The sequence below is a fragment of the Bacillus sp. 1NLA3E genome (genome assembly GCF_000242895.2).
Classification (GTDB): domain Bacteria; phylum Bacillota; class Bacilli; order Bacillales; family Cytobacillaceae; genus Bacillus_BU.
The window spans coordinates 3,056,587-3,114,257 of the sequence record NC_021171.1 but is presented as its reverse complement, the minus strand read 5'-3'; the positions used below and the strand labels follow the sequence as shown (position 1 = coordinate 3,114,257).

General features: G+C 37.3%; 60 protein-coding genes and 2 pseudogenes (2 of these 62 only partly in view). 50 read left to right on the top strand and 12 right to left on the bottom strand.

What is annotated here, in order from left to right:
* From B1NLA3E_RS14840 to B1NLA3E_RS14820, 5 genes are all read left to right on the top strand, one after another.
* Window positions 1–367, top strand: the 3' portion of a protein-coding gene (locus B1NLA3E_RS14840; protein WP_015594647.1) for a toxic anion resistance protein. The gene continues 734 nt to the left of window position 1, outside the view; only the last 367 of its 1,101 coding nucleotides appear in the window; its start codon lies beyond the left edge, outside the window; the stop codon is at window positions 365–367.
* Window positions 368–420: 53 nt separating this feature from the next.
* Window positions 421–1,035 carry a TerD family protein gene (locus B1NLA3E_RS14835; protein ID WP_015594646.1) on the top strand — a complete coding sequence of 205 codons (615 nt, stop codon included), beginning with the start codon at window positions 421–423 and terminating at the stop codon, window positions 1,033–1,035.
* 270 nt (window positions 1,036–1,305) lie between these two features.
* Window positions 1,306–2,100 (top strand): thymidylate synthase, encoded by a 795-nt coding sequence (locus B1NLA3E_RS14830; RefSeq protein ID WP_015594645.1) that lies wholly within the window; start codon window positions 1,306–1,308, stop codon window positions 2,098–2,100.
* Window positions 2,097–2,582 (top strand): dihydrofolate reductase, encoded by a 486-nt coding sequence (locus B1NLA3E_RS14825; protein ID WP_015594644.1) that lies wholly within the window; start codon window positions 2,097–2,099, stop codon window positions 2,580–2,582. The genes B1NLA3E_RS14830 and B1NLA3E_RS14825 overlap by 4 nt, the downstream gene beginning before the upstream one ends.
* 15 nt (window positions 2,583–2,597) lie before the next feature.
* On the top strand, window positions 2,598–3,329 hold the full coding sequence (locus tag B1NLA3E_RS14820; protein ID WP_015594643.1) for a lysophospholipid acyltransferase family protein: 732 nt from the start codon (window positions 2,598–2,600) through the stop codon (window positions 3,327–3,329).
* Window positions 3,330–3,361: 32 nt separating this feature from the next.
* Here B1NLA3E_RS14820 and trhA read toward each other — a convergent pair whose 3' ends face one another.
* Window positions 3,362–3,985 carry a PAQR family membrane homeostasis protein TrhA gene (gene trhA, locus B1NLA3E_RS14815; protein WP_015594642.1) on the bottom strand — a complete coding sequence of 208 codons (624 nt, stop codon included), beginning with the start codon at window positions 3,983–3,985 and terminating at the stop codon, window positions 3,362–3,364.
* Window positions 3,986–4,052: 67 nt separating this feature from the next.
* Window positions 4,053–4,295, bottom strand: a complete 243-nt coding sequence (locus tag B1NLA3E_RS14810; RefSeq protein WP_015594641.1) for a hypothetical protein — start codon at window positions 4,293–4,295, stop codon at window positions 4,053–4,055.
* 165 nt (window positions 4,296–4,460) lie between these two features.
* Between B1NLA3E_RS14810 and ilvA the strand changes: the two genes are divergently transcribed.
* From ilvA to hypE, 14 genes are all read left to right on the top strand, one after another.
* Window positions 4,461–5,729 (top strand): threonine ammonia-lyase IlvA, encoded by a 1,269-nt coding sequence (gene ilvA, locus B1NLA3E_RS14805; RefSeq protein WP_015594640.1) that lies wholly within the window; start codon window positions 4,461–4,463, stop codon window positions 5,727–5,729.
* Between the two features lie 171 nt (window positions 5,730–5,900).
* Window positions 5,901–6,095, top strand: a complete 195-nt coding sequence (locus tag B1NLA3E_RS14800) for a twin-arginine translocase TatA/TatE family subunit (protein ID WP_015594639.1) — start codon at window positions 5,901–5,903, stop codon at window positions 6,093–6,095.
* A gap of 66 nt (window positions 6,096–6,161) precedes the next feature.
* On the top strand, window positions 6,162–6,932 hold the full coding sequence (gene tatC / locus B1NLA3E_RS14795; protein WP_015594638.1) for a twin-arginine translocase subunit TatC: 771 nt from the start codon (window positions 6,162–6,164) through the stop codon (window positions 6,930–6,932).
* A gap of 221 nt (window positions 6,933–7,153) precedes the next feature.
* A complete protein-coding gene (locus tag B1NLA3E_RS14790) occupies window positions 7,154–8,227 on the top strand; it encodes a hydrogenase small subunit (protein ID WP_015594637.1) in 1,074 nt (357 codons plus the stop codon).
* The gene (locus tag B1NLA3E_RS14785; RefSeq protein WP_015594636.1) at window positions 8,224–9,945 is read left to right on the top strand and encodes a nickel-dependent hydrogenase large subunit; all 1,722 of its coding nucleotides are present in this window, start codon (window positions 8,224–8,226) and stop codon (window positions 9,943–9,945) included. Before B1NLA3E_RS14790 ends, B1NLA3E_RS14785 begins: the two co-directional genes overlap by 4 nt.
* A 12-nt stretch (window positions 9,946–9,957) precedes the next feature.
* Window positions 9,958–10,755 (top strand): Ni/Fe-hydrogenase, b-type cytochrome subunit, encoded by a 798-nt coding sequence (gene cybH / locus B1NLA3E_RS14780; protein WP_015594635.1) that lies wholly within the window; start codon window positions 9,958–9,960, stop codon window positions 10,753–10,755.
* Window positions 10,745–11,233, top strand: a complete 489-nt coding sequence (locus B1NLA3E_RS14775) for a HyaD/HybD family hydrogenase maturation endopeptidase (RefSeq protein WP_015594634.1) — start codon at window positions 10,745–10,747, stop codon at window positions 11,231–11,233. The genes cybH and B1NLA3E_RS14775 overlap by 11 nt, the downstream gene beginning before the upstream one ends.
* Complete coding sequence (locus tag B1NLA3E_RS14770; RefSeq protein WP_015594633.1) at window positions 11,230–11,646, top strand: hypothetical protein; 417 nt, start codon at window positions 11,230–11,232, stop codon at window positions 11,644–11,646. The genes B1NLA3E_RS14775 and B1NLA3E_RS14770 overlap by 4 nt, the downstream gene beginning before the upstream one ends.
* A 36-nt stretch (window positions 11,647–11,682) precedes the next feature.
* The gene (locus tag B1NLA3E_RS14765) at window positions 11,683–12,033 is read left to right on the top strand and encodes a hydrogenase maturation nickel metallochaperone HypA/HybF (protein WP_041580577.1); all 351 of its coding nucleotides are present in this window, start codon (window positions 11,683–11,685) and stop codon (window positions 12,031–12,033) included.
* A 1-nt stretch (window position 12,034) separates the two neighbouring features.
* Window positions 12,035–12,694, top strand: a complete 660-nt coding sequence (gene hypB / locus B1NLA3E_RS14760) for a hydrogenase nickel incorporation protein HypB (protein WP_041580576.1) — start codon at window positions 12,035–12,037, stop codon at window positions 12,692–12,694.
* Window positions 12,679–14,961, top strand: a complete 2,283-nt coding sequence (gene hypF / locus B1NLA3E_RS14755; RefSeq protein WP_015594630.1) for a carbamoyltransferase HypF — start codon at window positions 12,679–12,681, stop codon at window positions 14,959–14,961. Before hypB ends, hypF begins: the two co-directional genes overlap by 16 nt.
* A 2-nt stretch (window positions 14,962–14,963) precedes the next feature.
* On the top strand, window positions 14,964–15,188 hold the full coding sequence (locus B1NLA3E_RS14750; protein WP_015594629.1) for a HypC/HybG/HupF family hydrogenase formation chaperone: 225 nt from the start codon (window positions 14,964–14,966) through the stop codon (window positions 15,186–15,188).
* Complete coding sequence (gene hypD, locus B1NLA3E_RS14745; RefSeq protein WP_015594628.1) at window positions 15,172–16,284, top strand: hydrogenase formation protein HypD; 1,113 nt, start codon at window positions 15,172–15,174, stop codon at window positions 16,282–16,284. The genes B1NLA3E_RS14750 and hypD overlap by 17 nt, the downstream gene beginning before the upstream one ends.
* Entirely contained in the window at window positions 16,284–17,285 is a 1,002-nt protein-coding gene (gene hypE / locus B1NLA3E_RS14740; protein ID WP_015594627.1) for a hydrogenase expression/formation protein HypE, read from the top strand. The genes hypD and hypE overlap by 1 nt, the downstream gene beginning before the upstream one ends.
* 160 nt (window positions 17,286–17,445) lie before the next feature.
* On the opposite strand, the gene B1NLA3E_RS14735 is transcribed toward hypE, so the two are convergent.
* On the bottom strand, window positions 17,446–18,006 hold the full coding sequence (locus B1NLA3E_RS14735; protein WP_015594626.1) for a class D sortase: 561 nt from the start codon (window positions 18,004–18,006) through the stop codon (window positions 17,446–17,448).
* 379 nt (window positions 18,007–18,385) lie between these two features.
* Between B1NLA3E_RS14735 and B1NLA3E_RS14730 the strand changes: the two genes are divergently transcribed.
* The 4 genes from B1NLA3E_RS14730 (at window position 18,386) to B1NLA3E_RS14715 (ending at window position 21,399) form a co-directional block, all read left to right on the top strand.
* The gene (locus B1NLA3E_RS14730; RefSeq protein WP_015594625.1) at window positions 18,386–19,228 is read left to right on the top strand and encodes a DegV family protein; all 843 of its coding nucleotides are present in this window, start codon (window positions 18,386–18,388) and stop codon (window positions 19,226–19,228) included.
* Between the two features lie 68 nt (window positions 19,229–19,296).
* Window positions 19,297–19,878, top strand: a complete 582-nt coding sequence (locus B1NLA3E_RS14725; RefSeq protein ID WP_015594624.1) for an SCO family protein — start codon at window positions 19,297–19,299, stop codon at window positions 19,876–19,878.
* Between the two features lie 97 nt (window positions 19,879–19,975).
* Entirely contained in the window at window positions 19,976–20,812 is an 837-nt protein-coding gene (locus tag B1NLA3E_RS14720) for an SGNH/GDSL hydrolase family protein (RefSeq protein WP_041580575.1), read from the top strand.
* Entirely contained in the window at window positions 20,812–21,399 is a 588-nt protein-coding gene (locus tag B1NLA3E_RS14715) for a YpmS family protein (protein WP_015594622.1), read from the top strand. Before B1NLA3E_RS14720 ends, B1NLA3E_RS14715 begins: the two co-directional genes overlap by 1 nt.
* A gap of 239 nt (window positions 21,400–21,638) precedes the next feature.
* On the opposite strand, the gene B1NLA3E_RS14710 is transcribed toward B1NLA3E_RS14715, so the two are convergent.
* Window positions 21,639–22,403: a DUF4397 domain-containing protein gene (locus tag B1NLA3E_RS14710; protein WP_015594621.1), complete on the bottom strand. Its 765-nt coding sequence runs from the start codon at window positions 22,401–22,403 to the stop codon at window positions 21,639–21,641.
* Between the two features lie 143 nt (window positions 22,404–22,546).
* Here B1NLA3E_RS14710 and msrA point away from each other — a divergent pair, with 143 nt between their 5' ends.
* A complete protein-coding gene (msrA, locus tag B1NLA3E_RS14705) occupies window positions 22,547–23,089 on the top strand; it encodes a peptide-methionine (S)-S-oxide reductase MsrA (protein WP_015594620.1) in 543 nt (180 codons plus the stop codon).
* Window positions 23,046–23,519, top strand: a complete 474-nt coding sequence (gene msrB / locus B1NLA3E_RS14700) for a peptide-methionine (R)-S-oxide reductase MsrB (RefSeq protein WP_051120161.1) — start codon at window positions 23,046–23,048, stop codon at window positions 23,517–23,519. The genes msrA and msrB overlap by 44 nt, the downstream gene beginning before the upstream one ends.
* A gap of 20 nt (window positions 23,520–23,539) precedes the next feature.
* Here the strand turns inward: msrB and B1NLA3E_RS14695 are convergent, their stop codons facing one another.
* Window positions 23,540–24,112, bottom strand: coding sequence for a DUF502 domain-containing protein (locus B1NLA3E_RS14695; protein WP_015594618.1), 573 nt, complete (start codon window positions 24,110–24,112; stop codon window positions 23,540–23,542).
* 196 nt (window positions 24,113–24,308) lie between these two features.
* On the opposite strand from B1NLA3E_RS14695, the gene B1NLA3E_RS25910 reads away from it, so the two are divergent.
* From B1NLA3E_RS25910 to B1NLA3E_RS14640, 11 genes are all read left to right on the top strand, one after another.
* Window positions 24,309–24,494, top strand: a complete 186-nt coding sequence (locus tag B1NLA3E_RS25910) for a YjcZ family sporulation protein (protein ID WP_041580574.1) — start codon at window positions 24,309–24,311, stop codon at window positions 24,492–24,494.
* Between the two features lie 182 nt (window positions 24,495–24,676).
* A complete protein-coding gene (locus B1NLA3E_RS14685) occupies window positions 24,677–26,143 on the top strand; it encodes an NAD(P)/FAD-dependent oxidoreductase (RefSeq protein WP_015594617.1) in 1,467 nt (488 codons plus the stop codon).
* A 709-nt stretch (window positions 26,144–26,852) separates the two neighbouring features.
* Window positions 26,853–27,842 carry a S66 family peptidase gene (locus tag B1NLA3E_RS14680; protein WP_015594616.1) on the top strand — a complete coding sequence of 330 codons (990 nt, stop codon included), beginning with the start codon at window positions 26,853–26,855 and terminating at the stop codon, window positions 27,840–27,842.
* 151 nt (window positions 27,843–27,993) lie between these two features.
* Complete coding sequence (locus tag B1NLA3E_RS14675; protein WP_015594615.1) at window positions 27,994–29,358, top strand: aspartate aminotransferase family protein; 1,365 nt, start codon at window positions 27,994–27,996, stop codon at window positions 29,356–29,358.
* The gene (locus B1NLA3E_RS14670; protein ID WP_015594614.1) at window positions 29,359–30,051 is read left to right on the top strand and encodes a 3-oxoacid CoA-transferase subunit A; all 693 of its coding nucleotides are present in this window, start codon (window positions 29,359–29,361) and stop codon (window positions 30,049–30,051) included.
* Window positions 30,036–30,698, top strand: coding sequence for a 3-oxoacid CoA-transferase subunit B (locus B1NLA3E_RS14665; RefSeq protein WP_015594613.1), 663 nt, complete (start codon window positions 30,036–30,038; stop codon window positions 30,696–30,698). Before B1NLA3E_RS14670 ends, B1NLA3E_RS14665 begins: the two co-directional genes overlap by 16 nt.
* A 19-nt stretch (window positions 30,699–30,717) precedes the next feature.
* The gene (locus B1NLA3E_RS14660; protein WP_015594612.1) at window positions 30,718–31,986 is read left to right on the top strand and encodes a peptidase; all 1,269 of its coding nucleotides are present in this window, start codon (window positions 30,718–30,720) and stop codon (window positions 31,984–31,986) included.
* A 50-nt stretch (window positions 31,987–32,036) separates the two neighbouring features.
* Window positions 32,037–32,894: a putative beta-lysine N-acetyltransferase gene (gene ablB, locus B1NLA3E_RS14655; protein WP_015594611.1), complete on the top strand. Its 858-nt coding sequence runs from the start codon at window positions 32,037–32,039 to the stop codon at window positions 32,892–32,894.
* A gap of 107 nt (window positions 32,895–33,001) precedes the next feature.
* On the top strand, window positions 33,002–34,384 hold the full coding sequence (locus tag B1NLA3E_RS14650; protein ID WP_015594610.1) for a sigma-54 interaction domain-containing protein: 1,383 nt from the start codon (window positions 33,002–33,004) through the stop codon (window positions 34,382–34,384).
* A gap of 325 nt (window positions 34,385–34,709) precedes the next feature.
* Window positions 34,710–36,110, top strand: a complete 1,401-nt coding sequence (ablA, locus tag B1NLA3E_RS14645) for a lysine 2,3-aminomutase (RefSeq protein WP_015594609.1) — start codon at window positions 34,710–34,712, stop codon at window positions 36,108–36,110.
* 33 nt (window positions 36,111–36,143) lie between these two features.
* Window positions 36,144–36,425, top strand: coding sequence for a YokU family protein (locus B1NLA3E_RS14640; protein WP_015594608.1), 282 nt, complete (start codon window positions 36,144–36,146; stop codon window positions 36,423–36,425).
* 137 nt (window positions 36,426–36,562) lie between these two features.
* Here the strand turns inward: B1NLA3E_RS14640 and B1NLA3E_RS14635 are convergent, their stop codons facing one another.
* From B1NLA3E_RS14635 to B1NLA3E_RS14605, 7 genes are all read right to left on the bottom strand, one after another.
* A complete protein-coding gene (locus B1NLA3E_RS14635; protein WP_015594607.1) occupies window positions 36,563–36,769 on the bottom strand; it encodes an aspartyl-phosphate phosphatase Spo0E family protein in 207 nt (68 codons plus the stop codon).
* A gap of 212 nt (window positions 36,770–36,981) precedes the next feature.
* Window positions 36,982–38,055, bottom strand: coding sequence for an NADH:ubiquinone reductase (Na(+)-transporting) subunit F (locus B1NLA3E_RS14630; protein ID WP_015594606.1), 1,074 nt, complete (start codon window positions 38,053–38,055; stop codon window positions 36,982–36,984).
* A 77-nt stretch (window positions 38,056–38,132) separates the two neighbouring features.
* A complete protein-coding gene (locus B1NLA3E_RS14625; protein WP_015594605.1) occupies window positions 38,133–39,257 on the bottom strand; it encodes a fatty acid desaturase in 1,125 nt (374 codons plus the stop codon).
* 142 nt (window positions 39,258–39,399) lie between these two features.
* Window positions 39,400–40,845 (bottom strand): aldehyde dehydrogenase family protein, encoded by a 1,446-nt coding sequence (locus B1NLA3E_RS14620; protein WP_041580573.1) that lies wholly within the window; start codon window positions 40,843–40,845, stop codon window positions 39,400–39,402.
* 114 nt (window positions 40,846–40,959) lie between these two features.
* Window positions 40,960–42,057 (bottom strand): NAD(P)-dependent alcohol dehydrogenase, encoded by a 1,098-nt coding sequence (locus B1NLA3E_RS14615; RefSeq protein WP_015594603.1) that lies wholly within the window; start codon window positions 42,055–42,057, stop codon window positions 40,960–40,962.
* Between the two features lie 225 nt (window positions 42,058–42,282).
* Complete coding sequence (locus B1NLA3E_RS14610) at window positions 42,283–44,154, bottom strand: XylR N-terminal domain-containing protein (protein WP_015594602.1); 1,872 nt, start codon at window positions 44,152–44,154, stop codon at window positions 42,283–42,285.
* A 508-nt stretch (window positions 44,155–44,662) separates the two neighbouring features.
* A complete protein-coding gene (locus B1NLA3E_RS14605; RefSeq protein WP_041580572.1) occupies window positions 44,663–45,541 on the bottom strand; it encodes a LysR family transcriptional regulator in 879 nt (292 codons plus the stop codon).
* A 251-nt stretch (window positions 45,542–45,792) separates the two neighbouring features.
* Here B1NLA3E_RS14605 and B1NLA3E_RS14600 point away from each other — a divergent pair, with 251 nt between their 5' ends.
* The 14 genes and pseudogenes from B1NLA3E_RS14600 to B1NLA3E_RS14535 form a co-directional block, all read left to right on the top strand.
* Entirely contained in the window at window positions 45,793–46,629 is an 837-nt protein-coding gene (locus B1NLA3E_RS14600) for an alpha/beta fold hydrolase (protein ID WP_015594600.1), read from the top strand.
* 157 nt (window positions 46,630–46,786) lie between these two features.
* Window positions 46,787–47,572, top strand: coding sequence for an SDR family NAD(P)-dependent oxidoreductase (locus tag B1NLA3E_RS14595; protein ID WP_041580571.1), 786 nt, complete (start codon window positions 46,787–46,789; stop codon window positions 47,570–47,572).
* Window positions 47,573–47,612: 40 nt separating this feature from the next.
* The gene (locus B1NLA3E_RS14590) at window positions 47,613–48,614 is read left to right on the top strand and encodes an amidohydrolase family protein (RefSeq protein ID WP_041580570.1); all 1,002 of its coding nucleotides are present in this window, start codon (window positions 47,613–47,615) and stop codon (window positions 48,612–48,614) included.
* Between the two features lie 18 nt (window positions 48,615–48,632).
* Window positions 48,633–49,901 carry an aromatic ring-hydroxylating oxygenase subunit alpha gene (locus B1NLA3E_RS14585; protein ID WP_015594597.1) on the top strand — a complete coding sequence of 423 codons (1,269 nt, stop codon included), beginning with the start codon at window positions 48,633–48,635 and terminating at the stop codon, window positions 49,899–49,901.
* Window positions 49,898–50,377: an aromatic-ring-hydroxylating dioxygenase subunit beta gene (locus B1NLA3E_RS14580; RefSeq protein WP_015594596.1), complete on the top strand. Its 480-nt coding sequence runs from the start codon at window positions 49,898–49,900 to the stop codon at window positions 50,375–50,377. Before B1NLA3E_RS14585 ends, B1NLA3E_RS14580 begins: the two co-directional genes overlap by 4 nt.
* A 21-nt stretch (window positions 50,378–50,398) precedes the next feature.
* Window positions 50,399–51,304, top strand: a complete 906-nt coding sequence (locus tag B1NLA3E_RS14575; protein ID WP_041580568.1) for a VOC family protein — start codon at window positions 50,399–50,401, stop codon at window positions 51,302–51,304.
* Window positions 51,305–51,647: 343 nt separating this feature from the next.
* Complete coding sequence (locus B1NLA3E_RS14565) at window positions 51,648–52,430, top strand: 2-keto-4-pentenoate hydratase (RefSeq protein ID WP_015594594.1); 783 nt, start codon at window positions 51,648–51,650, stop codon at window positions 52,428–52,430.
* 172 nt (window positions 52,431–52,602) lie between these two features.
* Window positions 52,603–53,490, top strand: a complete 888-nt coding sequence (locus tag B1NLA3E_RS14560) for an acetaldehyde dehydrogenase (acetylating) (RefSeq protein WP_015594593.1) — start codon at window positions 52,603–52,605, stop codon at window positions 53,488–53,490.
* Between the two features lie 21 nt (window positions 53,491–53,511).
* A complete protein-coding gene (gene dmpG / locus B1NLA3E_RS14555) occupies window positions 53,512–54,537 on the top strand; it encodes a 4-hydroxy-2-oxovalerate aldolase (RefSeq protein WP_015594592.1) in 1,026 nt (341 codons plus the stop codon).
* Window positions 54,538–54,860: 323 nt separating this feature from the next.
* Window positions 54,861–54,981: pseudogene (locus B1NLA3E_RS24110) on the top strand (lysine 2,3-aminomutase); the annotation flags it as partial.
* Window positions 54,982–55,009: 28 nt separating this feature from the next.
* On the top strand, window positions 55,010–55,366 hold the full coding sequence (locus tag B1NLA3E_RS14550) for a hypothetical protein (RefSeq protein WP_015594591.1): 357 nt from the start codon (window positions 55,010–55,012) through the stop codon (window positions 55,364–55,366).
* Window positions 55,367–56,248: 882 nt separating this feature from the next.
* A complete protein-coding gene (locus B1NLA3E_RS14545; RefSeq protein WP_015594590.1) occupies window positions 56,249–56,719 on the top strand; it encodes a hypothetical protein in 471 nt (156 codons plus the stop codon).
* Window positions 56,720–56,810: 91 nt separating this feature from the next.
* On the top strand, window positions 56,811–57,296 hold the full coding sequence (locus B1NLA3E_RS14540; protein WP_144061488.1) for a hypothetical protein: 486 nt from the start codon (window positions 56,811–56,813) through the stop codon (window positions 57,294–57,296).
* A gap of 284 nt (window positions 57,297–57,580) precedes the next feature.
* Window positions 57,581–57,671 (top strand): annotated as a pseudogene (locus B1NLA3E_RS14535) (lysine 2,3-aminomutase) (its annotated part continues 326 nt past the right edge of the window); the annotation flags it as partial.

Below are 57,671 nucleotides of genomic sequence, written 5' to 3'. Positions count from 1 at the left end.
TACTAAGCTGATTGGAAAAATAAATTCAGCTTTTGTGACGACGATTCCAATTTTCAAAAATGGGCTCATTCAAGCTGTAGCTGCTAAACGCCAGAAGCTTGTAGCCGATTCCATGAGTGAATTAGATAGAAGAACAAATGAAATGCTTGTCCGCAATGCCCAAAATATTTCGACACAAAGTGTAGATATTGCACGGCTTGCCGGCAGTCCCAGTATAAAAATTGAGACAATCGAAGAGTCGTGGAATATCATCATCAAAGGCATGCAAGAAACGAAGTCAATTGAAGAAGAAAACAAGCGACTCCGTGAAGAAGGAACTAAACGACTTATGCAACTCCAAGAGAATTTTAAGAAAATCAAACAGTAGTAAACTTCGTTTAATCGACGCTTTAAAAAATACTTAACCTGAGGTGGATGAACATGGCAATTAGTTTACAAAAAGGACAACGTGTGGACTTAACTAAAGGAAATCCTGGTCTTTCTAAGATATTAGTTGGATTAGGATGGGATCCCGTGGAAACAAAAGGAAGCGGAGGTTTATTCGGAGGCTTATTCGGAGGTGGATCCAGTAGTGTAAATATTGATTGTGATGCATCAGTTATTATGCTTGGTGAGCAAGATAAACTTCAAAATAAAAATGATGTCATTTACTTTGGTAATTTAAAAAGTGGAGACGGTAGCGTTCATCATTCCGGTGATAATTTAACAGGCCAAGGTGATGGTGACGATGAGCAAATCGTCATTGAACTAAATCGAATTCCTGCTAAAATTCAAAAATTGGTATTTGTCGTAAATATATATGACAGTGTAAAAAGAAAGCAACATTTTGGGATGATTAAAAATGCTTTCATCCGTGTTGTAAATTCAAGTAATAACCAAGAAATGATTAAATATAATCTAACGGACGATTATAATGGAAAAACAAGCCTTGTGGTTGGAGAAATTTATCGCAATGGTAGTGATTGGAAATTCGCGGCTGTTGGTACAGGAACCAATGCAGCAGGATTGTCTGAAGTAGTTCGTTCATATTCATAAAAATTAATGTTTAAGTTGAGTCATATGATTTCAATGAATGGTAAATTGAAATAATAATGAAAGAAGGGGTACTCAAAATGACCAATTTTTGAGAGCCCCTTCCTTAATTTCTCAGCAAGGTCACAATTTTTATTCGAAACCTCGTATCAAAATACTAGGTTAAAGAGGAATCCCCGAAAACGATTGAGTTTTTTCATCTAGTACAATAAGATAGGATAGATATGTGTAAATTTACTTAAACCGATAATTGTCATAAAAGGTGTGTGTTAGATGGAACAGTATTTGCAGCTATGTAAGGATGTATTAAATAATGGAGTAAAAAAGGAAGATCGGACTGGAACGGGTACGATTAGCACATTTGGCTACCAAATGAGATTCGATCTTCAAAAAGGTTTTCCGCTCTTAACAACAAAAAAGCTTCATCTTAAGTCAATCATTTTTGAGTTACTTTGGTTTTTAAATGGGGATACAAATGTAAAATATTTGCAAGATCATGGTGTGCGGATTTGGAATGAATGGGCCGACGAAAATGGGGAACTTGGACCAGTTTACGGTCATCAATGGCGCTCATGGACAGGTGCTGATGGTAAAACCGTTGATCAGATTAGTGATTTAATCAATCAATTAAAACATAACCCTGATTCTAGAAGATTAATTGTCAATGCGTGGAATGTAGCGGAGATTCCCAATATGGCTTTGCCGCCGTGCCATTGTATGTTTCAGTTTTACGTAGCAGATGGAAAGTTATCTTGTCAGCTATATCAACGCTCTGCAGATGTGTTTTTAGGAGTCCCTTTTAATATTGCATCCTACGCTCTGCTTACACTTATGATCGCGCAAGTTTGTGACCTAGAGCCTGGAGAATTTATTCACACATTTGGTGATACCCATATTTATTTAAATCATCTTCAACAAGTAGAGCTTCAATTGTCGAGAGAACCTCGACCATTACCTACCGTTAAGATTAATCCTGCCGTTAAAGATATATTTAGTTTTCAATTTGAAGATTTTTCATTAGAGGGTTACGACCCGCATCCCCACATTAAAGGGGCTGTAAGTGTATGATTTCCTTAATTTGGGCAATGGATGAAAATCGTGTAATTGGCAAGGATAATCAATTGCCTTGGCATTTACCAGAGGATTTAAAGTTTTTTAAAAAGACCACAACTGGTCATCCTATCGCGATGGGGAGAAAAACCCATGTGTCAATTGGTCGCCCTTTGCCAGGAAGAGAGAATATTATCATAACTAGGAATCAAGAGTATACTTCTGAAGGTTGTATTGTTCTACATTCTGTACAAGAACTACTTCATTATGCACAACAATATGATAAAGAAGTATTTATTATTGGCGGTGCAGAAATTTTTAAAGAAGTATTTCCATTTGCAGATCGCCTATATATCACAAAAATATATGAAACATTTGATGGGGATACCTTTTTCCCAGACATAGATATGGAGCAATGGAAGTTACTATTTAGTGAGCCAGGTGTAAAAAACGAGAAAAATCCTTATCACTATGAATTTTTTATATATCAAAGAAAATAACAGGAGACAACCTAAATGTTACGTTTAATAGCTTTTTTATTGTATATGGTGGGATTTTTAGTTTGTAGTATCCCGAAGTTAATAAAAATGAAGAAGTTAGATCAGGAAATGTCAGTAGCTGAGAGGGATAGAATCATTCATGAAGTTCCAAATGGTTGGGCAAAGGTAATTATGAAAATAACGGGATCAACTATTATCGTTGAAGGACAGGAAAATATCCCCGAGGGGCCCGTTGTGTTTGTTTGCAACCATGAGGGTGATTTTGATATTCCGGTTCTGTTAGGTTATATTAATAAGCCTTTTGGATTTATATCGAAAATTGAAGTTAGCAAGGTACCGATTCTATCGACATGGATGGAGATAATGAACTGTGTCTTTTTAGATCGAAAGGATCCTAGACAAGCGGTACGAACGATTAGAAAAGCTACTGAGCTTTTAAAGCAAGGGCATTCAATGGTGTTGTTCCCTGAAGGTACTAGAAGTCGTGGAGGGGATTTAGGCCCATTTAAAACGGGAGGATTTCGTCTTGCGGTTGATTCAAAAGCCCCGATTGTTCCCATTACGATAAAAGGAACTTCCGATGTTTTTGAAAAAAATGGTCGATTGGTTCGGCCTGCCACAATTAGATTAACAATAGATCTACCGATCCATTCGCATATTCAATCAAATTCATCAATTAAAGAGTTAGCTGAAGAAACAAGACAAGTAATCTTGGCAAATTTAGCGAAAGATACGATTGCTTCATAACACAAAAGCCTCCGATTAGGAGGCTTTTTGTGTTAAACATATAATAAAATACAAAAGTATACACAGGTGCTAGCAGCTAAAACAAAAACATGCCAGATCGCATGGAAATAAGGCTTTTTTTGAAGAACATAAAAGATTGAACCAACGGTATAAAGAACCCCGCCAGTTACCAACATCGTAAAACCTTGAGTACCAAGAAATGAAATGAGCGGTTTGATTCCAATGACGATTAACCAGCCCATTATTACATATATGATCGTTGATAAAACAATAAACTTTTTTACGAAAAAGAATTTAAAAACAACACCTGCGATTGCTAGTCCCCATACAATTCCAAATAGACTCCAACCGAGTCCCCCTCGTAATGCCACAAGGACAAAGGGCGTATAGGTCCCGGCAATCAAAACATAAATAGCCGAATGATCCATAATTTCAAAAAAGTCTTTAATCTTCTTTACTTGAATACTATGGAGCAGGGTTGAAGAAAGGTAAAGGAGAATCATTGAAATACCGAAAACTGTAAAACTGATGATCCGCCAAGGATCACCGGATTGGGAAGCAAATATGACCAAAATGATGAGGGCAGGAATACTTAACAAAAAACCTATTCCATGAGTAATCGCGTTAGCTATTTCCTCTTTAATCGAAAAAACCACTTTTATTCCCCCAAAAAGGCTAATGACTTACCTTTATTTTAGCTGAACCAGGGGGCTATGACAATCGTTAGTCCATAAAACCTGAATTGGCATCATATGTTTCAAGAACTTTCATCATCCCATAAAACTCTCGTCTGTCACAAAATTCATCTTCCTGAAAGTTTAACTTAACCCATTCAATCAATTCACCCGGACTATTAAAGACCTCGCCACTTGTATCACTTTTTCTTATCATATACCGCCCATTGTCTTCGTCGATTGTTATCTCAACAGGTAAAGCGCTATCAAGGCTATTTAATGAAAATTCCATCTTTATCACCCCAATCCATTTTTACCTAGTATATGAAGAGGCCCACCTATTTTATCCAATAAAAAGCACTGCAAATTTTAAATTTTTAAATAATGGCATTGAATTCAATATTCAAAGTGGTATAATTTACGAATATTAATATGGCAAAGGGAAGAAGGGTAAGATATGGAACAAAAGGTAATCAAAGAAAAATTGGTGCAGGTACAGGACATTATTATTGCCAACCAAATGCTTAAGGATATCGTCGCCCATACTCCGTTACAAAAAAATGAACGGTTATCCGAAAAATACAATTGTAATGTGTACTTGAAGCGGGAGGATTTGCAATATGTGCGCTCTTTCAAATTAAGAGGCGCTTACTATATGATGAAAACTCTAACTGCAGAGCAATTAGTAAATGGAGTGGTTTGTGCGAGTGCCGGAAATCATGCACAAGGAGTTGCATATGCCTGCAGACAACTTGGTGTTATTGGGAAAATATTCATGCCAACCACTACCCCAAGACAAAAAATCACCCAAGTAGAAATGTTTGGTAGGGATTTTGTGGAAATTATCTTGGTAGGGGATACCTTTGATGATTCCTATAATGAAGCCTTTGCCTGTTGCCAACGAGAGAATCGTCAATTTGTTCACCCTTTTGATGATGAACGAGTCATTTCAGGACAAGGAACGGTTGCAGTAGAAATCTTGAATGATTGCGAAGAACCAATTGACTTTATGTTAGCCAGTATTGGTGGCGGGGGCCTAATGGCAGGTTTAAGCACCTATACGAAGAGTATTTCTCCCAAAACCAAAATGATCGGAGTTGAACCACAAGGGGCAGCATCGATGAAGTTTGCTTTTGCGAAAAAGAAAGCAACACCACTTGCGGAAATTGATAAATTTGTTGATGGTGCTGCAGTAAAATGTGTAGGAGAAAAAGCATTTGAAATCTGCCAAGAACTAGTTGATGATATTATCTCTGTTCCAGAAGGTAAAGTTTGCACAACGATTCTTGAACTGTACAATGAACATGCAATTGTTGCTGAGCCAGCAGGAGCAATGCCGATTGCTGCTTTAGATTTGTATCGAGATAAAATTAAGGGCAAAACGGTTGTGTGTGTGGTTAGTGGTGGAAACAATGATATTGATCGTATGCAGGAAATAAAGGAACGATCTTTATTATATGAAGGGCTTCTGCATTATTTCATTGTTAATTTTCCACAACGTGCTGGGGCATTACGAGAATTTTTGGATGAGGTTTTGGGAGCAACAGATGATATTACTCGGTTTGAATTTACAAAGAAAAATAATAAAGAAAATGGACCTGCCCTGGTAGGGATTGAGTTAAAACAGGCTAATGATTATGATGCATTAATAAAAAGAATGAATCATAAGGGTTTTCCTTACACAGAAATAAATAACAATGTTAATTTATTCCATTTACTTGTGTAGTTTTTACTTGATTTATACTATATACAAATGAAAAAAATCACAGAATTCCAACTTTCACTTCTAATTGTGTATTTCTCGTGAACAATGGGTTTATTTTAGTGCAAATCACTGTTAAAATACTATAATCATGGTAGCATTATAATAAGTCAAAGAAATAAGGGGATGTAACACATGTTTTCAAATATTGGTGTTCCAGGGCTTATATTGATTCTCACATTAGCACTAATTATTTTTGGTCCTAAAAAATTACCTGAAATTGGACGTGCAATGGGTCAAACACTTCGTGAATTTAAGAAATCAACTCAGGAACTAACAAGTGATGTTATAGAAGAATTTGAAGAAGATAAGAAAAACGCTAAAAAATAAGGTGTAAGACTTCTCTTACACCCCTTTTTTTCACTTTTTTTAAGATTTTATTGGCAGGGGTTAACTATGGAAGATAAAGAGTTGAATTTAATTGATCATTTAGATGAGTTGCGAAAGCGGTTAATTATAACAGTAGCAGCTTTCATCATTTTCTTTATTGTAGGGTTTATGTACGTGAAGGAAATTTATCATTGGTTTGTTCGTGATTTAGACGTGAAATTAATCGTATTAGGACCTAGTGATATTGTTTGGGTTTATTTGATGATTGCATCAGTTATTGCAATTGCAGCAACCATTCCGATTCTGGCAATTCAAATATGGTTATTTGTAAAGCCGGCGTTAAAACCGTTTGAACGAAAAATATCCTTATCTTATATTCCAGCTTTATTTATTTTGTTCCTAATCGGTTTATGTTTTGGTTATTTTGTCATCTTTCCTACTGTATTAGACTTTTTAGTTAGTTTGGGCGGGGACATGTTAGTCACTAATTTTACCGCGGATAAATATTTCCGTTTTGTATTAAATATGACTATCCCTTTTGGGGTTTTATTTGAACTTCCAGTTGTCATTATGTTTTTAACTTCATTGGGGATTGTTAATCCTTATGTATTAACAAAGCTAAGGAAATACGCCTATTTTGTTTTAATTTTTATAGCTATTGTCATTACACCTCCTGAATTTATGTCGGATTTCATTGTGGCTGTTCCATTATTATTCCTATATGAAATTAGCATAAACTTGTCGAAGATCGTGTATAAACGGAAACTTAAGAATGAAAAAAAATGGGAAGAAGTAGCACAAGAATCAGAGGTAAAAGTGGATTCCACTGATGAATAAAAAGTGAACAAGTTGTGAAAAAACTGTCGGGAAGTTCTCGGCAGTTTTTTTATTTTGTTGATTATTTGCACCTGGAGGAAAATTCTGAAAACACTATGTTAATGCAGTTAAGGATAATTATTGTCGATTTTGTGAAAGACAGGACTTGAAAACAATTTTTATGCTACATTTACGCTGAAATCATTATTACTTCAAGTATTACAAAGGGAGGGAAGCTAGAAATGAAAAAGAAAACCATTTATGAAACAGCTTTAGAACAAGGTTTTTCTAGACGTGACTTTTTGAAAATGTGTACAGCATTGACCGCAACAATCGGATTAGATTTCTCACAATCTGACAAGGTTGTTGAAGCAATGGAAAGCAAAACTCGTGTACCGGTTATTTGGTTATCACTACAAGATTGTACAGGTTGTTCAGAATCATTTATTCGTAGTACACACCCGAAGGTTGAAAGCGTTTTATTTGATATGATTTCATTAGAGTATACTGAAGTTTTATCGGCTGCATCTGGTCATCAACTTGAAGGTGCGATGAAACAAGTATTAAAAGATTATGATGGAGAGTATGTTCTTGCGGTTGAAGGAAGTATTCCTGATGATGATGCATTTTTGACTGTCTCAGGTAATTCAGCAAAAGATACTTTCATTGAGGCTGCCAAGGGTGCCAAAGCTATTATCTCGTATGGTAGCTGTGCATCATGGGGAGGTATTGCAGCAGCAAAACCTAACCCAACTGGCGCAAAGCCAATTACAGACTTTGTCAGTGGCACACCAGTCATTTTAGTTCCAGGATGTCCTCCAATCGCCGAGGTAATGACAGGGGTTATCGCTCACATTATTACATTTGGCGCCTTACCTGAATTAGATCATTTAGGTCGTCCGACAGCATTTTATCGTCACCGTATTCATGATAAATGTAACCGCAGAGCCTATTTCGATGCAGGACTCTTTGTTGAATCCTTTGATGATGAAGGGGCTAAACAGGGATATTGCTTATATAAAGTGGGATGTAAAGGTCCAACTACATATAATTCTTGTGCTGAAATGCGCTGGAATGGTGGAGTAAGTTATCCGATTCAATCTGGAAATCCATGTATTGGATGTTCGGAGGATGGCTTCTGGGACAACGGTCCACTCTATGTTCGAAGAGCAAAAATACCAGGAACACAAACCACAATAAACCCTGATCAGATTGGTGCAGCAGTAGTTGGAGCAGCAGCAGCAGGAGTCGCTGTTCACGCAGGACTCACTGTATTGAAACAGAAACATGATGAAAAGCGGGGGGAAGATGAATGAGTGAGCGATTAGTTGTAGATCCAATATCAAGAATTGAAGGGCACCTTCGAATTGAAGCCGACATTGATGATAGTGGTGTCATTAAAAATGCATATAGCTCGGGAACAGCCGTACGTGGACTTGAATTGATTGTTCGTGACCGTGATCCACGCGATGTTTGGGCATATATTCAAAGAATTTGCGGTGTTTGTACTACCGTTCATGCTTTAGCTTCCATTCGTTCAGTTGAGGATGCACTGGATATAAAAATTCCTCGTAATGCACATTTAATTCGTGAAATTATGAATGAAGCCTTATACGTCCATGACCATGTTGTTCATTTTTACCATTTACATGCTTTAGACTGGGTAGACGTTGTTAGCGCAATAAGTGCGAACCCTGATGAAACATCAAAACTTGCTCAATCGATTTCTAGCTGGCCTAAATCATCACCAGGTTATTTTAAGGACGTACAAAACAAGGTTAAGAAATTGGTTGAAAGTGGGCAGCTTGGAATTTTTGCTAACGGATATTGGGGACATGCAGCATATAAGCTTCCAGCAGAAGTCAATTTGCTTGCAGTTGCACACTACCTTGAAGCGTTGGATTGGCAAAAGGAGATTGTTCAAATACATACCATCTTTGGAGGGAAAAATCCTCATCCACATTATGTTGTTGGTGGAATGGCCACTCCGCTTGATATTAATAGTGATAATGGAATTCATGCTGAACGATTAATGAGAGTCTCTCAATTAATTGATGAAGCAAGAGAGTTTGTTAACCAAGTTTATATTCCAGACTTACTTGCAATCGGTTCTTTCTACAAAGACTGGACCCATGGTGGCGGCTTAAATAATTACTTGTGCTTCGGAGATTTCTCAACTAGTAGTATTTATGATACAAAGAATTATCGTATGCCACGTGGAGTTATTCTTAATGGAAATGTTAATGAAGTTCTGGATGTGGATTTAAAGGATCCGAGTCATGTTCAAGAGTTCATTGATCATTCATGGTATACATATGATGGCCAGAAGGGTGGAGTTGGTAAGCATCCTTGGGATGGCGAAACAACTTTAAAATACACTGGACCAAAAGCACCGTTTAAACAATTGAATACGGATGAGAAATATAGCTGGTTAAAAGCACCTCGTTGGAAAGGTCATCCGATGGAAACAGGACCGCTCGCACGGATGATGGTAGGATATGCATCTGGAAAAGAAGAAATCGTCAAAATCGTTGATAGCACTCTTGCAAAGCTAGGTCTTCCAATTACTGCTTTACAATCTGCTTTGGGCCGCACAGTAGCACGTGGACTTGAAACGGTGCTAATCGCTGATTGGATGCGGAACGATATGGATGAATTATTGAAAAATATAAGTAATGGAAATCAAGTCACCTTTGACCGTTCGAAATGGGAACCTGAAACCTGGCCAAAAAGTGCTAAAGGTGTTGGCTGGATGGAAGCGCCTCGTGGGGCACTTGGCCACTGGATTGAAATTGAAAATGGGAAAACAAAAAATTATCAAGCAGTTGTACCAACAACTTGGAATGCTTCTCCAAAAGACAACGATGATAAAATTGGTGCTTATGAGGCGGCGCTTAAAGGTACTCCTTTATTAGATAAGGAAAAGCCGCTCGAAATATTACGAATCATTCATTCATTTGACCCTTGTCTTGCTTGTGCCGTTCATTTAACAGATTTGGAAAATAACCAAATGACTGAAATTCGAATCGGATAGGAGGAGTGCGAAATGCCAACGCCAAAGATTTTGCACTGGAAAAAGGATTCGAAACCGGTAGTACCCGGCCAAAACAGCGAACTTAGCTTTAGACCTAATCGTCTCCCAATCATCAAGCCGATTGGGAAGGATGTTGTAAAAGTTTATGTGTGGGAATTACCGGTTCGGATTTGGCACTGGGTTAATGCACTCGCCATTCTGGTGTTAATGGTTACTGGGATTTATATTGGAAAACCTTTTGCAGCAGCTTCTATTCCAGAAGAAGCTTATTACTCAATGCTAATGGGATGGGTACGTTATATTCATTTCTTTGCAGCATTTATTTTTACAGCTAATTCGTTATATCGTTTTTATTGGATATTTGTAGGAAATAGGTATTCTTCCCAAAATATTTTCAGGCTCATCTATTGGAAAGAGATGTTTGAAACGGTCAAGTTCTATTTGTTTATGAAAAATAAAAAGCCGCATTATGTTGGTCATAATCCCTTAGCAATGTTTAGTTATATTGTGTTTATGGGTATTGGATCGATTCTTATCATTATGACAGGCTTTTATCTTTATTTTGAACCTCAGCCTGGAACTTTTTTTGCAACATTATTTGCTTGGGTTCCATATGTTTTTGGAGGCGACAGCTATACAATTCGTTCTTGGCATCATCTTGTAGCCTGGGCATTTATGCTATTTACTGTCCTTCATGTATATTTAGCTTGGCGGGACGATTATTTAGAACGAAATGGCACCCTATCATCAATGGGTACTGGTTATAAAATGGAGCCAAAAAAGGCGGTCGGTGAGACAAATGCAAAATAGCAACCAAGAAAAAAAAATCACAATTTTAGGAATTGGCAACACCCTCTTCTCTGATGAGGGTGTTGGCATCCACGTTTTGCCTCTTCTCGAGAAAATGTTTAAAGACGATTCAGCAATTGAAATCGTTGAGGGATCGACTGATGGAATGAAATTGCTTGGACCGGTCGAGGACGCTGAATATTTACTTATTATTGATGCCATTAATGCTGGTAAACAGGGTGGAACGATTATTTCAATTGAGGGTAATGAAATACCTGCTTATTTTGGAATAAAAATGTCAATACACCAATCAGGGTTTCAAGAGGTACTTTTTGCCGCTAAATTTAGAGAAAGATATCCGAAGCATATCGTCATGGTAGGAATGCAGCCTTCAAGTTTGGAACTTGGGGTTGAATTATCGGATGTCAATAAAGGAAAGTTAACTGATTTGGCAAAGGTAGTTGAACATCAAGTTAGGCAATGGAGAGAGGCTTCGTGAAAAGAGAAGAATTCTTTAAGGAAATGACAACAGGGCTCATTAAAACGTTAAAAACGGTCTATGAGCCCTTTGTTGAAGATGATTTAAAGAAACTAGATAAAACAACGAGTCGATTGCTGGGAATAAAATGGGTATACTTTTGCAGTGTAGTAAAAAGACTGGAAAAGGTGAATCAGTTTTATATCAATGGAACACCTATAATTATTTTTCAAGAAGAAAGGAACATGAGGGCAATCAGCGGAATATGTCCTGAGTGTTCCAATCTTCTTACCTTATCAGTCCTATTCTCAACATGTAAATGTTTGAATTGTGAGAAGGGTTTTAATTTTCTAAATAATGAAGGCGACTTGACCTTGTTTGAATTGCCGCTAACAAGGCGAAATGACGGATATTACGTAGGATTAAAAAATTAACTTTCTCCTGAACTTAATCGATAGGAAATGATGATTATGCATGAAATGTCATTAATGGGTGAGGTATTAAACATTATTCAAGAGGATGCAGCAACCAAGGGAATTAAAACGCTTGATAAAGTAGAGCTGATAATTGGAGAAATAAGCAATGTTTTACCGGATGCTATTATAATGGCATTTGAGATATTTAAAGAGCAAAATCCGCATTTTATTAATCATGAGGCCAATTTGCACATTCATTATGAAGAGGCTCAGGCTGAGTGTGTTTTTTGCGGAAAAATCTATAAACCTGAACAAAAAATTGCCCAATGTCCTGTTTGTCAGATACCATCGGGGAAAGTGACTTCAGGTGAGACATTCCAAGTCTTATCATATGAGGGGAGATAACATGAAAGTAACGTTAAGAACAGATGTATTAACCAACAATAATAAGGCAGCCGAGTTCAATAGGGAACAATTCTCAGAAACGAATACTTTTGTCATTAATATGATGAGTTCGCCTGGAGCAGGCAAGACAACGTTGCTCGAAGAAACTGTCAGAGCAATGTCTCACCGCTTCCGTATCGCTGTCATTGAAGGAGATTTGGCAACAGAACGCGATGCAGATCGAATTCGAGCATTAGGTGCAAAAGCTGTCCAAATAAATACTCATGGGGGCTGCCACCTTGATGCAAGAATGGTTGCTGCTGCGTTAGCAGAGTTGGATTTAGACGAAATTGATATTTTGTTTATTGAAAATGTCGGAAATTTAGTGTGTCCATCAGGATATGACCTAGGTCAACACCATAAAATTGCCGTATTAAGTGTACCAGAAGGAAACGATAAAATCCCAAAATACCCGACTATGTTTATGAGAACTGAGCTTGTTCTTATTAATAAAATTGACTTGCTACCATATTTAGATTTTGACGTTGAACAAGCAAAAGTAGATCTAGAAGGGATGAATCCAGAATCGAAACTGATCCCCCTTTCTGCAACCACAAAAGAAGGATTTGAACACTGGTTGTCGTGGATTGAAGGTGCACATTCAGCATGCTTTCCGCAATAAGGGTATCAGTTAGAGGAAGAGTTCAAGGAGTTGGCTTTCGTCCATTTGTGTTTGGGCTTGCAGACAAATACCAACTCACAGGAACGGTTCAAAACAATATGGATGGGGTCAAAATACATCTTGAAGGGGAAGATGTTTCACTTGCTTCCTTTTTAGATGACCTTGAAAAAATACCACCCCGGTTATCAAAAATTAATGAAGTGAAAGTAGATAAAACAGATGTTTGTAACTATACTACTTTTTCAATCATTGCGAGTGAACGGACAGGGGCCTCAATGCTGGTGATTCCGATTGATTCAGCTGTTTGCGGTGAATGTTTGCGGGAAATGAAAGATCCAAATGATTTCCGTTACCGGTATCCATTTATAAATTGTACTCAATGTGGTCCTAGGTACACGATTATTAGTGAACTCCCCTATGATAGACCCTTTACATCTATGGGTGATTTCAAGATGTGTCCGGAGTGCCAGGAAGAGTATGACAATCCTTTAAATAGAAGACATCACGCTCAACCAATCGCCTGTCCAAACTGCGGACCTAAAGTTTTTTTATTCGATTCAAGCGGAACTGAACTGAAAAGGGAAGACCCCATTTCTGGAGCAGTCAACTTGTTAGAAAATGGGAAAATTATTGCCGTTAAGGGCATTGGCGGTTATCACCTTTGCTGTGATGCCAAAAATGAACAGGCAGTACAGCTGTTGCGCAACAGGAAGAAAAGGCAAGTTCGCCCGCTAGCTATTATGGCGGCTTCTATGGATGAAATTAAGAAAATAGCGATTGTTGGCGATGAGGAGAAAGAGCTTTTACAGAGTCCGGAATCGCCAATTGTCATATTACGAAAGAAAAGTTCAAGTGGCCTTGCATTCGGTATAGCACCAGGAATGGAAACGGTGGGAGTCATGTTACCATATACTCCACTGCACCATTTATTATTCGAAGACACGAATGTTACATGCATTGTAATGACGAGTGCAAACCCATCAGGACTTCCGATGATTTATAAAGAAAATCAAGTTTTTGAATACTTAAAAGGAATTGCGGATTATTACTTAATTCATAATCGAGAAATTCTACACCCTGTGGATGACTCTGTAATTCAGATGCACAATCACAATCAAGACTTTTTACGGAGATCAAGAGGATATGTACCAGACCCACTGCCAATCAAAAAGGATGTAACAGGAATAATAGCTTTTGGAGGTCAACAGAAGACTACTTTTTCAATTGGGAGAAATCAGCAAATTTTTATTGGCCCTCACATTGGAGATTTAGAGAATGTTGAAACAATTAACCACTTTAAACAGGAGTTAGATCATTTATTAAAGTGGATTTATATTCCCAAACAAACTGCTGTGATTGATGCCCATCCAGGGTATATGGTAAAGAGGCTTTTGGAAGAGTATCAATTTGGAGAAGTTATGGAGATTCAACACCATCATGCCCATATGGCTGCGTGTATGGGGGAAAATGAACTTGATGGCGATGTTTATGGCATTATTCTCGATGGTACCGGCTATGGTAGTGATGGCCATATTTGGGGGTTTGAAATCCTTTATGGGGATTACGCTAGATTTGAGCGGCAGGGACATTTGTGCTACACTCCTCTTCCCGGTTCAGAAAAGGCTATAAAAGAACCATGGCGAAATGCTGCAGGCATGTTGATTTCTTTATTAGGGCAGCAAGGTGAAAAATATGCAAGAATGCTCTTTTCTGATAAAGAAGCTGAACTTAATGTCATTAAAATGATGATTTCTAAAGAAATCAATACAATTCAAGCAGGAACTTGTGGTAGATTATTTGATGCTGTTAGCGCAATGGCCGGGATTTGTAAGACTTCCACCTATGATGGGGAAGCAGCCATAAGATTAGGTGAAATAGCCATTTGGGATAAGAATGTTACGCCTTACTCGTTTAAAATATATGAAGATCATAATCTATTAACATTTGATTTTTCAGAGATGCTACAGGAAATCGCTGACGACATATTAAATAAGGGAAATCTGGTAAAGATCAGCTCTAGATTTCATGAAACGATTGTCAATGCACTTGTCAAAGGGATGCTGGAGTTAAAAGAGAAAAATCCTAATCGTTCAAATGAAATTGTTTTATCAGGTGGGAGCCTTCATAACCAGTATTTACGAGAGAGACTTACAGTTGAACTTAATGCAATTGGATTTAAGGTATACAATCATCAAAAGGTTCCATGTAATGATGGTGGCTTATCATACGGACAGCTATTGGTAGCAGCAGCGAAAAGGGAGGCATAAATATGTGCGTTGGGGTACCTGCAAAGGTAATCGAAAAACATGAATACACGGCAGTAGTGGATGTCATGGGTTCACAAACAACAGTAGGAATTATTTTTATCCCAGAGGTTGAAGTTGGGAATTATGTAATCGTCCACGCTGGACAAGCAATGTCGATCGTCGATGAGGAATATGCAAAAGTAAGCGTTGAAGAGTGGAGGAAACTTGTCGATGCTCGAAATTCTTAAACAATCCTCTAATCCTGATCTCTGCAAAGAACTTTTACAAGCAGTAATTGAAAAAGCTCGCGAATTCTATGATGTTTTTGGCAGAAAGCCGGCTTTTATGGAAGTATGTGGATCCCATACAATGGCTCTCGCCAAATCAGGTGTAAAGCAATGTTTAATTAACGATGTGAAACTTGTTTCCGGACCAGGTTGTCCCGTCTGTGTTACCGACCAAAAATCGATTGATGCCATGATTGCTCTTTCTGAGGGACAAGATCGAATCATTTGTACATTTGGGGATATGGTACGGGTACCTGGTTCCACAAAAACGTTGTTGGATGCCAAAACAGCTGGTAAAGATATTCGCGTTTTGTATTCGCCGGTGGATGCAGTCCGTCTTGCTGAAGAAAATCCTGATAAGGAAGTCATATTTCTGGGAATTGGTTTTGAAACAACGATTCCAATTATTGCCTTACTTGTTGGTCAAGCGCATTCCAAGCAATTAAAAAACTTTTCAGTTTGGATGGCGACAAAGCTTGTTGAACCCATTCTTCGTTCTCTATTGGATGCCGGGGAAGCCCGAATTGATGGTTTTTTACTTCCAGGGCATGTGTCAATCGTTCTTGGAGAAAATTATTATCAGTTTCTTGCCGAAGAGTATCATGTTTCGGGGGTAATTTCCGGATTTGAGCCTGCCGAACTGTTAAGTGGAATTTATAAGCTGATCGACTTAGCACTTAAAAATGAAGCAAAAATCATCAATGATCATCGTTCCATCGTAACAAAGGAAGGAAATCTTGTTGCTAAGGAATGGATGGATACTTATTTTGAAGTATGTGATGAAGCATGGCGAGGAATTGGCACTATTCCAAACAGCGGTCTAGATATTAAGCCGGAATTTGATCAGTATAACGCAAAAAAACGATTCCAAATAAAAATAGAAGAACCAAAGAAAACAAAATGTCGTTGTGGAGAAGTCATTAGGGGATTAATCTCACCTAATGAATGTCCTTTGTTCGCAAAGGCATGTAAACCTACGAATCCAATTGGTCCATGTATGGTTTCCGCGGAAGGAAGCTGTTCAGCATATTACCATTACATGAGGGAGAGTTTTTAATGGAAAAAATAATCAACTTAGCCCATGGTGATGGTGGGGAACTAAGCCACCGTTTAATCCAAGAGGTATTTGTCGAGGCATTTGGGAATCGTAATGAATCTATGTTCGACGCATCCCAATTGACTTTATCGTCGACAGAAATAGCCGTTACAACAGATTCATTCGTGATAAAGCCTATTTTCTTTCCTGGGGGTTCAATTGGAAAGCTTGCGGTGGCGGGAACCGTGAATGATTTAGCAGTAAGCGGTGCAAAGCCCCTTTATTTAACTTGTGGATTTGTTATTGAGGAAGGATTTCCAATATCAGACTTAAAAACGATTGTTAATGATATGGCAAAAGAAGCGATTAAAACAGGTGTATCAATCGTGGCTGGTGATACAAAAGTGGTCGAAAGAGGTAGTGCTGACGGGGTTTACATCAACACAACAGGAATTGGAATTGTTGAAAAAAAGGTAAATCCAGCTTTCGTATTTAATGAAGGAGATTCTATCATTATTTCTGGAACCATTGGCGATCATGGAATGGCAGTTCTTACGGCCAGAGAAAATTTGGGTATTACTGTCCCGATCAATAGCGATTGTGCATCTTTAAATCACATGCTTGAGGGAGTAACCACTCAATGTGATACTGTCCGAATTATGAGGGATCCAACAAGGGGGGGATTAGCAACCACTCTTGTTGAAATTGCTGAAGACTTCTCACTGACTATGGTTATCGAAGAAAATAGACTTCCGATTAAAAATGAAGTTCAGGGAGCATGTGATTTACTAGGTTTTGATCCTCTTTATTTAGCAAATGAAGGAAAAGCTATTGTCATTGTTTCAGAATCAGAAACAGAAAAAGTATTAAGTATATTAAGAGAGTATGAAGTTGGTCAAGATGCAACCCTGATTGGTTCGATTACTGGAAAAGGAAAAGGCCAGTTGTTATTACAAACTCCGCTGGGTTCAAAGCGGTTATTAACAAGACTTTCAGGGATGATGTTACCTAGAATATGCTAAAAAGATAAGCGGAGGCGTCATGCACAGCCCCGACAAGCACAAGACGATCACTGTAAGAAGGAGCTTTTAGCCTTCTGGAAGGGAGTGACTTGTGACCTCGAGGGGCTAGAAGCCGCAGCTAGACATATAGAAAGAGGCTGACTTGTAATCAGCCTCTTTTTTATCTAACTGGTTTGGCAGTAATAATATAGCGTTTTGGTGCATTTCCAACATATCTAAACGGATAACATGTTGTGACAGTCAGTATTTCCTCTGGGGATGTGGGTTTGATAACTGTTCGATCCCCGGCATCGACAACTTTCGTACTTTCTATTTTATAGGTAAAATCCCCATATGGTACCTTTACAATGAGTTCATCACCAATTTTTAATTCTCCCATTCTACGAAAAACAGTGTCGCGGTGACCTGATAGAACAATTTGATCATTTCCTAGGGGCCATGCCGTCCCCGTATAATGTCCAACACCCTTTGCAAGATCATTTTCATCTGTTCCTTCGACAATCGGCAGTTCTTTGTCGATTCGAGGGATTGATAGAATACCTACAACGTCTCCTGTAAAGGGTGAAAAGGTTTCTTTGTCTATTTTTGGCTTTTCTAATAAATGATGGGCAGTTGCTATGCTATGATCCTGGTGCGCTTTCATCTGATAAATCTTATATCCACTTTTGCTAATAACGATCAGACCAACGATAATCAACAATAAGGCGATTTTCCTTCCCACTTTAGCTCCTCCATATCCACAATACCTCTTATATTATGTTAAGTGATAACCCAATCTCTTCTTTTTCCAACTAAAATCATAGCAGAAAATGGCAACTAAACAATGAATTTTTTGAATAATTCGCCAAAAAATTATGTTTGACCGCATAAACAGCCACACATCGGGTTATCGTTATTGTATAATACTCAAACAGGTGATTTAAAGAATAACACAAAGAAATCTTAAGAGTATCGGGAACAAGGAACCCTTTAATTGGGCAAAAAACCTGAATATTGTCAGAAAAACGTCGATTCGAAGGGAAATTTGTTTGCAATTTATTTCAAAGTGTAAAACGAACATGTATAATAAACAGTAAGTGTTGATATAAGGAAGTGAAGAATTGAGTAAAGTTAAAATCGTAACCGATTCCACAGTGGATTTAACAAATGAAGATATACAAAAATATAACCTAGAAGTAGTACCGTTAACGATTAGTATAGACGGTGAAACCTATATTGATCGAGTTGATATTACCCCTACTGAGTTTATTCAAAAAATGAAACAATCAGTTGAATTGCCTAAAAGCTCCCAACCATCCTCTGGCACATTTTTAGAAGTATATGACCGGCTCGCTGAAGAGGGTTATGAAGTAATTTCTATTCACATGACAGGTGGAATGAGCGGAACTGTTCAATCTGCTGCAAGTGCAGCCCAAATGAGTAAAGGAAAAGTAGAGGTAGTCGATTCGCGCTTTATTTCTAAAGGACTATCCTTCCAGGTGATCGAAGCTGCAGAAATGGCCCAACAAGGAAAAACGGTACCTGAAATATTAGCAAGAATCAATGTGATTCGCGAGCAGACACGGCTTTTTGTCGTTATTGATACACTTGAAAATATGGTGAAGGGTGGCAGAATTGGTAAAGGGAGAGCAATGGTCGGTTCTTTGCTCAATATCAAACCGATTGCTTCACTTGAGGGTGGGGTTTATACACCAGTTGCAAAGGTACGTAGCCATTCACAAGTGGTTAAATATTTGGCGAAACATTTTGCCGATGAGGTTAAAGACAAGACCATTAAGGGAGTCGGCCTTGTTCATGCAGAAGGATTTGCATTAGCGACTAAGTTAAAAGAAGCAATCATAGAATTAACTGGTTATTCTAATTTTGACATTGTTGATACCACACCAGTGATAAGTACACATACCGGTATTGGTACAATCGGATTCATGTATTACTTTGAATAGTAATCCTTGTTCTTTCCTTCAGATTTGTTAGAATTAATTGTATAAAAAGGATAAAAGTAGGTGGAAAAATGATTAGAAAGAGATATGGACTTATTCTGGTCCTTCTACTGAGTGTCATTCTCACATCATGTGGTCAAAAGGAAATAAAAAATGCAAAAAACTGGCCACTTCAAGATTTTACCTACACAGATCAGGATGGAAAAACATTTGGTTTATCTGATTTAAAAGGAAAGGTTTGGGTTTCTGATTTTATCTTTACAACTTGTGTGGATGTTTGCATGCCAATGACGGCTAATATGGCAAAACTTCAAACCAAGTTAAAGGATGAGGGTATCAAAAATGTTGAGTTAGTCTCATTCAGTGTCGACCCAGCAGTCGATAACCCGGAACAATTGAAAATGTTCTCTAAAAATTTTAATGCGGATTTGAAAAACTGGCATTTTTTAACTGGCTACAAGCAAGAGGAAATTGAACAGTTTGCATTGAAAAATTATAAAACTATTGTAAAGAAACCTGTAAACGAAGACCAAGTAATTCATGGAACAGATTTTTATTTGATTGATAAAAATGGAACAATCGTAAAATATTATAATGGTTTAGAAGAAATTCCTTTTAAAGAAATTATCAATGACATCAAAACATTACAATAGACCTTTCCTGAGGTCTTTTTTCTTTTAAATTTGAGATTCATAGTTTCAAATATTTTAAGGATATTAAAATGATAAAATGGAACAGGAGGTGTTTTTGATGAGGAAAACCTTCCTTTTACTTTTAGTATGTACGCAGTTTTTAGGCGGGTGTACAATATTCCACCAAGAACAAGCAAAGGCGAACCCAACTAAAGCAATCGAAATGATAAAAAAGAAGGCTGTTCCGACTGATTATATCCCCCAAGACATCAATGTAGTTTTAGTAGGAGATTCTTTAACTGAGGGTGTCGGCGATAAATCAAAAAAGGGTGGCTATATGCCATACCTTAAAAACTTGTTGGGAAAAGAAAAAGGAATAAATGAGGCAAAGTTTTTAAACTTTGGAGTACGTGGAAACACGACTACACAACTATTAGATCGGTTAAAATCTTCTGAAGTAAAAAATGCCATTAAGCAAGCAGACTTGGTGATGATTACCATTGGTGGAAATGATATGATGAAGGTTGTTAGTGAAAATATTTCAAATCTCAAAATAGAGGATTTTGAAAACGATAAAAACTTATTTAGAAAGCATTTAAGTCAAATATTAACCCAAATCCGAAGTAATAATTCAACTGGATCCATAGTCCTAGTGGGACTTTATAATCCATTTTCAACCACTTTATCGGACATTAAAGAAATTAATCAAGTAATAAACGAATGGAATGAATCAAGTCAAAATATTATTTCTCAATATGATCTGGCATACTTTGTAGATATTTCTGATCTCTTTAGTGGAAAAGTGGATGATCTCTTGTATACTGATCACTTTCATCCAAATAATAAGGGATACGAATTAATAGCTCAAAGATTATATCGTAGACTAGATAAGGATGTTCTAAAAGACCTTCCTAATCAAGTCTATACAGCTAATAAAGAGGGGATTCAACAGTGATGAAGGGGAAATGGAAGAAATTGTTTTTTATTCTTGCTGGCTTTAATATTTTGGCTATTGCCATTATTTATATTTTAATAAGCTTACCAAGTAATGATCATCCTGTTAAAAATAAAGGATTTTCATCTGAAAGTGTTCCATTTAAAATCCAAACTAATAAACAGGATTTAAATCGGGTAATTAACCATTATCTTCAAGAACAAGACAAGGGTCCAATTGAATATCAAGTGAGCTTAGACAAATATGTGAACTTATATGGAGAGTTTCCAATTTTTAATCAAGATGTTGAAATGAAGGTATCGTTTGAGCCAAAAGCACTAAAAAATGGTGACCTCATTCTTAAGGAAAAGGCCATTTCGGTTGGAAGATTACGATTACCAGCTAGTTATGTACTGAATTTTGTCAATGAACGTTATCATTTTCCTGAATGGGTGACAATCCTGCCCAATGACGAAATGATTTATGTCAATTTACAAAAAATGAAACTAAAAAGTGATCTAAAAGTTAAAGTAAATGAATTTGATTTGGAAAAGGATCAAATCAAGTTCACTTTATTAGTCCCAATGGATAAAGGAGTCTCCAAGTGAGACTCCTTTTTTCTATTATATAAAAAGGCTGTGTTAAAGCTTAATGTAGATTTTTTGCATAATGTTGATTGGAGTGGAAGGCGCGAAGACTCCTGCGGGAGCAGCGGGACAGGTGAGACCCCGCAGGCGCTTTAGCGCGGAGGCTCACCGCCCGCCCCGCGGAAAGCGAAGCGACTGGAGCGGAAATCAACATTCTAACAGAGCCTATAAAAAAAGAAAAACGGCCGGATTCCGGTCGCCTACCCTTTTAATATCACCATTTCAATAGAAGGCTCCCCTTCATGAAGCCCGACTGCAACAATCGAATATACTTCATTTTCCTTGAATTGGAGGTTATGGAGTGGAAGTATTGTTTGTTTTGTACCCGTTTCTCTCATTTCAAGGTCGACTGTCATTGGTGATAGCCCTAAATAATTTGTTGCATCTTTATATGAGATTTTCGGAAAAACAACATCACCTTTGATCACGGCGATATCGACTGGCGGAGTGTTAGAGGATAAATGAATAAACCTCACTTTCGTTTCACCATGTGGAACATTTGGTTCGTCGTTATATGAAAGTAAACGAAATTTATTCTCGACTCCAATCATTGGCAGAGTATAACTTTTACCTGCTTCAAAGGCGATTCTTTTGTTTAGAATGGTCGAAACCATATTATCGGTCGGATAAATATCGATATGATATTTTCCGGCTGGAAGTGATAAATAGGCACTTACTTCTTTAAAAGGGACATTTTTGAAAATTTTAATCGCATTAATATAGATATCAACATTTGGAGCATCTGTGGATGCATGTAAGAAACGAATTTTTGCATCAGGCTGTCTGCTTGCTACTTCTGATGCGTACTGGATTCTTGATAAGTGTAAAGCCTTGTTCAAATATTGCAGGTGTTTTTTATAGTAATTAATATGCAGGTTTGGATCCAAGTACTTATAATAATTTGCCATCATGTCATACGCAGCAGCCTTATCGAAATATTCCTGCTTATTTTTTTTATCTGGCATAATCCTCGCTCCTATCATCAATGCTTCTCGTCAATAACATATGCTATATGGGCTAGGATGGTGTTTGAGGTGATTTATTTTAAAAGAAACGTTAAGATAGTGAGTATAGAAAAAAACAAGAAATATTTATGGAGGTTTTTAGAATGGAGAATCCATTAGAGTTGGCCACGTTCGCTGGAGGCTGTTTTTGGTGCATGATCAAGCCTTTTGATGAACAACCAGGAATAGATAAGGTTGTCTCAGGATACACAGGTGGCCATGTTAAAAATCCAACCTATCAACAGGTTTGTTCAGAGACAACGGGGCACTATGAAGCGGTTCAAATTACGTTTGATCCCAAGATATTTCCATATGAAAAACTGCTCGAATTGTATTGGCAGCAAATTGACCCAACTGATCCAGGTGGTCAGTTTTACGATCGTGGCACGTCCTATCAAACCGTCATTTTTTATCATAATGATGAACAGAAGGACATAGCTTATCATTCAAAACATGAGCTAGAACAAAGTGGTCGATTTAGTAAACCAATCGCCACAAAAATTCTTCCTGCAGAACCCTTCTATCCTGCAGAGGAATATCATCAACAATACTATAAGAAAAACAAGCTCCATTATGAAGGATATCGTGTTGGTTCTGGACGGGATGCGTTTATCCGCAAGCATTGGGGGGATCATATTGAAAAATAAAGATGAAAACGAATTAAAGAAAAAATTAACGAAAATGCAATTTGAAGTGACTCAACGGAATGGAACGGAACCGCCCTTTCAAAATGAGTATTGGAATGAATTTAGAGAGGGGATTTACGTTGATTTAGTATCGGGAGTCCCACTTTTCAGCTCAATGGAAAAGTTTGATGCAGGTTGCGGCTGGCCAAGCTTTACTAAGCCAATCCAAGAGGGGGAAGTTGAGGAAAGGCAGGATTCCAGTCATTTTATGGTTCGGACTGAGGTAAGAAGCAGAACAGCAGATTCTCATTTGGGCCATGTATTTAACGATGGACCTGGTCCTAACGGTCTACGATACTGTATAAACTCCGCAGCAATACGGTTTATACCAAAAGACGAGCTTGAAAAACAAGGCTACGGAGAATACAAAAGTTTGTTTGATACAAAATAAAAAGCCGATAAAACGGCTTTTTATTTTGTCGTCATTCCCCCCGAAAGGATAAATTTCATGGCATCTTCCGGCTTGACATCGATAATTTGGACTTGCTCCTTTGGAACCAAAAAGGTGAAACCTGCCACTTGGAAGGTTTGAGGTACATAGACTGCTACAAAGTCCTTCAGGGGTTGGGAAAATTTCTCAAGTTCGTCCGCGGTAATGAAACCGAGGCTTTTCATTTCAGTTCCCGGTATCGTAACAAGTGCCACTTTTGAAAAAGATTTTTTCTCTCCAAGGAAGGAATGAATCGTGTCTTTAATGACCGAGTAGATGGTCTTCACAAACGGGATCTTATCAAGAAGTCGATCAATGACCCGAATGACTTTTCCTGTTATAAACTTAGTCGATAACCAACCTAATAGTGTAATAAGAACTAATGTGGTTAGGAGACCAATTCCAGGAATGTAGTCATCCTTCATATAAGGTTTAAGTAGGTTCCCAAGAAGGCTATCTAAAAACATAAACGTTTTATAAATGACATAAACTACAAGAATAATTGGAACAATCGTTAATATTCCATTGATGAAATTTTTAATAACACTCTTCATTTTTTTCCTCCATAGAATTCTTCACTAGGCACAAACTATATTTTATCAAATTTGACTTCCTTATGGTAAAAATAAAAGACTTGGTTAGGATAGCAAGATTATTTCAAAAAAAGTTGGGCGAATACACATACAGGACAAGAGTCCATAACATAACCTAACAATGAAAATCAAACAATTTGATAGGGAGTGTTGAACAATGCCTTATAGATATGGTGGCTGTGGAAGCAGCTACGCAACTCCTATTATGGATTCTTACTGTGGGTACGGCTATGCTGCCCCTATTGCTAAGCCTTGCTTTGTGTATAACAATTGTTTTACATTAATCGTTGTATTATTTATTCTCTTAATTATTATAGGTGCAAGCTGCTTTGGAAAATATTAACTAAAGAAAAACTCGCGGATCCCCCCCGTGGGTATTTTTTTGTTCAGGTATAACACGAATGATTATAGTGAACATCAAATGAATTGTTCGTATTTTGCGTTGACTATGTGGCGGATTTCTGATATATTTACCTATGGTTAAGGAAATACACGAAGATAATTTACGTCTGGGGGAATAATCCGATGAGATCAAACTATGATGTTATTGTTGTAGGAGCGGGTCCAGCCGGAATTTTTACTTGTTATGAACTAACATTAAAAATGCCAAATGCAAAAGTCCTATTAGTGGATAAAGGCCACGATATTTATAAAAGAAACTGTCCTATTTTACAGAAAAAAATAGAAAAATGTCCTCCTGCAGCAGGAAGAAAAGAATTTGCCGGTTGTTTACCAGCTTGTTCGATTACGAATGGTTTTGGTGGAGCTGGCGCCTATTCAGACGGTAAATTTAATATTACAAGTGAATTTGGGGGCTGGATGACTGATTATTTACCGGAATCAACTGTCCTTGAACTAATAAACTATGTTGATAAAATTAATCTATCTCACGGTGCGACTGAAAGCATTACTGACCCTTTAACCGACAAAGTAAAGGATATTGAGCGTAGGGGTTATGCGGCTGGATTAAAATTGCTTCGTGCCCAAGTTCGTCATTTGGGAACCGAACAAAATCTTGAGATTATGGCAAGTATATATGAATATTTAAAAGATAAAATTGACATGGCGTTTAAAACTGAAGTGGAAGATTTTATTACTGAAAATTCTTCTACTGATCATATTATTAGAGGGATTTTACTAAAAAATGGAGATTCCTTATATGCAGAAAAAGTAGTCATTACTCCTGGGCGTGACGGATCAAAATGGCTGTCAGAAAAATTCAAGGCACGCAGGCTAAGAATGATTAATAACCAAGTTGATATTGGGGTTCGAGTTGAAACATCCAACATTGTTATGGATGAAATTAATGAAAATTTGTATGAAGGAAAGTTCATCTTTAATACATCTGTCGGCACAACAGTTAGGACTTTTTGTAGTAATCCTTCAGGGCATGTAGTAGTTGAGAATCACTCAGGTACGATGCTTGCTAATGGTCATGCTTATCGAGATCCAAAATTAGGTAGTACAAATACTAATTTTGCCCTACTAGTATCCCATACGTTCTCTGAACCTTTTGATAAGCCGAATGAGTATGCAAATGTGATTTCTAGATTGGCAAATGTCCTTTCAAATGGTGGACTCATTGTCCAGAAGTATGGGGACATATTAAAAGGCAGACGTTCAACTGAAAAAAGAATTAAGGAAGGTTTTATCGAGCCTACTTTAAAGGAAGCAGTTCCTGGAGATTTAGGATTAGTCCTCCCTTATAATACGATGAAGAGCTTAATTGAAATGACAGAGGCATTAAATCATGTTACTCCAGGTCTAGCCTCAGAACATACGCTATTTTATGGTGTAGAAGCAAAATTTTACTCTGCGCGACCGAAATTAAATGATCGATTTGAAACAGAAATAAGTGGTTTATATGTTGGCGGAGATGGGGCCGGAATTACTCGTGGTCTTGCCCAAGCAAGTGCATGTGGGGTTTGGATTGCCCGCGATGTGATTGAAAAATCTAAATCAACACCTAAAAAGGAAGAAATTCTGGCATAAAGCTTTGCAAGCTTAAGGGATACGCACCCTTAGGCTTTTTTGTTTGGTTTGGGGTTGGCAGGAGACCACTTTCTAGGTTATGGTCCGTAGAAAGTTTGGTGATTTGCGCTATTATGTGGTGGTTTGTGACAGAAATATGGCATCGGCAAATAAAATGGAAAATTCGCAAATAAAAGTAGCTAAACGGCAAATAAAATGGAAAATCCGCAAATAAAGCAGATAATCCGCAAATAAAATGGCAAAATCGGCTAATAAAGCATAATCAAAACCTGTGCTTTACGTTCAAATACGGATAGAAACCCGAAATTCACTGACAAACGGTAAAAAATTATAAAAAGCAGGCACAAACAAAGGCTTTAGTCCACCAGACTTGTAGAAACCATACAAACTCAGCCACATTGATATTTTATACCAGAAAGTTGTGGTAAAATTATCTTTTACGAAGGCTCTTTTCTAAAAAGATGGTTGTATTTTTAATAGGCTTTTTGAAAGAAAACCACTGATAAAGAAGTTGATTGGAGCGGAAGGTGCTCGACTCCTGCGGGAGCAGCGGGACAGGTGAGACCCCGCAGGCGTAAACGCCGAGGAGGCTCACCGCCCGCCCCGCGGAAAGCGAGCACCTGGAGCGGAAATCAACTACACTTCTATTTTAGTAAATAGCAACAAAGTTTACGAAAAAAGCCTTTACGAAAAATTTGGGGGGATTTTTATGTTTCCAGCTAAGCTAAAACCAGGGGATGAAATTAGAATCATTGCACCTTCAACAAGTATGGCCATGATCAAAGGAAAACAAATTGAAGCTGCAGTTGAACGATTAAACAAATTAGGTTTTACTGTTACATATGGTAAAAATGTCGATGTCCACGACGAATTTTTTAGCTCCTCCATCAATGAAAGACTCACTGATTTACATGATGCCTTTCGTGACCCAAATGTTAAAGCTATCCTAACAGCGATTGGTGGTTATAACAGCAACCAACTTTTAAAATACATTGATTATGATTTGATACGAGCTAATCCGAAAATTTTTTGTGGATATAGTGATATCACCGCCCTATCTTTAGCTATTTATAAAAAATCAGGATTGGTGACCTATTCTGGACCCTATTTTTCGACCTTCGGAATGAAAGAGGGCCTCGACTATACACTTCAATCCTTTTTAGATGCGGTCACCAACGATTCTCCATACGAAATCACCCCGTCAGCATTTTGGAGTGATGACGCGTGGTACCTGGAACAAGAAAACAGAAACTTTATCGAACAAAAACACTACCACGTCATTCATGAAGGAATCGCAGAAGGGAAATTGATTGGCGGAAATTTGTGCACACTTAACCTTTTGCAGGGAACGGAATTTTTACCCTCTCTAAAAAATACAATATTGTTTATTGAAGACGATCGTGAATCACACCCGCATCTGTTTGACAGGGATTTGCAATCACTCCTCCATATGCCTGATGCGCAACATATTCGTGCCCTATTGATTGGTAGATTCCAAAAAGACTCGAATATGACCGAAGCGGCATTGGAGCAAATCATCCATAAAAAACGTGAATTGGAAAACATTCCTGTTATTGCTAATGTCAATATAGGACACGTCCAACCCTTTGCAACCATTCCAATTGGGGCATCCGCCTCGGTCAAAGCAAAGGGGAATGAAACGGAGATTATGATTGAACAAGTTGAATGGAAAGGCTAAAAATCATTCCTCTCATAAAACTTTTTTAACCAACAGACACCATGATCCGGTGTCTGTTTTTTTCATGTTAAATCGATCTACTTCATATAATTGAATAGCGTGAATTTTAGAGAAGGTTCGCCGTCTTTTGATTGAGAAACGGAGTGAGATTATGGACACATCTTATTTAATAAAACCAATTCTGGATACCACCTATCCTGTGATTGATTATGGAAAAGGTATTTATTTGTATGATAAAACAGGAAAAAAATACCTTGATGGATCATCTGGAGCAGTTACCGCTAATATAGGCCATGGCGTTCCCGAGATTATTAAAGCGATGAACCTTCAGGCTCAAAAAGTTTCGTTTGTCTATCGTTCCCAATTTACTAGTGATGCTGCTGAAGCACTAGCTAAAAAGATAGCAGACCAAGCGATTGGGAACTTAAATTGGAGTTTTTTTGTTAACAGTGGTTCTGAGGCAACCGAAACAGCGATGAAAATTGCGATCCAATATTGGCAAGAAAAAGGTATCGAAACAAAAACAAAAATATTGTCTAGATGGGTTAGCTATCATGGGATTACGCTTGGAGCTTTATCTATGTCTGGTCACCCCAGTCGTCGGGCTCGTTTTGTTCCGTTACTGGAAGAGTGCCCAGCAATTAATCCTCCCTATTGCTATCGTTGTCCATATCAAATGACTGCACCTGAATGTGGTTACGCTTGCGCATACGAATTGGAAACAGTCATAAAGCGGATGGGTGCAGATCGAATTGCAGCATTTATTGCAGAACCAGTCATTGGTGCCGCTGGAGGGGCCATAACTCCACCCGAAGACTATTTCAAGGTGATTAAAGAGATTTGTGAAAAAAACCAAATTTTGTTTATTGCCGATGAAGTGATGACTGGTTTTGGTCGGACTGGGACGATTTTAGCATGTGAACATTGGGATGTGGAACCAGACATCGTTGCCTTAGGAAAAGGGATGGGGGCAGGCTATGCTACGATTGCGGCAACGCTGGTAAGCGATCAAGTAATGGAACCGATCCTCGCTGGATCAAAGCTAGTAATGAGCGGGCATACACTTAGCGCTAATCCACAATCCTGTGCGGTTTCATTGGCAGTTCTCCAGTATCTAGAAAACCACAAGATCCTCGCTGATGTTGAGTCAAAGGGAAACCTTTTGAAAAATAGGCTTGAAAAATTACTACATCGTTTTGCGTTCATCGGGGATGTAAGAGGAATAGGACTGCTAATGGGACTTGAATTTGTAAAGGATCGAAAGACTAAACACCCCTTTCCCAGAAATCTTCAAGTTACTAAAACTCTTGTAGAAATTGCCCAAGCAAATGGTTTATTAATTTATCCTGCAGCAGCGGGATTAGATGGAATAAATGGTGATTCCATCATCATATCACCGCCATTAACAATTAATGAAAAGGAAATTGAGGAATTAATTTTTTTACTGACTAAAACCCTTCAGCAATTTGAGCAAATCCTCCAACAGTATGATGATGCCAAAGCAGGTGGGGAATAAATGGAGAATACTTTCACAAAAATAATTCCCCTTGATGAGTCGTTAAAATTTTTTTATGACGATATGACCTTAATGTTTGGAGGGTTTGGAGGGGTCGGTTCCCCGCCAACGATTATTGAGGGAATTCTGCAAAAGGGGATAAAAAACTTAACCATAATAGGAAATGATACAGGTTTTCCAGACATCGGGATTGGCAAAATCGTTAGCAGTGGCAGGGCAAAAAAAGTGATCACATCTCATATTGGCTCGAACCCAATCGCTGGAAAATTAATGACAGAAGGAAAACTAGAGGTTGAGTTTTCTCCTCAAGGAATCCTTGCCGAAAGAGTAAGAGCGGGCGGGGTGGGCCTTGGAGGTGTTTTAAGCGATATCGGTCTAGATAGTGAAGTGGTTAGCCAAAATAAACCAAGAATCAGTTTAAATGGAAAAACCTACATCCTCGAAACGGCATTGACCGCAGATGTATCCATCGTTTATGCAAAAAAAGCCGATCCATATGGGAATCTTGTCTATGACAAAAGTGCACGGAATACCAATCCACTTGTGGCCATGGCAGGTAAAATAACGATTGCTGAAGTAGAAGAAATCGTTCCACTTGGAGCCCTAAATCCTGATGCGATTGTGACATCAGGAATTTTTATCGATAAAATTATCCAATCAGAGGGGGTGAATTGGAATTGGGCTTGGGAGTAGAAACTCGCGATCGAATGGCAAAAAGAGCGGCACAGGAAATAAAAAATGGCATGACTGTTAATTTAGGGATTGGCATCCCGTCCTTGGTACCCAACCATCTGGAGGAGCATGTAACGGTAATGTTTCAGGCAGAAAACGGGATTCTTGGTATGGGACCAAGCCCCAAAAAAGGGGAGGAAGACGAGAACCTTTGCAATGCAGGTGGTCTTCCAGTTACGGTGACTGCAGGTGCTTCCTATTGTGATAGTACAATAGCTTTTGGAATGATTCGTAGAGGCAGGATTGATATGACAATCCTGGGTGCCCTTGAAGTTAGTAGAAAAGGAGATTTGGCAAATTGGATTGTGCCTGGGTTTAAGGTCCCCGGAATGGGAGGTGCTATGGAATTGGCACAAAAGGCAAAAAAGGTCATTGTGATAATGAGTCACACCGATAAATACGGAAAACCCAAAATAGTTGAATCATGTCAACTTCCCTTAACATCTGCTACTTGTGTTGATTTAATTATTACAGAAATGGCGGTCTTTTTAGTCAGTGAAACTGGGTTGGAATTAACCGAAATTTTCGCACCATATTCCCTTATTGATGTCCAGAAAACAACAGGATGTGATTTTAGTTTATCTCCATTCATTAGAACCATTACTTAACTAAGCGAGGAGTGGTTGTATGGAATCTCATGAAAGTAAGGTAATACAGTGGTTAAAGAAAAATCAAGCGAGGGGGACCTTTCTTTTACAAAAATTAGTCCAAGAGGGTAGCATACGTGGGCATGAGAGCAGAGCACAAGCTATTATTATTGAAAAATGTCGAGAACTAAAATTAAAGCTTGATATATGGGAAATAGGAGATAAAGAGCTGATAAATCATCCGAAATTTTGCTCGGATCGCAAGAGTTTTCTTGATAATCCAAATGTCGTTGGCCTCCTTAAAGGAAAAGGAGGTGGGAAATCAATCATATTAAACAGCCATATCGATGTCGTTCCAGAAGGTGACCGAACGAAATGGCGGGAGGATCCTTTTAGTGGCTTGGTAGAGCATGGTCGATTATATGGCAGGGGTTCATCTGATATGAAGGGGGGCACTGTGGCTCTGTTACTGGCAATTGAGGCGATCCGTGCAACCAAACTTCAATTAAAAGGGGATGTGATTTTTGAAAGTGTGATTGAAGAAGAAAGCGGTGGAGCCGGGACGCTTGCAACGTTGTTAAGAGGCTACAGGGCTGATGGGGCAATTATTCCGGAACCTACTAATCTAAAGTTTTTCCCTAAGCAGCAAGGGTCAATGTGGTTCCGGATAACTGTTCATGGAAAATCTGCTCATGGCGGAACAAGGTATGAAGGAACTAGTGCCATTGAAAAAGCACTGTTAATCATCCAACACCTACAAAAATTGGAGACTGACCGAAATAACCGCATAAATGATCCTCTCTATGAACATATCTCCCTCCCCATTCCAATCAACGTTGGAAAAATGAATGGTGGAAACTGGCCTTCCTCTGTACCAGATCTTGCGGTAATTGAGGGTAGGATGGGTGTTGCTCCAAATGAAACGATGGAGCAGGCTGAAAAAGAAATGGAATCAAACCTTCTTGCTTTACAGGAAATCGATCCTTGGTTCAGCTTATATCCTCCTAAGATTGAATGGTTTGGTGGAAGGTGGTTACCAGGAAATCTTCCGGTTGAACATCCCCTTGTAGAAGTGATTACAGGCTCTTATGAAGAAATAACTACAAAAGAACCACTAATTGAAGCATCACCGTGGGGAACCGATGGGGGGCTTTTATCTCAAGTGGGTCAAATTCCTGTCATTATATTTGGTCCTGGAGTGACAGAGGTTGCCCATGATGCTAATGAATATATTAATCTTAATGATGTGTTCATGGCTGCAGAAATTATAGCTTTAACCGTTCTTAGATGGTGTGAGGTAGCCAATTGAGCCTAAAGTGAAACAAAAGATCCTATCAATTAACGAGAGGAGGGAACTTCGTGACTCGAGAAGCCATCACCAAAGTTATGAATGGTGACTCTTTTATGCTTGAGGTTTATCTTGATCCATTTAATAAACGTGTTCGAATCGACGATTTCAGGGGAAATGTTGAAAGGGTAATCCAAGCATCAGAATTAGTAGCAAAGAATAATCAAGCTGAAAAATTAATTTGTAAAGTTAGATATGAGCATTTTTCAGATTTCCTTGTCCATGGTTTTTGCTGTGAAGCCAAGTTAGATGGATATTTCTCGGGATCTGATGCTTATTTTTTTTCAAAATATTATCAAACTGATCGTCTTATCAATAAATTCGGAATCTCTGAGGATCAAATGATGAACAATATTTATTTACTTCAAAGGGATGTTAAAGAGAATAGGAAAATTAATGTAGACGTCATAAGGAAAGCTGATAAAAACGATGTGATAAAACTGGCCGAACTATACAAAGCAGTTTTCCCAGTGTATCCAACCCCGCTTCACGATCCTGATTATATCGTTAAGACATTTAAAGAGGGAACGATCTATTTTGTTATTGAACAAGATGATGTGATTGTAAGTGCAGCTTCTGCTGAAGTAAATAATATTTATAAAAATGCTGAATTAACAGATTGTGCTACTTTAGCTAATTTTCGTAAACATGGTTTTGTGAAGCTACTGTTACAAAAACTTGAGGAAGAACTCATTCGGAAAGGTATTTTTTGCGTTTACTCACTGGCAAGAGCTCAATCGTTTGGGATGAATGCAGCCTTTTACCAGCTTGGCTATCAGTATCGGGGGAGACTTCCTAATAATTGTTTCATTTATGACAAGCTTGAAAATATGAATTTATGGATTAAGAACTTATCGAAGCCAGAATAGTTGAAAAGGCGTGAACAGAGATCTCCATTTTACTGCTGGTTTTTTGGCACTTGAATGACAATATTTCGGCACCATTTCATATACTTGAAGTGGGATGGTGAAGCACAATGATTGAACACACAAACCTGACAAAGGAAGTTTTAACATCCATTTTAAAAAGTATTGATGAAGCCATTCATGTGGTTAATACAGAGGGGATTTCCATCTTTTACAATGAAGTGGCCGCTTATCATGATGGCCTTGAAATCAATGAGGTGCTTGGAAATTCCCTTCTCTCCGTGTTTCCCTCCTTAAATGAAAAAAACAGTACCCTTTTAAAGGTTTTAAAAACAAAACAGCCCATCTATAATCAGCCCCAATCTTATGTAAATATCCATGGCAGAAAAATTGAAACGATGAACACGACCCTCCCCATCGTCGATCATGGAGTCATCATTGGTGCAGTGGAGATTGGGAAGGATTATTCGCAAATTCAGTCATTATATGACAGATTGCTAGACATGGAAAAGGGTTTGAAAAAATCAAAAAACGGAAAAAAGCGAGTGTTTTATACACTTGACGATCTAAAAACGGTTAACCAACCTTTTCAACAAATTAAGGATCGAGCAAGAAAATTAGCGCTATCAGATTCCCCAGTCATCGTTTTTGGAGAAAGTGGTACTGGAAAGGAATTATTTGTCCAAGGGCTTCATCATGCTTCAAATCGATCTCGTGGTCCCTTCATTGCGCAAAATTGCGCGGCAATCCCGGCGACTTTACTTGAAAGCATCCTTTTTGGGACAGCGAAAGGAAGCTATACTGGTGCACTAGATCGACCAGGATTATTTGAATTAGCTAGCGGTGGAACTCTGTTTCTCGACGAACTCCATACACTTCCCATTGACCTGCAAGCAAAACTACTAAGGGTTTTAGAAGATAGCACGGTTCGAAGAGTGGGCAGTTCAACGAACATTCTAGTTGATGTAAGGGTTATTACCGCATTGAATATACATCCACTACAAGCGGTGGAAAAACAGCAGTTGAGACATGATTTGTTTTATCGACTAAATGTGCTGTCATTTGAACTTTCCCCATTAAGAGAAAGACAGGAAGATATTTTGTTCCTATCAGAACAATTCATCGCATTTTTTAATGGAGTTCTAAAAAAACAAGTCTGTGGTTTAGATGAGGAAATTCAACGGATATTTATTCACCATAAATGGCCAGGGAATGTGCGTGAATTAAAACATACGATTGAATATATGATGAATGTTTGTGAAGAGGAGCAGCTAACGGGAAAAGATTTGCCGATTCTGCTTAAACAAGCAGGTCCTCCAAAGGGAAAAATGTCTACGCTCCTTTCTCTTAATTCCCACTTACAAAAATTAGAAAATGACTTGATTTCGCAGGCTCTTTCGCTCTCGAAAGGAAATATCATGCAAGCAGCAAACCTTTTAGATATTCCAAGACAAACGCTACAATATAAATTGAAAAAGAATCGTGCCGAATAATCGGCACTTTATTTTTTGGCTCTGTTAATCTAGAGTGTTGATTTCCGTTCCAGGCGCTTCGCTTTCCGCGGGGCGGGCGGTGAGCCTCCTCGGCGCTAAAGCGCCTGCGGGGTCTCACCTGTCCCGCTGCTCCCGCAGGAGTCTCGCACCTTCCACTCCAATCAACATTGCGCAAAAAATCAACATTGAGCTTTAATACAGCCTAATTTTTAAAAAGATGATTTCAAATATAAAAAGTGCAATTTTGGTTAAGATACCATTCTTTCTTATCACTTGGCATAAAACTTGCATTTAATAATGATACAGATTGAATGGAGGAATCCACATGAAACAAACTTTATATAAACCAAATCGGCATTGGAAGGATATCGAGTTATGGAAAGATGTAACAGAAGAACAATGGAATGATTGGTTATGGCAACTCACTAATACGATTAGAACTTTAGATGATTTGAAAAAAGTCATTCATTTAACCTCAGCTGAAGAAGAAGGTGTAAGAATTTCCACTAAAACCATCCCTTTAAACATCACTCCTTATTATGCATCCTTAATGAATCCCGATGATGCACGTTGTCCCATTCGCATGCAGTCGGTTCCGATTGGGAAAGAAATTAATAAAACAAAGTATGATCTAGAAGATCCACTTTATGAAGATGAAGATTCCCCAGTTCCAGGCTTAACGCACCGTTATCCTGATCGGGTTCTTTTTTTAGTAACGAATCAATGTTCAATGTATTGTCGCTATTGTACAAGAAGGAGATTTTCAGGTCAGATAGGAATGGGGGTTCCAAAAAAACAAATTGATGCTGCAATTGCTTATATTCGGCAAACCCATGAAGTGAGAGATGTACTTCTTTCAGGTGGGGATGGATTGTTAATTAACGATAATATTTTGGAATATATTTTAAAAAACCTTCGAGAAATTGACCACGTAGAGATCATTCGCATTGGAACTAGAGCCCCTGTTGTCTTTCCGCAACGAATAACCGAAAATTTATGTACTATTTTAAAAAAGTATCATCCAATTTGGTTAAATACCCATTTTAATACGTCCATTGAAATTACCGAAGATTCAAAACGTGCTTGTGAAATGCTTGCAAATGCTGGTGTTCCTGTCGGGAATCAGTCCGTGATTCTGGCTGGAATCAATGACAGTGTACCAATAATGAAAAAATTAATGCATGACCTCGTTAAAATCAGAGTTCGACCTTATTATATTTACCAGTGTGATTTATCGGAGGGGATCGGGCATTTTAGGGCTCCAGTATCAAAGGGTCTAGAAATTATTGAAGGCCTTAGGGGTCATACTTCTGGATATGCAGTCCCAACCTTTGTTTGCGATGCTCCTGGTGGAGGAGGAAAAATCGCGTTACAGCCAAATTATCTTATTTCACAAAGTGCGGATAAAGTGGTGTTACGGAATTTTGAAGGTGTGATAACGTCCTACCCAGAGCCTCAAAACTATATACCCGGCACAGCGGAAGGCTACTTTAAAGGTGTGTATCCTGATTATGAAAAGTACAAATCCAATGTCGGTATATCCGCTATCATGAATGACAGTAAATTCAACCTCATCCCGGAAAATCTTCATCGTCTAGATAGAAGGCAAAAGTACCAGAAAGACCCGCAACATTCTTCTCTTAAGGATAAACGTGAAAAACGGGACGAATTAAAAGAAAAGAAATTTAAAGCACAGCAAAAATCAATCGGTAGTGAAGATCAATAAAATAAATCAAAGTAAATGAGAAGGTGATTCGTCTTGGACATTAAATGTGAGTGGTGCGGAGGAAACGCAAGCAGCGGAGAGAACACGGTTTACTGGGAGCTGCCTGATGGATCAAGGGCGATCGAAATTACGATGACACCAGCGATTATCTGCCAGGAATGTGACATGGTGTATCAGCCCGACAACATCATTAAAGAAATTGAAGATCAATTGTTTTTAGTGGATACAAAGCTAATCGGACATTCAATAAGTTTTAAAGAGCTTATGGAATTACCTAGATTGTTGAAGAGAAATTATTTTGATTTTTCTTCTTAAAATTCTTTCAAACTTTTAAATGGTGCTCAGAAATGGGTGCTATTTTTCTACTCTACGTAGTACGATAAAAAGGGCATTCCTAGTATTACAGGGATGCCCTTTTTACTAAAAAACAACAAAATTAACATTAAACTTAACTACAGTTTATCAATATTATTGTTTTTCTCTTTTTTCAACTTATCCAGTTGAAAAACAGTTATAATCTTATCTATTTCTTGGCTAATTTTGATAACTTGTGGATTTTTAAATCCCTGCAATGATGATAAAACGTACATATTATTTCTTTGATGCTCTAATTCATTTATTAACTCTTTTTTTCTAAAATTGTTTAAAGCTGTATTCATTGATATCTACTCCTTATAAACAAACCTATGTTAATTAATATATAAAGTCTCATTATTCTGAAATCGTAAAACGATGAACCTATATATAGACTTAATAAATTCGTACCAGATTAATAAATTATTAAAAGAATATCCTTATTCGGGAATTTTTCATTATAATCTGGATTGTCCGAAACGGGTTCTAATAAGGGATTATCTAATACCTTGCATGATTATTTTCTACTCAAATGACTTCGGTCCAAAAATTTGTCAAAAAAGATTTGATTATTATTGATTCCATAGTCGCTCAACTTGCCAATCGCTGCATCGATCATTCCCGGTGGGCCGCAAAGATATGCTTTACATGAGGATAATCTAATACCTGGAAAATCTTTAATATAATCGGTTACTAAACCACGAGCACCAATCCAATCACTTCCAAGTGATTCTTCTGACAATACAGGGATAAAATGAAAAGGTGCATTCCAGAATGAAATCAATTCGTGAATTTCATCCAAGCAATAAAGGTCTTTTTTTGTCCGTGCTCCAAATAAAAATAATACTGGTGTATTTTCCCCAAGTTCGGCTACTTGTTCTAAAATTGCTTTTATAGGTGCTAAACCACTTCCACCTGCAATACATATAATTGGATCCGTTGAATCTCGAAAATAGAAAGAGCCATAGGGACCCGTGATTTGTACTTTTTCACCAATCCGATTCTTTTCATGGAACCACCCACTCATTTCACCATTTGGAACGTGGCGGATAAAAAAACTAATCTCTGAACTTCCTATATTACTTGACACATTGGCAAATGAATAGGAGCGTGGTTCCGTAAGGCCGGGAACAGAAATATCGGCATATTGTCCTGCTTCATAGGTGATACCTTCCTCCAGTTCAATTGTGATTTTGAGAATATCATGCGTCAAAGGAATAGAATTAACGATAATCCCATCGATAGATTTTATTTTATGATTAGGGATCTTTACTGGCAAATCTACCAGTACTGTTAGATTACTTTTGACAAATGATTGACAAGTAAGGATATAGCCTTGTTCAATTTCTTCTCTGCTTAACGTGTAGGAAAAATCCATGCTTGGTTTTATATTTCCATCAACTAAACGGCATTTGCATTTGCCGCAAGTCCCAACTCTACAATCATGGGGGAAGGGTATTCCTGTTGATAACGCTCCTTGCAATAATGTCTGGTTTGGCTGTACAGTAAATTGCCCTCCACTTGGTTTTACATCGACTAACAGTGGTTCCTGTGTTTTCTTCTTGAATAATCTAGAAAGTAAATTAGCCATGAAAATCTCCTCTTCTCGTGTTTATAAAAAACAGATTGTATTGATGGTCAAATATGCTTTTTTATAACAACATTACCTTAGGTGATTCCTTCTTTTTTAACATCATCAAACCAGTTTGGCCAACCAGCTTTTTCATTTGCTTTTCTAGCTAGAACCAACTCATCTGGATTGGCATAATTTAAGTCCATTTTCTTTAGTTTTGTTTTAACAAACTTAAACCACAGGGGCGGAACAAGCGCCATTAAGAAACAAAGGATAATGGACGGCATTCTATTATCAATTTGACTCGGTTTCAATTCATAATAGGGAATATAAGCATCTTGATGATGTTCACTATGAGTCGTGATTTCCAATCCTGCAATCCTACTGAAGGTCCAGCGATGCTCCCATGAATGATTTGGTTGAATAGGTGCACCTTCCGTCCTAATAAGACCGTAGTGTTGAGTATAATTGAAAACTTCCACCAGCAACTTTGCTAATGCCAAAGATAAAATGCATAAAGCTGTGCCAAACCAACCGGAAAAATAATAAAACCCACCAATTAATAGAGCTAATAATAAAACTGATCTAGTGACTTTGCTTGTCAATGAAAAAAGAGACCGTCCCTTTTTACTTTGATTCTCTTTTTCTAGTTTTATACCTTCAGTGAAAGACATCCACGTTGCTCGGAACACAAAGGTGTATACACTTTCTCCACGATAAGCAGTGTCCGAATCTTTATACCATATACCAATCTCATTGTGGTGGCCATAATTATGTGGAAGCAGGCGCATTGGATCTCCCCAAAATACGGAGCCTGTAAATCCTAAAAATTTCCCTACCATTGACCTTTGGTGGTACAACTCGTGAGAGATAGGAACATTGGGTACTGCTCCCATAAATGTAGCAGTTATAACACATCCTGCATAAGCAAGTACAGTCATAACCGTATTTGGTTCATTGAACCCTTGTAGAATACGCCAGCAATAAGCACCATAAAGAACGAACATCAATGGTACATGAAGATATAAAACAAAATTAGGTATCCAAGGATATTTGATATTCCTTTTCGCTTCATCCTTACCGAATAGTAAATCGCCCAGTAACAAAAAGACTATTACTCCTACAGAACCAATCCACACCCATTGACCTCCTAAAATATACCCATAGATTGCAGCAAGAACTATTATTGTGTTCCAATAATATCTTAAGTGATCCAGCATCCAATATTTCCCCTCTCCTATTTTTGCTTTCTTTGAATAAGACACAGATATATTTAAAGGTAACGTTCAATCTTCACCCAAGGGACTCGGATTCATTTTAAAAATGAACCCGAGTATAAGTGGATTTAATTATATTGAAAACTTATTTCATATATCTAATCCCATGATATTCAATATAATCAGCTAAACTTACCTCTGAAAACTCTCGGCCAATTCCACTTTGTTTGATCCCGCCAAAAGGCATTCGTACATCTAATGATTCGATATTATGACTATTAATGAAGGTACTACCTGCTTCAATTTGACGAGCTACTTCAAGAGCGTGACTTCTATCTGACGACCACACAGAAGAACATAACCCAAATTCACTATCATTCGCCATTTCAATCACCTGGTCTACTGATTGATAAGGGATTAGTGGAATTACTGGACCAAATTGTTCACAACAAGCCACTTTGGCCGAATGTTCAACATCTCGTACAACAGTTGGAAGGATGTAATAACCACTATTCCACTCATCCGGGGAGAGTTTTTTCCCTAATTCGCAAACTGTAGCGTTACTTTGTTTGGCTTGTTCAATTAAATCCTTAACAAATTGATACTGTACTTTATTATTAACAGGACCCATAGTTGCTTGAGGATCCAATCCATGTCCAACTTTTATTTCATCAACCACTTGGCACATGGTATCAAAAAATTGATTATAAATACTTTTTGGAACATATACTCTTTTTACCGCAAAACAAATTTGACCGGATCTGGTAAAAATTCCTCTGACTAAATTGGGCATAAGCTCTGCAATATTAGCATCTTCGAGAATGATAGCGGGGTCATTCCCGCCTAATTCCAAAGTTATGTTTTTGATAGAGGAACTAGAATCACGCATGACATGCTTTGCGGTTTGAACGCCTCCAGTGAAAGAAATTTTTCGAACCAATGGATGACTTGTTAATGCTGCACCAACATCACCGTCGCCAGTAACCACATTGATTACTCCAGGAGGTAATTCGGCAGCCATTTTTTTCAAAGCTTGTGTTATAGCTGCCGGGGCAAGTGGGGATGGCTTAACCACGATTGTATTTCCAGTTACTAACGCTGGAGCCAATTTCATCATCGTTAATACGATTGGGAAATTCCAGGGGACAATTGCGACGGTAACGCCCCGAGGCACTTTTGCTATTTCGATTCTAGTATTTTCATCCTCAATCACTTCTGGAACGAGAAAGGATTGAGCAATACCTGCTGTAAATTGTGTCACTCCTACACCATAGCCCAGATCTGTCATGGCTTCTCCCAATAATCCTCCATGTTCTCTTACTAATAATGTGCTTAAATGTGGAATTTCTAATTCTAGTGCAACAGCAGCAGCCAAGACCATATTTATTCGTTCAGCAACATCAACTTTTCTCCAGGTTAGGAATGCACGATGAGCTGCTTCAACAGCCATATTGGCAATCTCAACAGTACCTTTCGTAACTTGTGCAACAACATCACTTAAACGCCCAGGGTCTCTAATTTCAAATTGGTCATGAGACGATACAATAGTATTATTAATCCATAAATCAACCTTTTCTACTGTTTCTTTCATTTGTTTACCTCCTAGGTCGCTTCCATCTTGTTTATGAAGCGCTTTCATAATTTTCATTATCTTAAACAGTTAGGTAAATTGAGTATTAGTTGATTTAAAAAGTAGTTTCTCCGTTTATTCAGACACTCGCATGACTGGTTTTATTGCGATTCCACTCTTTGAATCTGCCGCAGCTTGCTCAATTTGACTAAAATCATACGTTTTAATAAGTTTGTCATATGGAAACAAGCCTTGTTTATATAATTCAATTAATTGCGGAATAAAAATTTGTGGAACTCCGCTCCCCATGATGACCCCCGTAATTGTTTTCTCTAATATAATTCCAAAGTGGTCTAACTCTACGGTTGTTCCGACAGGGGGGGCACCGACAACTGCAGTTGTTCCAAGCGCTTTAGTGCTGTCAACAGCTTGTCGTAAAACTAGAGGCAAACCACTCGTTTCAACTGAATAATTTACTCCGCCGTTTGATAATTCATGGATTTTACCAATGACATTTTCAACTTCAGTACTGTTAATTGAATGAGTAGCTCCCAATTCTTTAGCCAGTTCTAATCGATTATCATTAATGTCAATGGCAATAATGGTTGTGCAGCCCTTTAACTTAGCTGCCATAACAGCGCTCAACCCAACAGCACCACAACCAAAAACAGCAATGCTAGATCCAGGCTCTGGTTTAAGCTTATTAATAACTGCTCCGCTTCCTGTTGAAATACCGCAGCTTAGCGGGGCTAGGGTTTCAAGTGGAACGTCTTTCGGGACTTTAACAAGATTACGATAATTAGTAACGGAATATTCCGAAAACGAAGATTGCCCAAAGAAGCTGGAAATTTCTTCACCTTCTTTTTCGATACGTCGTGTTCCATCGGGCATAACCCCGCCAAAATTGAACATAACAAAACTAGAACATCCGTAAGGTTTACCTTGAAGACAAGCATCACATTTACCACAAGTGCTGTAGGAGAGAAGCACGTGATCTCCTGGTTCTATTCCTTGAACTGCTGCACCTACCTGTTCAACTACACCAGCACCTTCGTGCCCCAAAACGATTGGCATTGGACAGGGAATGGAACCGTTCTTAACACTCAAGTCAGTATGGCACACGCCTACAGCTTTAATTCGAATAAGTACTTCCTCCTCCTTTGGTTCATGAATTGTAACTTCTTCCATACTAAATTCGCCTTGATTTCGAGTAACAATAGCTTTTGTTTTCATTTTTATCAACTCCAATAGTAAATATTGTTAGAAAAGTTTTTATTCTTCTAAGACAGCTTATCTAACTATTTTCATAATATTTTAAAAATTCAAATAAATATATACAGGATTTTATTAAAATTTCTTTGTATTTTTGAGGATTTCTATAAATGGAAAAATATAAGCAACAAAATAGGGGCGGTGTCATTGACACTACCCCTAATAAAAAATCAAAAAAGAATTAATTTAACCAGTTAAATCCCATATTCCGAAAAGAAGGTAAATTTGTAATGCTAAATGTGCATTTAAGAAGTCCTTTGTGTTGCCAAAATCAAGATTTGTAATTTCAGAAATGCGCTTTAATCGGTATCTGACAGCACCATCTGACAACATAAGTTTTCGAGACACTAAGGTTATATTTCCTTGAAATTCTAATAAAAAATAAAGCGTTTTCATAAATTCTGAATTACTTTTTTTATCATAGATTAATAGATCAGATAATAAATTTTTAGCGTACTTTTCAAGTTCGGCAATATTATTAGTTGTAAGTAAAAAACCTAAATATCCTAAATCTTCATAACAAATGATAGTTTTAGTGCTTTCTTTTCTGGAGGCAATAGAAATTGATATGCTGGATTCTTCATAGGCTTTCCTGAAATTTTCCAATCCTTTAAATAATGAACTTATCCCTAAATATAGGTTTGAATGTCCATACTTTTTACGAATTGTTTTTTCTATTAATTCTCCCAATTTTTTAGGAGTTGTTTTCATCTTAATTAAAAACTCTTTGGGGATGAGTACAATAATCTTATCCAATAAATTTGTAACAATGCAGCTCTTACCATATGAATTTAGTTGGTAATTAACTTCATCGATTATTTTATTATTAACTTCAAATAATCTTCCTCTTTTGTCTTCATATTCATTTATATTTAGCATATAAACGTAATGATCTTTGTTTAAGTCATAACCCATCAGTTTCATTCGATAAGTGAGGCTTTTATAATCAGGCTTATCGGTTAACAATTCACTTAAAAAACCGCCTTTTATTCTTTTTTCTGTCTCAATCGCATTACGTTCATTTGAAAAATGAAGCGCACAAATAGTATTAGCCCTTTCTAGCAAGACATAATCTATTTCGTCAAAATTACCATGGATTTTAATTAAAGAGATGTATGCCCACACTTCGTTATTTAGTATGACTGGAGAAGTTAGACGTTCATGTTGACAACCAAACCGTTCATCTATGTTTAATTGAATAGTTCTTTTTTCTTCAAATAATGCTTTCATCCATGGGAGTTTTTTTCTCTTTTCTTTTTGAAAATAATCTTTGAAACTATAGGGGGAAAAACTACCAAAGGATTCTATTAGATTAAAATTTCTGTCCTCAAAAAGAACCGTCGTAGACAGTCGGTTTGATAATACCTCCAGAACACTCGATATATTTCCTCCTTGAATTAATATTTTTGATAATTTTTCACTAATATCAAGCGCATCTCGTAAAGCTTTTTTCTGTTCTTTAATTCGTTGGTAGGCTCTGTCTAATTCGGCGCTTAAGTTTTCCTCCTTAAAGAGGGGCAATATTTCATTTATTTCAGGACCCCAGTCTTTTATTAATTTACCTATAAATCGGCATTGAGAATCTCCTTTTCCAATACATTCTATTTCTTTAAATAAAATATCCTGACCATAATATTCACTTGCATAACCGTTGGCATAACCCATAAGAGTATAGCAAACGGGTTCATTATTTTTTCCAAAATGTTGAATATGTTGTTCAGCCTCGATTGAATAATTAAAAAAGGATTCAAAATAAAACTCATCTCTAAATTTATTACATTTAATCTTGACGGGGTGCAATTTTGCATGTCCTCTAATTTCGTTTACTTTATAGCCAGCATGAAATAATTCAATTTCTGGTTCCCATAAATAATTTTCTTTCATATGCTTGCAATCATTTATTCCGCATTGACGACTATAACGTAATAAAAATCCTTTTACTCGTTCCATTCCAAGAACAGCTACAAGGTCTTTGCGTAATATCCCTAAGGCATTAATTCCAATAAAGTCAGTATTGCCACTTTCTAGAAAACTGTCGAGATAGTTTCGAGTATTCAATAACACTCCTCCTGAAAAAGAAATATTTTTTTAAAATCCCAAATTTTTGTTGATGTGGATTTTTCAATTAATATATTTTCTTGCTTAAGCCCAAGAATGGTATATGTCTATTCCAAGTTAATTCGTAATTCCATTTATAAAAATTTGCAAAAATATAGTGAAAAATTAATAAAAGCCTATATATATTTTTCTGAATGTTTCTAATATTATAAAAACAACAACAGGATCATAGTCAAGTAGAATAATAATAATAATATTTTATTCTAGGAGATGAATTTAAATAATAGGGGGGGATAATGAATCAACCAATTTAGTCCAAGACATATACAACATGACTGAAGATATTGATAAATAGAGTTGTACCAGGTTAGGAAGCATTGCTGTGGGAAAATGAGAATAGTGAAACTAACAAATAAAGAACTAGGGGATCGATGATAGCTTTATGTTTATTGAGAAAAGGGGGATTGATTAAAATATTTTCGATCCCCCTTAAATCGGGGGATACACATTATTTATCTATTTCGTGGTTAATAATTGAATAAATCATCTTTTTAACTGGTTGTTCTATAAGCGGATTTTTTCTGTATTGAACATGAACTTTGTTTGGGATATTTTCAATGCCCTTGATATCTTTAACGATTATGTTATTTGTTTTAACATCATCCACACCTAGGAAAGTGGTAATGCCAATACCTATTCCACTTCCGACTACGCTTTTCAGCATTTCGTTATTGCCGACTTCAATTCGCTTAATACCTGAGATGCCTACAAGCTGCTGTTCAATAGCAGTCCAAAGCGGTGTATGACGTTGATAACAAATGAGTGTTTCTCCTTGCAGGTCAGATGGTTTGACATTTTTTTTATGGGCTAACCTATGGTTTTTCCCACAAATCAAAACTAATTTATCGTCAAACAAATGCTCCGAGATAAAATCTGATCTGTTTGTATAAAAATTTCTAGTAATGACTAAATCAAATTCTCCATTTACCAATTGTTCATTAAGGAGGCCGGAATCCTTTCCTTCAAAAATAGAAACATCTAATTTATCAATAGAAATTATCGAGGATATTAAATCCGATATGAAAGAATAGGAAAAACCAGGGGCAATTCCTACTCTTATCTTGGGGAAATTAGATGAACTAGTGGCTTCCTTTGAATGATTCATATAGGTAAGTATACTGGAGGCGTACTCAATAAAAATCTGTCCTTCTTTTGTAAGGTTCGCGTTTTTTCCTTCGCGCTCAAATAAGGTACAACATAATTCTTCTTCTAATTTTTTTATTCTGGCAGTCACTGTTGGCTGCGTAACATTTAAAATTTCGGCTGCTTTGGAAAAGTTTTTATGTTCAATAATTTTAAGAAAAGTTTCTAATTGGATGGTATCCAAAAAAATCACCCCAATCTATCATTTAAAACTGCCTATATAAAAAATATTTTGAAAATTCACTCAATACCAATGTTTTTTCAATTAGATTTAAGTGAAGTGTGGATTTATCATGAAAGTAATACAATATTTAAGTTTTAATCAGGAAAGGTATCCTTACTTATCCTGGATCTATAAATAGAATACCAGAAAAAGTTTCATTTTTGTGGTATTTTGAAAACCCTTTCAATATTCGTAAATAAGGAGTGTTTAAAATGGATGGAAATTCTAAGTATTTAGACGTAAAGGGTATATCAACTCATTATCATGAGAGCGGTCAGGGTGAGCCAGTTCTTTTAATTCATGGCTCTGGTCCTGGAGTTACCGCTTGGGCAAACTGGCGACTGATTATCCCAAAACTATCCGAAAATTTCCATGTATTTGCGCCTGATATGGTTGGGTTTGGTTATACGGAAAGACCAGAAACTATTGAATATGGTGTAGAAACATGGACAAATCACCTGATCAATTTTATTGAAGCGGTAGGTCAAAGCAATGTGCATATTATCGGAAACTCATTAGGAGGGGCGCTGGCATTACAGATTGCGAATAAAAGGCCTGATTTAGTAGGGAAGATAGTTTTAATGGGTGCTGCCGGTTTACCATTTAAGATGACCTATGGTTTATACAAGGTATGGGGATACGAGCCAAGTGTTGAAAATATGAAAAAACTTTTAGAAATCTTTGCATACAACCAGAAATTTGCGACGGATGAATTAGCTGAGTTACGCTATAAAGCTAGTATCCAGGCAGGTCTGCAAGAAGCTTTTTCAAAAATGTTTGCTGAACCGCGCCAAGAAAAACTAAATCAATTAGCTTTACCAGAAGAACAAATCAAAAAAATAGAAAATGAAGTGTTAATGATTCACGGAAGAGATGATATTGTCGTCCCATACCAGGAAACTAGTTTGAAATTTTTGGAGTTATTACCAAATTCAGAGTTACATATTTTTTCGAAGTGCGGACATTGGACCCAAATAGAGAAAAAAGATGAATTTGCCAAACTTTGTGAAAATTTCCTTCTACGTAATACAACAGTCATCAATGTATAAAGCAGAACGACAGGTCCAGATGGTACATATAGGTTCATTTTATCGTGAGTGAACCTATATTAGAAAGTTTATAATTTGATGCTTACAAACTTTTAGATAATATTCTCATTAATGTATGCGTTACCAATAAATGATTAACAAGGATGGAAGAGAGGTAATGTCAGATATGCCAAATCAATCAGAGATTCTTGAATTAAATTGTAAGGTTGCCATAGTAACTGGTTCTTCCAGGGGAATTGGCAAAGAGATTGCACTTATTCTTTCGAAAGAGGGAGCAAAAGTACTGATTACGGGAACAGAGGAAGAGCGTACAAAAAATGCGGCTGAAGAGGTCGCCAAACAAGCTGGATCAGAAATCGACTATTTTGTTGGAGATCTTTCTATAGAAGAAAATGTGATTGCGATGACTGAAAAGGTAATAAAGCGTTGGGATAAAGTTGATATTCTTGTGAATAATGCCGGAGGCGGGGTAATTCTTCCATTTCTTGAGCACAATGCAGAAACTCTTAAAAAGACAATTGATCGGAATCTATGGACCTGCGTATGGTCTTGTCATAAGGTCCTACCTTATATGGTGCAACAAAATTATGGGAGAATTATTAATATTGGTGCAGATTCTGTTCGGAATGGTCTCTGGGATCATGCTGCATATAATGCTGCTAAAGGGGGAGTACATGCTATAACAACAGGATTGGCCAGAGAATTCGCTCGGTATGATATTACAATCAACACGGTTGCACCTCCTACAGTAGAATCAGAACCTTTAGAGAATATTAGAAGAAAAGATCCTGAATTAGCTAAAAAATATATTGGGCTTATTCCTAAAGGAAGAGGGGCTTATGAAGATGAGATAGCCGACTTTGTTCGTTATTTGGCAACAGATAAAGCAAGATTTATCACTGGTCAAACGATTAGTGTAAATGGTGGAAGTACGATGCTATAAGAGATTCGAGTTATAGAATTGATTGGAGGTGAAAAGTAGTTTGTTAATTGATGTTCATACCCATTTTGTACCTGAAAATCTGCCAATAATGGCAGGAAGAATTGGAGGAGATAGATGGCCTGTAACAACATGTATTTGCAGTAATGCTCATCATAAACAAGTCATAATATCAGGCAAAAATTATAGAACGATAACAGATCAATGCTGGAGTTCGGAACGCAGAATTACAGATATGAATGCTGAGAACGTAGATATTCAAGTCCTTTCTCCTATGCCGGAGTTGCTCTCTTATTGGTTTAATGCGAAAGATACACTTGATTTTTCACGACATATTAACTACCAGCTATCAGAATTTATAGCAGCAAACCCGGATCGCTTTTTGGGACTGGGAATGCTTCCGCTACAAGATCCAGATATGGCGGCAAAAGAAATCCGACCTTTAAAAAAGGATTTCGGTCTAAAGGGGGTGGAAGTCGGTACAAACATAAATGGAAAATCCATTGGCGACCCATATTTTACTCCGTTTTTTGCAGAAGCAGAGGCTGAAGGAATAGCTATTTTTATCCATGCGTTACGTCCCATCGGAAATGATCGAATTGCAGGTCCATCTGCTTTGTCAGCTTTAATTGGGTTTCCAACCGAAAATGGATTGGCAGTTGCTTCACTGATTACTGGTGGTATATTGGAAAAATTTCCTAAATTAAAGATTTATGTAAGCCATGGCGGAGGAACGATTTCGACGATTTTACCACGGTTGAATTATGGATGGGAAACAATGGAGGAAATTAGAAAGGTTTGCCCGCAACCACCAGGGTATTATGCCAGAAAAATCTATTACGATACTTTGGTTTATGACATTAACGCCTTAAGATACTTGCTAACAACCTTTGGATCAAGTCAACTTATGATTGGTTCAGATTATCCCTTTGATATTCGAGAAAAGCTTCCTGGTCATTGGCTAGAAAATTTAGAAATAGATCAAGAGGCCAAGGAAGCGATTATGAATAGGAATGCAATTAAAATGTTCGGAATATTCAATTAAAATTTGAGGGGGATTAGAATGAAAGAATACGTGATTGATGATCGGTTAAATTCAGAGTTTTTAGTCCATCGCAGTGTATTTACAGAACAAGAAGTCCTGGAAAAGGAAAAAGAGGAGATATTCAGTAAATGTTGGTTATTTATTGGACATGAGTCCGAAGTGCCAAACAAAGGTGATTTTCATCGAAAAAAAGTAGGGGGAAGAAATCTTCTGTTTACCCGGGGAAGTGATGGAGTTATTAGAGCTTTGTATAATTCTTGTTCCCATCGCGGTGCATTGGTTTGCCGGGAAAATAAAGGAAATTCCAAGGTATTTAGATGCTTTTACCATGCGTGGAGCTTTGATAATAAAGGGCAATTAGTCGGGCTGCCAGGAAAAGAAGCTTTTTCAGAGTCCTTTAATTGCGATGGATCGAAAAATCTTCAAGAAGTTATAATGCTTGATAGTTTCCGAGGATTTTATTTTGTAAATTTTGATCAAAATGCGATTTTCTTAGTGGATTATTTAGGAAACGCAAAAGAATACCTGGAATTAATTGCTGACCAATCAGAAGCAGGAATGGAAGTTTTGCAAAATCCACAGCAATATAGTGTAAGGGCAAACTGGAAACTATTGGCCGAAAACAGCGTGGACTCCTATCACGGAATGCCTACACACAAAACTTATTTTGATATTGTTGCTACTCGCGGCGGTGAATTATCAAAGGAACATCTTAAAGGTGTAGGAAGAGATTTAGGAAATGGCCATGGAGTGGTGGAATATTCAGCACCTTGGGGAAGACCTGTTGCAAAATGGATTCCTGCTTGGGGAGAAGAAGGCAAGAAAGAAACAGACGAAATCAAAGCTAAATTAGTAGAAAAATTTGGTGAAGAGCGTGCTAATAGAATTACTTCTTTAAATCGAAATCTGTTAATCTTCCCCAATTTAGTGATAAACGATATTATGGCAATCACCATCAGAACTTTTTATCCAATTGAACCAGGGTATATGGAAGTTACGGGCTATGCTTTAGCTCCGAAAGGAGAAAATGAACAGTTTAGACATAGAAGAAATGATAATTTTTTGGAATTCTTAGGGCCTGGCGGCTTTGCAACACCTGATGATAACGAAGCACTTGAGCTATGTCAGGAAGGTTTTTTAAACAATAATGAGGTAGAGTGGAACGATATTTCCAAAGGGATGATTAGGGATATATATGAGTCAAATGATGAAGAACAAATGCGTGCATTTTGGAGACAGTGGGATGAGGTAATGACCAAAAAAGAAGCTGGGAGGGTACAGGTATGAAAATAACGCGTCAAAATATCGAAGACCTTTTATTTCATGAAGCAGAACTTCTTGATGAATGGAAATTAAAAGAGTGGGCAGCCCTCTTCTCATCAGATGGTCGTTATCTAATCCCGCCAATCGGAAATCCTGATGCAGACACAAGCAGATCCCTTTATTTTGTACATGACGACAGAGCCAGATTGGAACAAAGGGCGTTGCGATTATTGAAAAAAGAGGCACATGTTGAATACCCTCATTCAACAACCCTTCACAATATCAGTAATGTAAGAATCGTTCATTCCAAAGAAAATGAAGTAACGGTAAGATCTAATTTTGCCGCATACCGTACAAAACGTGAAATGCTGGATTGCTATGTTGGAATTAATGAATATAAGTTAGTAGAAGAAAATGGAGAAATAAAAATTAAAGAAAAGAAAGTCATCTTAAAACTGGACAGCTTAAGACCCCATGGAAAAGTGAGCATAATCTTATAATCATAGTTGGAGGAGATATTCATGTTTAGATATAAAAAAATTGGTTATGTTGCTTTAAATGTAAGTGATGTAGATAGGTCTACAGACTTTTATGATAAGGTGGTTGGATTGCAGCACGTTGAAAAAAATAGAAATGGGCTTTCTTTTTTCCGATGTAGCAATGACCATCATAATGTGATTCTATATCCATCGACAGAACCAGGAATCAAAAGAGTGGGCTTTCAAATGGAGAATGATAAACAGCTTGACATTGCCTTTAGTGAATTTGTAAAAAATGGATTAAGCCCAAAGGAAGTGTCTCATGCGGAACTTAAGGAGCTTAAACAAGGGAGATCCTTCCGGATTGTTGAACCTAACACTGGGTTAGAACTAGAGTTTTATAGCAAAATGATGTATATGATCAAAGATTTCGTACCCAGACATACAAAGATTCAGCACTTGGGGCATGTTGTTTTAAATGCAACGGATGTTGACAGTACGATAAAATTCTTTGTGGAAAAGTTAAACTTTATTGTGTCGGATCATTTAGGAGAGAATGCGTGGCTGCGCTGCTTCCCCAATCCTTACCATCATTCTTTTGCATTGATAAAAAACACTGAAAATAAATTACATCATGTAAATTTTATGGTAAAGGATATTGATGATATTGGGATTGCCAGAAATCGAATTTTAAATGGTGAGGTGCCGATTGTCTTTGGTCCAGGCCGCCATGAACCATCAGAAAGTATTTTCTTATATTTCTTAGACCCTGATGGAATGACAATGGAATATAGTTTTGGAATGGAAGAGTTTCCAGAAGAAAATGCAAGGGATGCGCGACTTCTCGAGCCAAGTCCATGGACACTTGACAGATGGGGAGGAAAACCTAACCCTCAGTTCGCTTCAAAAGGAAAAATTGAAGAACTTTTGAATCAAACTCAAAAGTAATAGACGTTGGAAAAATCTCAATATGTGTAAATTACTAATAAAAACATTCATGCTTCCATAAACAGGAAGCATGAATGTTTTTAATAAACAATTGATTACAAATGAGGTTTAGTGAAGGAGTGGAAAGTAATGATCTTTTTGTGCAAAAGGCATGTTATTTATGGATTAAAACATCTATCCCTCCCCCATGTTCAAAAAGCTGCAATTCGCCGCAAATGTAAACTTTGTTCTAACAACGCTGATTTTCAAATGGGACTATTCCTTCAAATTCAAAGAGAAGGTAAAAAAGAGCTTAATTTGAAAAATTAATGAAGGATTATTTGTAAAGAAAGGTGAGGGCGTTATGGTTACTAAAATTAGAAGCTTTGCGGAAATGCTTGTTAAGGCAGAAACCTCAAGGATTGGTATGGACCCACTTACATTGCTAGAACCTAATCTATCAATTGGGGAAGCCTATTCCATCCAGTTAGAAAATATAAATAAAAAGGTAAGTAAGGGACAAAGAATAACAGGCAAGAAAATTGGGTTAACATCCAAAGCCATGCAAGACTTGCTGGGGGTTAATGAACCGGATTATGGACATTTACTGAATACTATGATTATTGAGAATGGAGGAGAAATCTCTTGTACTGGTCTCCTTCAGCCAAAAGTAGAAGCAGAAATCGCATTTAAATTAAAGAAAGAACTGACAGGTCCAAATGTTACAGTAGCAGATGTAATATTAGCTACCGATTATATCGTTCCGTCTCTAGAAATAGTTGATAGCCGTATTAAGGATTGGCAGATAAAACTTGTAGATACCATTGCGGACAATGCATCATCAGGATTATATGTACTCGGTGGTACTCCGACAAAGGTTGACGATGTAGACCTCGAACTCATGGGCATGGCCTTTTATAAAAATGGTGTGATTGCCAATACAGGTGCAGGTGCGGCTGCATTAGGGAATCCAGCCATTTGTGTTGCTTGGCTGGCAAATAAATTAGCAGAATACAATATTTCTTTAAAAGCAGGAGAAATCATTTTATCAGGGGCCCTTTCAGCAGCAGTTGAAGCGAAGCCTGGCGATGTGTTTACAGCAAAGTTCGCTTGCTTAGGCGAGGTAAGTGTTCATTTTGTAGATTAATAAAATAGTCGAGTGTTTTAAAGTTAAGTTTAGCTACAGGAGTAGGAAAGGCAATTTTTGTATACAAAACAGTTGAAGCACATATTGAGCTTTTTCAACACCATTGGAATCCTTGCATTGGATAAAATAGCTGGCATGTCCGTAAATATAAAAGACTGAGGAGGAGAATATTTTGTCAAAAGTAAAAGTTGCAATACTTGGTTCAGGGAATATTGGAACCGACCTCATGATTAAACTAGAACGATCAGATATTTTGGAGCTTACCGCTGTGATAGGAATTGACCCGGAATCAGATGGTCTAAAGCTGGCGAGAGAATTAGGGTATTTAGCTGTTGATACAGGCCTAGAGGGATTTCTCGAATATCACGCCGACTTAGCGGATATCGTTTTTGATGCCACATCTGCGAAGGCACATGTCCGACATGCCAAATTGTTAAAGGAAGCGGGGATCAAGGCCATTGATATGACTCCAGCAGCTAGGGGGCCGTTTGTTGTGCCCTCTGTCAATATGGGGTCCAATATTACCGCTGAAAATATTAACTTGATTACCTGCGGTGGTCAGGCGACTATCCCGATGGTCTATGCGGTAAACCATGTGATTCCTGTCGAATATGCTGAAATCGTTGCCACTATTTCCAGCCGCAGCGCAGGACCAGGAACACGGGAGAACATTGATGAGTTTACGGAAACCACTTCACGGGGGATCGTTGAAGTTGGAGGAGCAAAGAAAGGCAAGGCGATTATTATTCTAAATCCGGCAGAACCGCCGATTATGATGCGTGATACCGTATATTGCCTTGTGGAAAAAGGAGCGATAGATGAAGCAAAAATTATCGAGTCCATTCAAAAAATGGAGAAAACTGTTCAATCTTACGTCCCTGGATATCGTCTCCGAACTGAGCCAATCATCGAGGGGAATAAAGTGACGATTTTTATCGAAGTGGAAGGCGCAGGTGATTACCTGCCAAAATATACCGGAAACCTTGATATTATGACCGCTGCGGGGGTAAAAGTGGCAGAAGAATTTGCAAAAAATCAATTAGCGAAACAGATAGTCTAATCGGAGGGGGATTCTGGAAAAATGACAAATACACGGGATATTTTAATTACTGAGGTAGCTTTGCGTGATGGCAGCCACGCTATTGCCCATCAATATACAGTTGAACAGGTTTTAAAAGTAGCGAAAGCGTTAAATGATGCTGGGGTTCCTTATATTGAGGTATCACATGGGGATGGTCTTTCGGGTTCCTCCCTGCAATATGGTCTTTCGCGTACGAATGAAATGGAGTTAATTGAAGCGTCCGTTTCCGTTGCTGACAAGGCGAAAATTGCGGTTCTTTTGCTGCCTGGGATTGGCACGGTCAAAGAACTAAAAGAAGCTGCGAAACTGGGAGTGAAAATGGCACGGGTTGCCACTCATGTGACAGAAGCCGATGTATCTGCGCAGCATATTCAAGTGGCCAAAGAATTAGGGTTGGAAACAGTCGGCTTTTTGATGATGGCCCATATGGCACCAGTTGAAAAATTGGTTGAGCAGGCGAAGTTAATGGAGAGCTATGGAGCAGATACCGTTTATGTTGTTGATTCTGCAGGTACATTGCTTCCTGATGGGGTTCGCGAGCGCATTCGTGCAATGAAACAGGAGCTAAATGTCAAAATAGGTTTTCATGGACATAACAACTTGTCTCTTGCAATGGCAAATACAATAATTGCTATTGAAGAGGGGGCAACACACATTGACGGCAGTGTTCGCTGTTTAGGTGCAGGAGCAGGCAATACACAAACAGAGGTGCTGGTGGCCGTCCTTGATCGGATGGGGATCAAAACGGGTGTGGATAGTTACAAAATGATGGATGTAGCCGAAGACATTGTTGCGCCTATTTTGCAATCGCCGCAAGAGATTACTAGAGACAGTCTTGTGCTTGGATACGCCGGTGTTTATTCCAGCTTTGCGCTTCATGCCAAAAGGGCTGCAACCAAATACGGTATTGATTCACGTGATATCTTAGTAGAATTAGGCAAGCGTAAAGCAGTCGGAGGTCAAGAGGATATGATTGTCGATGTCGCAGCAGAAATCGCCAAGACAAAGGCAGCGGCGATTCGGTGACGTAGAGTTTATAGTTGTTATGCTGGAAGTTGATGGACATGGATCCATTAAATTAAATTGTATTGGTTTAGTTGATAATGAAAATGTAAAAACTTCAGTCGTAAATAGACTATAGGGTAGTGCTATTTGTCAAATAAAAGTTTTTATAAGAACAATTATATTTTCGCACTCTACACACGTTGAGTATAGGAAACATTTTGTAAATATCCTTCATTCAAAACATTATGTCTAATTAAAACTGCAAATCAAGATATTTATTTTCTTGGTTTGCAGTTTTTAGTTATTTAAAAGTACTTATAACAAAAAACACAGCCCCCCTACCTTCACCTGGTGGGGGAGGGAAAATCCCGTTACAATCAAATTATCTCATTTTCACAAAGTGCTGAAAAAGTGGTGTTACGGAATTTTGAAGGTGTGTTAGCATCCTACCCAGAGCCTCAAAATTAAAGTATCACATGTAGAAGGAGGCGGGATGGATATGTTGGTCGGAGACGGACTCCCAGACTTACAAGGGTCATCGATTATAGTTTTTAATACTTTAAAAACTGCTCCTGAAAATGCAACACCTGAAAGCATTAAAGAGAATAAAGATGCAAATTATAAAAATATTAATTTAAATCACTATCCTAAATTAAAAAAGAAATATGAAACAGTTGAAACAAAGCAATTAGTTGCAGATAAACCAGAAAGGTTTGTCAGCTACATTTTAAAAAAAACCATTAATAACACCTTGTATTCTATAAAATTTTCTATGCTAAAAGAAAAGGCTAATGAGAATTTTAAAGCATTAGTAGAAACAATGGCAGCATCCGTGCAATTTCCAGAGTAACTATTTTAAAAATTACATTCAAAAGTAATTTTTGTGCGTTCAATTTAGAAACCTTGTAAAACGTATGTATAACCTCTTTTTATTATAAAAGGTTTTATTCAATTGATAAGGTTGTTTGATAGTAAAGAGTCATTCATAAAATTAAGTAAAATTGTAGAACTTGAAGTTAGTTGTATTAATCAAATTTCAGAGACATTCGTACCTTTTCTATAATCATAAGGTTGTGAAGAAATATACTTCAACTTTCGGGTGTTTTGCTTCAACAAGAAGGCAAGGCATTTTTTATTCAAGTAACGGATCACATAAATTGCGTAACTATGGGTTGTTTTTAAGCAGTTCTTTTTGCTAGGTCTTTAATCAATTATAGGGAGCGATCCAAAAGAATTGCGCTCTTTCTCTATTGGGCCATTATCTACAGTATGTTGTTTCGACGTATTAAACGTATTTTTAAGATACAAAAATAGCCGATTTCTAATTTAGTGGAAACATTATCTACAGTAATTATTTATAGTGTTCAACGTACAAAAAGATAGGACTTTATTTGGAGAGGTAGGTATGATAGGCTTGGTTGCTAGATGAAACAACGGATTCAGCCTTTCAAGACAAATCATGCCCACAGAGGCTTCAAGTCAAGTTCTTAACGCATATCTATGGCTACATGTACACAATGATAAAAGCTGCATTCTATCAACTTTTTTCTCTGATACTGTAGATAATTGCCCGATTGTTTAGTAACAATTAGTAGAATAAATGGAAATTGTGAAGAAATACTTTAAGTAACTTGCTGTTTTGTTGAAGAATACCTATACATATAAATGTGGTTTATTGGATATTTTAACAAAAAAAGGGGAATCTATACATTGAGAAAAGGATGATGAAGAAATGACAATAAAAATTCAAAGATTAGTTAATATTGCAATGGTTTTGCTTGCATGGGCATCACTACCCTTTTTAGGGTCAAGAAACATCAAAAGATTTCTTCCTGCTTCACTCCTTATTCTTCTCTTCGAAGGTATAAACGAAATGATTGGGAAAAGACGTAACTGGTGGTATTTTTACAACAAACCAAAATCACACTTATTTGGAGAATTCCCATTTAATGTTGGTCCGTTTTTTGTAAGTTCATTATGGATATTAAAATGGACATTTGGTAATTTTAAAAAGTTTATATTACTCAATGCGATTCTAAATGCTACCTTTGCTTTTCCAATAGTAATATTTTTAAGGAAAATAAAATATGGTACTTTAGATCGGATAAATGGTTTTCAATTTTTCCTTTATTTTTTTTATAAGGCATTTTTATTGTATTGGTTCCAATATCTTTTTGAAAAAAATTATTTCATCAAAAGGTAATTTCTAAACTCTTCCATGATAAGGGCGCTTTATTGTTACATAGGGAAGCGCTAATTTACTTATAAGGGTGAGTTAGTAGAAGAACAATTAATTGGTTTTAAGGATGAGGCCGTATCTTAGTTATTCCATTATACCAGCTAATATAAGTCAAAAATTTTCATTTAAATTATTGTCTTCTTCGTTTTTGCTAGCCCCTTATAAAGATGAAATCATGCATCCCTTATTTGAAATTGATAATGATCCATTATTTACATATGAAAACCAAGGTACCTACTATCATTATGGCAGTAGGGATAAGCCTTTTCACTTAGATTATTGTTTTGTGTCTCAGGATATTCTGGAAGGTATTCAACAATTTTATATTGGTAATGGCAAGGAGTATCTTTCATATAGTGATTATGTACCTCTTGTGGTTGAATTTACTCTAAAATCATTTACAAATAAACCCATCAAAACAGGATCTAATACAACAAAATCGATTATAGAAAAATCTAAATTCGAAAAGACCATCATTACACCAGAGATATTGCAACAAGAATATTTTCTTCAAATTGATAGAGAGATTGCCACGGTCTAAGAAATTAATGATGCAATTAAGTATATCAAAGCACTGAGAATAATGAGGAATTAATAAGAAACATCAGAATGAAGTTTGTTTTAAATATCATAATTAGAATGTAAACAACCAACATTTCATGTGTTGCCACATACACTTTGGACATGTGGAGTGTGGGAACTTTTTTTAAATAGTCCTTTAAAAACTGGACAAATAATCATATTTCTAATTGAAACTGCAAATCAGGATAATTATCTTATTGATTTGCAGCTTTTAGTTATTTAAAAGTACTTACAATAAAAAACGCAGTCTCAACCTTCGTTTGCGACGGTCCTGGTGGGGGAGGGAAAATCGCGTTACAACCAAATTATCTTATTTCACAAAGTGCAGATAAAG

What these genes read in the sequence shown, in the direction of transcription:
- B1NLA3E_RS14835 (WP_015594646.1), top strand. Translation starts at nt 421, where the DNA reads ATGGCAATTAGTTTACAAAAAGGACAACGTGTGGACTTAACTAAAGGA.
- B1NLA3E_RS14830 (WP_015594645.1), top strand. Translation starts at nt 1,306, where the DNA reads ATGGAACAGTATTTGCAGCTATGTAAGGATGTATTAAATAATGGAGTA.
- B1NLA3E_RS14825 (WP_015594644.1), top strand. Translation starts at nt 2,097, where the DNA reads ATGATTTCCTTAATTTGGGCAATGGATGAAAATCGTGTAATTGGCAAG.
- B1NLA3E_RS14820 (WP_015594643.1), top strand. Translation starts at nt 2,598, where the DNA reads ATGTTACGTTTAATAGCTTTTTTATTGTATATGGTGGGATTTTTAGTT.
- B1NLA3E_RS14810 (WP_015594641.1), bottom strand. Translation starts at nt 4,295, where the DNA reads ATGGAATTTTCATTAAATAGCCTTGATAGCGCTTTACCTGTTGAGATA.
- ilvA (WP_015594640.1), top strand. Translation starts at nt 4,461, where the DNA reads ATGGAACAAAAGGTAATCAAAGAAAAATTGGTGCAGGTACAGGACATT.
- B1NLA3E_RS14800 (WP_015594639.1), top strand. Translation starts at nt 5,901, where the DNA reads ATGTTTTCAAATATTGGTGTTCCAGGGCTTATATTGATTCTCACATTA.
- tatC (WP_015594638.1), top strand. Translation starts at nt 6,162, where the DNA reads ATGGAAGATAAAGAGTTGAATTTAATTGATCATTTAGATGAGTTGCGA.
- B1NLA3E_RS14790 (WP_015594637.1), top strand. Translation starts at nt 7,154, where the DNA reads ATGAAAAAGAAAACCATTTATGAAACAGCTTTAGAACAAGGTTTTTCT.
- B1NLA3E_RS14785 (WP_015594636.1), top strand. Translation starts at nt 8,224, where the DNA reads ATGAGTGAGCGATTAGTTGTAGATCCAATATCAAGAATTGAAGGGCAC.
- cybH (WP_015594635.1), top strand. Translation starts at nt 9,958, where the DNA reads ATGCCAACGCCAAAGATTTTGCACTGGAAAAAGGATTCGAAACCGGTA.
- B1NLA3E_RS14775 (WP_015594634.1), top strand. Translation starts at nt 10,745, where the DNA reads ATGCAAAATAGCAACCAAGAAAAAAAAATCACAATTTTAGGAATTGGC.
- B1NLA3E_RS14765 (WP_041580577.1), top strand. Translation starts at nt 11,683, where the DNA reads ATGCATGAAATGTCATTAATGGGTGAGGTATTAAACATTATTCAAGAG.
- hypB (WP_041580576.1), top strand. Translation starts at nt 12,035, where the DNA reads ATGAAAGTAACGTTAAGAACAGATGTATTAACCAACAATAATAAGGCA.
- hypF (WP_015594630.1), top strand. Translation starts at nt 12,679, where the DNA reads ATGCTTTCCGCAATAAGGGTATCAGTTAGAGGAAGAGTTCAAGGAGTT.
- B1NLA3E_RS14750 (WP_015594629.1), top strand. Translation starts at nt 14,964, where the DNA reads ATGTGCGTTGGGGTACCTGCAAAGGTAATCGAAAAACATGAATACACG.
- hypD (WP_015594628.1), top strand. Translation starts at nt 15,172, where the DNA reads ATGCTCGAAATTCTTAAACAATCCTCTAATCCTGATCTCTGCAAAGAA.
- hypE (WP_015594627.1), top strand. Translation starts at nt 16,284, where the DNA reads ATGGAAAAAATAATCAACTTAGCCCATGGTGATGGTGGGGAACTAAGC.
- B1NLA3E_RS14725 (WP_015594624.1), top strand. Translation starts at nt 19,297, where the DNA reads ATGATTAGAAAGAGATATGGACTTATTCTGGTCCTTCTACTGAGTGTC.
- B1NLA3E_RS14720 (WP_041580575.1), top strand. Translation starts at nt 19,976, where the DNA reads ATGAGGAAAACCTTCCTTTTACTTTTAGTATGTACGCAGTTTTTAGGC.
- B1NLA3E_RS14715 (WP_015594622.1), top strand. Translation starts at nt 20,812, where the DNA reads ATGAAGGGGAAATGGAAGAAATTGTTTTTTATTCTTGCTGGCTTTAAT.
- B1NLA3E_RS14710 (WP_015594621.1), bottom strand. Translation starts at nt 22,403, where the DNA reads ATGCCAGATAAAAAAAATAAGCAGGAATATTTCGATAAGGCTGCTGCG.
- msrA (WP_015594620.1), top strand. Translation starts at nt 22,547, where the DNA reads ATGGAGAATCCATTAGAGTTGGCCACGTTCGCTGGAGGCTGTTTTTGG.
- msrB (WP_051120161.1), top strand. Translation starts at nt 23,046, where the DNA reads ATGCGTTTATCCGCAAGCATTGGGGGGATCATATTGAAAAATAAAGAT.
- B1NLA3E_RS14695 (WP_015594618.1), bottom strand. Translation starts at nt 24,112, where the DNA reads ATGAAGAGTGTTATTAAAAATTTCATCAATGGAATATTAACGATTGTT.
- B1NLA3E_RS25910 (WP_041580574.1), top strand. Translation starts at nt 24,309, where the DNA reads ATGCCTTATAGATATGGTGGCTGTGGAAGCAGCTACGCAACTCCTATT.
- B1NLA3E_RS14685 (WP_015594617.1), top strand. Translation starts at nt 24,677, where the DNA reads ATGAGATCAAACTATGATGTTATTGTTGTAGGAGCGGGTCCAGCCGGA.
- B1NLA3E_RS14680 (WP_015594616.1), top strand. Translation starts at nt 26,853, where the DNA reads ATGTTTCCAGCTAAGCTAAAACCAGGGGATGAAATTAGAATCATTGCA.
- B1NLA3E_RS14675 (WP_015594615.1), top strand. Translation starts at nt 27,994, where the DNA reads ATGGACACATCTTATTTAATAAAACCAATTCTGGATACCACCTATCCT.
- B1NLA3E_RS14670 (WP_015594614.1), top strand. Translation starts at nt 29,359, where the DNA reads ATGGAGAATACTTTCACAAAAATAATTCCCCTTGATGAGTCGTTAAAA.
- B1NLA3E_RS14660 (WP_015594612.1), top strand. Translation starts at nt 30,718, where the DNA reads ATGGAATCTCATGAAAGTAAGGTAATACAGTGGTTAAAGAAAAATCAA.
- B1NLA3E_RS14650 (WP_015594610.1), top strand. Translation starts at nt 33,002, where the DNA reads ATGATTGAACACACAAACCTGACAAAGGAAGTTTTAACATCCATTTTA.
- ablA (WP_015594609.1), top strand. Translation starts at nt 34,710, where the DNA reads ATGAAACAAACTTTATATAAACCAAATCGGCATTGGAAGGATATCGAG.
- B1NLA3E_RS14635 (WP_015594607.1), bottom strand. Translation starts at nt 36,769, where the DNA reads ATGAATACAGCTTTAAACAATTTTAGAAAAAAAGAGTTAATAAATGAA.
- B1NLA3E_RS14630 (WP_015594606.1), bottom strand. Translation starts at nt 38,055, where the DNA reads ATGGCTAATTTACTTTCTAGATTATTCAAGAAGAAAACACAGGAACCA.
- B1NLA3E_RS14625 (WP_015594605.1), bottom strand. Translation starts at nt 39,257, where the DNA reads ATGCTGGATCACTTAAGATATTATTGGAACACAATAATAGTTCTTGCT.
- B1NLA3E_RS14620 (WP_041580573.1), bottom strand. Translation starts at nt 40,845, where the DNA reads ATGAAAGAAACAGTAGAAAAGGTTGATTTATGGATTAATAATACTATT.
- B1NLA3E_RS14615 (WP_015594603.1), bottom strand. Translation starts at nt 42,057, where the DNA reads ATGAAAACAAAAGCTATTGTTACTCGAAATCAAGGCGAATTTAGTATG.
- B1NLA3E_RS14600 (WP_015594600.1), top strand. Translation starts at nt 45,793, where the DNA reads ATGGATGGAAATTCTAAGTATTTAGACGTAAAGGGTATATCAACTCAT.
- B1NLA3E_RS14595 (WP_041580571.1), top strand. Translation starts at nt 46,787, where the DNA reads ATGTCAGATATGCCAAATCAATCAGAGATTCTTGAATTAAATTGTAAG.
- B1NLA3E_RS14585 (WP_015594597.1), top strand. Translation starts at nt 48,633, where the DNA reads ATGAAAGAATACGTGATTGATGATCGGTTAAATTCAGAGTTTTTAGTC.
- B1NLA3E_RS14580 (WP_015594596.1), top strand. Translation starts at nt 49,898, where the DNA reads ATGAAAATAACGCGTCAAAATATCGAAGACCTTTTATTTCATGAAGCA.
- B1NLA3E_RS14575 (WP_041580568.1), top strand. Translation starts at nt 50,399, where the DNA reads ATGTTTAGATATAAAAAAATTGGTTATGTTGCTTTAAATGTAAGTGAT.
- B1NLA3E_RS14565 (WP_015594594.1), top strand. Translation starts at nt 51,648, where the DNA reads ATGGTTACTAAAATTAGAAGCTTTGCGGAAATGCTTGTTAAGGCAGAA.
- dmpG (WP_015594592.1), top strand. Translation starts at nt 53,512, where the DNA reads ATGACAAATACACGGGATATTTTAATTACTGAGGTAGCTTTGCGTGAT.
- B1NLA3E_RS14550 (WP_015594591.1), top strand. Translation starts at nt 55,010, where the DNA reads ATGGATATGTTGGTCGGAGACGGACTCCCAGACTTACAAGGGTCATCG.
- B1NLA3E_RS14545 (WP_015594590.1), top strand. Translation starts at nt 56,249, where the DNA reads ATGACAATAAAAATTCAAAGATTAGTTAATATTGCAATGGTTTTGCTT.